At 65.3% G+C, this 49,858-nt stretch carries 45 protein-coding genes and 1 pseudogene; 22 read left to right on the top strand and 24 right to left on the bottom strand.

From position 1 onward, the window contains the following. The 4 genes and pseudogenes from HF854_RS06260 to queD form a co-directional block, all read left to right on the top strand. Positions 1 to 148 (top strand): annotated as a pseudogene (locus HF854_RS06260) (IS5/IS1182 family transposase); the annotation flags it as partial. A gap of 28 nt (positions 149 to 176) precedes the next feature. Next, positions 177 to 641, top strand: coding sequence for a type III secretion system chaperone (locus HF854_RS06255; protein WP_168935521.1), 465 nt, complete (start codon positions 177 to 179; stop codon positions 639 to 641). Between the two features lie 373 nt (positions 642 to 1,014). Further along, positions 1,015 to 4,488, top strand: a complete 3,474-nt coding sequence (gene dnaE / locus HF854_RS06250; RefSeq protein WP_168935520.1) for a DNA polymerase III subunit alpha — start codon at positions 1,015 to 1,017, stop codon at positions 4,486 to 4,488. Positions 4,489 to 4,700: 212 nt separating this feature from the next. Further along, on the top strand, positions 4,701 to 5,105 hold the full coding sequence (gene queD, locus HF854_RS06245) for a 6-carboxytetrahydropterin synthase QueD (RefSeq protein WP_168935519.1): 405 nt from the start codon (positions 4,701 to 4,703) through the stop codon (positions 5,103 to 5,105). Positions 5,106 to 5,759: 654 nt separating this feature from the next. On the opposite strand, the gene HF854_RS06240 is transcribed toward queD, so the two are convergent. The 3 genes from HF854_RS06240 to HF854_RS06230 all read right to left on the bottom strand — a co-directional run bounded on the left by HF854_RS06240 (position 5,760) and on the right by HF854_RS06230 (position 9,015). After that, a complete protein-coding gene (locus HF854_RS06240; protein ID WP_205906052.1) occupies positions 5,760 to 6,266 on the bottom strand; it encodes a HyaD/HybD family hydrogenase maturation endopeptidase in 507 nt (168 codons plus the stop codon). Positions 6,267 to 6,363: 97 nt separating this feature from the next. Continuing rightward, on the bottom strand, positions 6,364 to 8,049 hold the full coding sequence (locus HF854_RS06235; RefSeq protein WP_168935518.1) for a nickel-dependent hydrogenase large subunit: 1,686 nt from the start codon (positions 8,047 to 8,049) through the stop codon (positions 6,364 to 6,366). Between the two features lie 12 nt (positions 8,050 to 8,061). Beyond that, positions 8,062 to 9,015, bottom strand: coding sequence for a hydrogenase small subunit (locus HF854_RS06230; protein ID WP_168935517.1), 954 nt, complete (start codon positions 9,013 to 9,015; stop codon positions 8,062 to 8,064). A 704-nt stretch (positions 9,016 to 9,719) separates the two neighbouring features. Here HF854_RS06230 and yedF point away from each other — a divergent pair. After that, positions 9,720 to 10,331, top strand: coding sequence for a sulfurtransferase-like selenium metabolism protein YedF (gene yedF, locus HF854_RS06225; protein ID WP_168935516.1), 612 nt, complete (start codon positions 9,720 to 9,722; stop codon positions 10,329 to 10,331). 423 nt (positions 10,332 to 10,754) lie between these two features. Here the strand turns inward: yedF and HF854_RS06220 are convergent, their stop codons facing one another. From HF854_RS06220 to HF854_RS06185, 8 genes are all read right to left on the bottom strand, one after another. Continuing rightward, entirely contained in the window at positions 10,755 to 11,957 is a 1,203-nt protein-coding gene (locus HF854_RS06220; protein WP_168935515.1) for an aminotransferase class I/II-fold pyridoxal phosphate-dependent enzyme, read from the bottom strand. After that, positions 11,918 to 12,391 carry a hypothetical protein gene (locus tag HF854_RS06215; protein WP_168935514.1) on the bottom strand — a complete coding sequence of 158 codons (474 nt, stop codon included), beginning with the start codon at positions 12,389 to 12,391 and terminating at the stop codon, positions 11,918 to 11,920. The genes HF854_RS06220 and HF854_RS06215 overlap by 40 nt, the downstream gene beginning before the upstream one ends. Further along, positions 12,388 to 13,602, bottom strand: coding sequence for a beta-ketoacyl-[acyl-carrier-protein] synthase family protein (locus HF854_RS06210; protein WP_168935513.1), 1,215 nt, complete (start codon positions 13,600 to 13,602; stop codon positions 12,388 to 12,390). The genes HF854_RS06215 and HF854_RS06210 overlap by 4 nt, the downstream gene beginning before the upstream one ends. Beyond that, on the bottom strand, positions 13,602 to 14,000 hold the full coding sequence (locus HF854_RS06205) for an acyl carrier protein (RefSeq protein ID WP_168935512.1): 399 nt from the start codon (positions 13,998 to 14,000) through the stop codon (positions 13,602 to 13,604). The genes HF854_RS06210 and HF854_RS06205 overlap by 1 nt, the downstream gene beginning before the upstream one ends. Beyond that, positions 14,000 to 14,728 carry an SDR family NAD(P)-dependent oxidoreductase gene (locus tag HF854_RS06200; protein WP_168935511.1) on the bottom strand — a complete coding sequence of 243 codons (729 nt, stop codon included), beginning with the start codon at positions 14,726 to 14,728 and terminating at the stop codon, positions 14,000 to 14,002. Before HF854_RS06200 ends, HF854_RS06205 begins: the two co-directional genes overlap by 1 nt. A 302-nt stretch (positions 14,729 to 15,030) precedes the next feature. After that, positions 15,031 to 15,324 carry an ApeI family dehydratase gene (locus tag HF854_RS06195; protein WP_168935510.1) on the bottom strand — a complete coding sequence of 98 codons (294 nt, stop codon included), beginning with the start codon at positions 15,322 to 15,324 and terminating at the stop codon, positions 15,031 to 15,033. Positions 15,325 to 15,341: 17 nt separating this feature from the next. Further along, entirely contained in the window at positions 15,342 to 16,097 is a 756-nt protein-coding gene (locus tag HF854_RS06190; RefSeq protein ID WP_168935509.1) for a DUF3298 and DUF4163 domain-containing protein, read from the bottom strand. Positions 16,098 to 16,331: 234 nt separating this feature from the next. After that, positions 16,332 to 17,573, bottom strand: a complete 1,242-nt coding sequence (locus HF854_RS06185; RefSeq protein ID WP_168935508.1) for a sodium:calcium antiporter — start codon at positions 17,571 to 17,573, stop codon at positions 16,332 to 16,334. Positions 17,574 to 17,852: 279 nt separating this feature from the next. On the opposite strand from HF854_RS06185, the gene HF854_RS06180 reads away from it, so the two are divergent. From HF854_RS06180 to HF854_RS06170, 3 genes are read left to right on the top strand one after another with little or no spacing between them, the layout of a single operon-like run. Next, positions 17,853 to 18,842 (top strand): YIP1 family protein, encoded by a 990-nt coding sequence (locus tag HF854_RS06180; RefSeq protein ID WP_168935507.1) that lies wholly within the window; start codon positions 17,853 to 17,855, stop codon positions 18,840 to 18,842. Between the two features lie 43 nt (positions 18,843 to 18,885). Continuing rightward, a complete protein-coding gene (locus HF854_RS06175; protein WP_168935506.1) occupies positions 18,886 to 20,013 on the top strand; it encodes a sensor histidine kinase in 1,128 nt (375 codons plus the stop codon). Next, positions 19,995 to 21,560 (top strand): sigma-54-dependent transcriptional regulator, encoded by a 1,566-nt coding sequence (locus tag HF854_RS06170; protein ID WP_168935505.1) that lies wholly within the window; start codon positions 19,995 to 19,997, stop codon positions 21,558 to 21,560. The genes HF854_RS06175 and HF854_RS06170 overlap by 19 nt, the downstream gene beginning before the upstream one ends. Positions 21,561 to 21,907: 347 nt before the next feature. Here the strand turns inward: HF854_RS06170 and HF854_RS06165 are convergent, their stop codons facing one another. Beyond that, on the bottom strand, positions 21,908 to 22,420 hold the full coding sequence (locus HF854_RS06165) for a rubrerythrin family protein (protein ID WP_168935504.1): 513 nt from the start codon (positions 22,418 to 22,420) through the stop codon (positions 21,908 to 21,910). A 258-nt stretch (positions 22,421 to 22,678) separates the two neighbouring features. Here HF854_RS06165 and HF854_RS06160 point away from each other — a divergent pair, with 258 nt between their 5' ends. Continuing rightward, positions 22,679 to 23,248, top strand: coding sequence for a cupin domain-containing protein (locus tag HF854_RS06160; RefSeq protein WP_168935503.1), 570 nt, complete (start codon positions 22,679 to 22,681; stop codon positions 23,246 to 23,248). Further along, the gene (locus tag HF854_RS06155; protein ID WP_168935502.1) at positions 23,245 to 23,874 is read left to right on the top strand and encodes a YigZ family protein; all 630 of its coding nucleotides are present in this window, start codon (positions 23,245 to 23,247) and stop codon (positions 23,872 to 23,874) included. The genes HF854_RS06160 and HF854_RS06155 overlap by 4 nt, the downstream gene beginning before the upstream one ends. 280 nt (positions 23,875 to 24,154) lie before the next feature. Here the strand turns inward: HF854_RS06155 and HF854_RS06150 are convergent, their stop codons facing one another. After that, complete coding sequence (locus tag HF854_RS06150) at positions 24,155 to 25,237, bottom strand: efflux RND transporter periplasmic adaptor subunit (RefSeq protein ID WP_168935501.1); 1,083 nt, start codon at positions 25,235 to 25,237, stop codon at positions 24,155 to 24,157. Between the two features lie 228 nt (positions 25,238 to 25,465). Between HF854_RS06150 and speA the strand changes: the two genes are divergently transcribed. Next, on the top strand, positions 25,466 to 27,382 hold the full coding sequence (speA, locus tag HF854_RS06145; RefSeq protein WP_168935500.1) for a biosynthetic arginine decarboxylase: 1,917 nt from the start codon (positions 25,466 to 25,468) through the stop codon (positions 27,380 to 27,382). A 246-nt stretch (positions 27,383 to 27,628) separates the two neighbouring features. Here the strand turns inward: speA and HF854_RS06140 are convergent, their stop codons facing one another. The 3 genes from HF854_RS06140 to cobT form a co-directional block, all read right to left on the bottom strand. After that, positions 27,629 to 27,937 (bottom strand): hypothetical protein, encoded by a 309-nt coding sequence (locus HF854_RS06140; protein ID WP_168935499.1) that lies wholly within the window; start codon positions 27,935 to 27,937, stop codon positions 27,629 to 27,631. 353 nt (positions 27,938 to 28,290) lie between these two features. After that, positions 28,291 to 29,277 (bottom strand): ABC transporter ATP-binding protein, encoded by a 987-nt coding sequence (locus tag HF854_RS06135; RefSeq protein ID WP_168935524.1) that lies wholly within the window; start codon positions 29,275 to 29,277, stop codon positions 28,291 to 28,293. Beyond that, on the bottom strand, positions 29,277 to 30,374 hold the full coding sequence (cobT, locus tag HF854_RS06130; protein ID WP_168935498.1) for a nicotinate-nucleotide--dimethylbenzimidazole phosphoribosyltransferase: 1,098 nt from the start codon (positions 30,372 to 30,374) through the stop codon (positions 29,277 to 29,279). The genes HF854_RS06135 and cobT overlap by 1 nt, the downstream gene beginning before the upstream one ends. A gap of 221 nt (positions 30,375 to 30,595) precedes the next feature. On the opposite strand from cobT, the gene HF854_RS06125 reads away from it, so the two are divergent. The 5 genes from HF854_RS06125 to HF854_RS06105 all read left to right on the top strand — a co-directional run bounded on the left by HF854_RS06125 (position 30,596) and on the right by HF854_RS06105 (position 34,081). Further along, on the top strand, positions 30,596 to 31,951 hold the full coding sequence (locus HF854_RS06125; RefSeq protein ID WP_239463901.1) for a trypsin-like peptidase domain-containing protein: 1,356 nt from the start codon (positions 30,596 to 30,598) through the stop codon (positions 31,949 to 31,951). A 147-nt stretch (positions 31,952 to 32,098) separates the two neighbouring features. Next, a complete protein-coding gene (locus HF854_RS06120; RefSeq protein ID WP_040369804.1) occupies positions 32,099 to 32,287 on the top strand; it encodes a ferredoxin in 189 nt (62 codons plus the stop codon). 87 nt (positions 32,288 to 32,374) lie between these two features. Continuing rightward, positions 32,375 to 33,043, top strand: a complete 669-nt coding sequence (locus HF854_RS06115; RefSeq protein WP_168935497.1) for a YkgJ family cysteine cluster protein — start codon at positions 32,375 to 32,377, stop codon at positions 33,041 to 33,043. Positions 33,044 to 33,053: 10 nt separating this feature from the next. Beyond that, positions 33,054 to 33,458 (top strand): hypothetical protein, encoded by a 405-nt coding sequence (locus HF854_RS06110; protein ID WP_006008157.1) that lies wholly within the window; start codon positions 33,054 to 33,056, stop codon positions 33,456 to 33,458. After that, positions 33,455 to 34,081 carry a tetratricopeptide repeat protein gene (locus tag HF854_RS06105; RefSeq protein WP_168935496.1) on the top strand — a complete coding sequence of 209 codons (627 nt, stop codon included), beginning with the start codon at positions 33,455 to 33,457 and terminating at the stop codon, positions 34,079 to 34,081. The genes HF854_RS06110 and HF854_RS06105 overlap by 4 nt, the downstream gene beginning before the upstream one ends. A 452-nt stretch (positions 34,082 to 34,533) precedes the next feature. Here HF854_RS06105 and HF854_RS06100 read toward each other — a convergent pair whose 3' ends face one another. Then, positions 34,534 to 35,340 carry a tRNA lysidine(34) synthetase gene (locus tag HF854_RS06100; RefSeq protein ID WP_168935495.1) on the bottom strand — a complete coding sequence of 269 codons (807 nt, stop codon included), beginning with the start codon at positions 35,338 to 35,340 and terminating at the stop codon, positions 34,534 to 34,536. A gap of 228 nt (positions 35,341 to 35,568) precedes the next feature. On the opposite strand from HF854_RS06100, the gene rpoZ reads away from it, so the two are divergent. Both rpoZ and dnaJ read left to right on the top strand, forming a co-directional pair. Then, positions 35,569 to 35,808, top strand: coding sequence for a DNA-directed RNA polymerase subunit omega (rpoZ, locus tag HF854_RS06095; RefSeq protein WP_168935494.1), 240 nt, complete (start codon positions 35,569 to 35,571; stop codon positions 35,806 to 35,808). Positions 35,809 to 35,813: 5 nt separating this feature from the next. After that, on the top strand, positions 35,814 to 36,935 hold the full coding sequence (gene dnaJ / locus HF854_RS06090) for a molecular chaperone DnaJ (protein WP_168935493.1): 1,122 nt from the start codon (positions 35,814 to 35,816) through the stop codon (positions 36,933 to 36,935). Between the two features lie 275 nt (positions 36,936 to 37,210). Here the strand turns inward: dnaJ and HF854_RS06085 are convergent, their stop codons facing one another. The 6 genes from HF854_RS06085 to HF854_RS06060 form a co-directional block, all read right to left on the bottom strand. Next, positions 37,211 to 41,260, bottom strand: coding sequence for an MFS transporter (locus HF854_RS06085; protein WP_168935492.1), 4,050 nt, complete (start codon positions 41,258 to 41,260; stop codon positions 37,211 to 37,213). A gap of 66 nt (positions 41,261 to 41,326) precedes the next feature. Continuing rightward, complete coding sequence (locus HF854_RS06080) at positions 41,327 to 41,662, bottom strand: ArsR/SmtB family transcription factor (RefSeq protein WP_168935491.1); 336 nt, start codon at positions 41,660 to 41,662, stop codon at positions 41,327 to 41,329. A 412-nt stretch (positions 41,663 to 42,074) separates the two neighbouring features. Continuing rightward, positions 42,075 to 42,536, bottom strand: coding sequence for a hypothetical protein (locus tag HF854_RS06075; protein ID WP_168935490.1), 462 nt, complete (start codon positions 42,534 to 42,536; stop codon positions 42,075 to 42,077). Positions 42,537 to 42,550: 14 nt separating this feature from the next. Then, complete coding sequence (locus HF854_RS06070) at positions 42,551 to 43,213, bottom strand: flavodoxin family protein (protein WP_168935489.1); 663 nt, start codon at positions 43,211 to 43,213, stop codon at positions 42,551 to 42,553. 17 nt (positions 43,214 to 43,230) lie between these two features. Next, positions 43,231 to 44,619 carry an MFS transporter gene (locus HF854_RS06065; RefSeq protein WP_168935488.1) on the bottom strand — a complete coding sequence of 463 codons (1,389 nt, stop codon included), beginning with the start codon at positions 44,617 to 44,619 and terminating at the stop codon, positions 43,231 to 43,233. A gap of 302 nt (positions 44,620 to 44,921) precedes the next feature. After that, positions 44,922 to 45,794, bottom strand: a complete 873-nt coding sequence (locus HF854_RS06060; RefSeq protein ID WP_168935487.1) for a methylenetetrahydrofolate reductase — start codon at positions 45,792 to 45,794, stop codon at positions 44,922 to 44,924. Positions 45,795 to 45,933: 139 nt separating this feature from the next. Between HF854_RS06060 and HF854_RS06055 the strand changes: the two genes are divergently transcribed. The 4 genes from HF854_RS06055 to HF854_RS06040 all read left to right on the top strand — a co-directional run bounded on the left by HF854_RS06055 (position 45,934) and on the right by HF854_RS06040 (position 49,189). Then, complete coding sequence (locus HF854_RS06055) at positions 45,934 to 47,109, top strand: phosphodiester glycosidase family protein (RefSeq protein ID WP_240937676.1); 1,176 nt, start codon at positions 45,934 to 45,936, stop codon at positions 47,107 to 47,109. A 226-nt stretch (positions 47,110 to 47,335) separates the two neighbouring features. After that, a complete protein-coding gene (locus tag HF854_RS06050; protein WP_006008126.1) occupies positions 47,336 to 47,716 on the top strand; it encodes a desulfoferrodoxin in 381 nt (126 codons plus the stop codon). Between the two features lie 19 nt (positions 47,717 to 47,735). Further along, positions 47,736 to 47,870: a rubredoxin gene (locus HF854_RS06045; protein ID WP_006008124.1), complete on the top strand. Its 135-nt coding sequence runs from the start codon at positions 47,736 to 47,738 to the stop codon at positions 47,868 to 47,870. 113 nt (positions 47,871 to 47,983) lie between these two features. Beyond that, positions 47,984 to 49,189 (top strand): FprA family A-type flavoprotein, encoded by a 1,206-nt coding sequence (locus HF854_RS06040; RefSeq protein WP_006008121.1) that lies wholly within the window; start codon positions 47,984 to 47,986, stop codon positions 49,187 to 49,189. A 491-nt stretch (positions 49,190 to 49,680) separates the two neighbouring features. Here HF854_RS06040 and HF854_RS06035 read toward each other — a convergent pair. Continuing rightward, the coding region (locus tag HF854_RS06035; protein ID WP_205906053.1) for a transposase at positions 49,681 to 49,858 on the bottom strand (178 nt) is incomplete at its 5' end.

Below are 49,858 nucleotides of genomic sequence, written 5' to 3'. Positions count from 1 at the left end.
GCTCTACAAAGTCAGGCATCTTGTCGAGAATGCTTTTCTCCATCTCAAGCGCTGGCGGGGAATTGCCACACGATATGCCAAAAGATGTGCATCTTTTCTTGCCGCCGTTCAAATCAGATGCATATCTTTGTGGGCAAACATAATTTGACGACACTATCTAACAAGGAGCCCCTGCCATGAACCCCGCTTTTTCTTCCCTGCTGGCCGCCCTGGCCCGTGAACTGGATCTGCCCGGCATCGAGACCCGCGACGGCGATTCCTCCTGCCTGCTGGGCATCGATGACTTCGAGGTCAGCCTGCGCTGCCTCTCTACGGATCAGGTCATGATCTTCACCGTGGTGGCCCCCCTGCCCGCGCGCAAACGTGACGAGCTGTATGCCTCGCTGCTGGACGCCAACACCTTCTTCCACCAGACCCAGGGCTTCACCCTGGCCGCCCGCGAGGATACGGGCGTGACCCTGCAGGGCACGCTGCCCCTGGCCGCGCTCACCGATACCCATGTGGGCACCTGGGTGAGCAATTTCGTCAACGTGGCCGAGCACTGGCAGGAACGCTGCCTGGCCTGTGACGACGCCGCTGCCGACGCCCCGGAAGCGCCCGCCGTTGATCCGGCCCTGATGGGTGGCATGCTGCGCATCTAGCCGGCACATCCCGCCTCTGTCATACCCTGCCGCGCCCGAACCCGCCCGATACTCCCGCGGCCTGCCTGCAGGGGCAGACTTTTCCCTCCCCATACGAAACGGGGCGACGATCCGTCGATCGCCGCCCCGTTTCCCTTGCCGCATGCGCAGCTCCGCCCTTCGGGAAATACCGGGAAATGCCGTTGCCCTTTCCCGGAACAGGACAGAGCCCAGCCTTGAGGCCCACTCCCGAACCTGCTATACTCTTGCTCCGCCGTGTGCGGGCCCTGCGTCCGTATCCGCTTTCCGGTGCCGGACACGGCCGTCCCGTACCGCCCCGGCCGCGCATGGCCTTCTCTTTCCTTCATCGGCCGTCGAGGCCCGGAGTTCCCGCATGTCCGATTTCGTGCATCTGCACTGCCACACCGAATACAGCCTTCTTGACGGCGCCATCCGCGTCAAGGATCTCTGCTCCCGTGCCAAGGATTTCGGCATGCCCGCCTGCGCCATCACCGACCACGGCAACCTGTTCGGCGCGGCCAAATTCTTCCTGACCTGCAAGGACTTCGGCATCAAGCCCATCATCGGCTGCGAGGTCTACGTCTGCCACGACCATCTGGACAAGACCTCCGAGCTGGCCCGCAAGCGCAACCACCTGATCCTGCTCTCGGAAAACATCGAGGGCTACCACAACCTGGTCAAGCTGGTGAGCCGCAGCTACCTGGAGGGCTTCCACTACAAGCCGCGCGTGGACAAGGCCATGCTGCGCCAGTATTCCGAAGGCCTCATCTGCCTTTCGGCCTGCATCGCGGGCGAGATACCGCGCGCCCTCAACGCCGGTGACATGGACGGCGCCATCGCCCTGGCCCGCGAATACGCCGACATCTACCCGGACCGCTTCTATCTGGAGCTGCAGTCCAACAGCCTGCCCGAGCAGGAGATCGCCAACAAGGGCCTGCTGGAGATCGCCGACCATCTCAAGCTGCCCATCGTGGCCACCAACGACTGCCACTACCTCAACGCCGACGACGCCGACGCCCATGAGGTGCTGCTCTGCATCCAGACCCAGACCACCATGGACGACCCCAAGCGCATGCGCTTCGGCACCCATGACCTCTACTACAAGTCCGGCGAGGAGATGGAGGCCGTATTCGGCCATCTGCCCCAGTCCCTGAGCAATACGGCCGAGATCGCCGAGCGCTGCAACGTGGAACTGGACATGGGCCACCATTATTTCCCGGTCTACAAGCTGCCCGAAGGGGCCAGCCTGGATTCCGAGTTCCGCCGTCTGGCCGAGGAAGGTCTGGAACGCCGCCTGGAGAAGCACCCCAACCGCGCCAACATCGACCCGCAGGCCTACCGCGACCGTTTGCAGTACGAGCTCAAGGTCATCCTCGAGATGGGCTTCCCCGGCTACTTCCTCATCGTGCAGGAGTTCATCAACTGGGCCAAGGACCACGGCATCCCCGTGGGCCCGGGCCGCGGTTCGGCCGCCGGTTCGCTGGTGGCCTGGTCGCTGCGCATCACCAACCTGGACCCCCTGCCCTACAATCTGCTCTTCGAGCGCTTCCTCAACGCCGAACGCGTCTCCCTGCCCGATATCGACGTGGACTTCTGCGAACGCCGCCGTACCGAGGTCATCCAGCATATGGTGGATACCTACGGCAAGGACAGCGTGGCCCAGATCACCACCTTCGGTACCATGAAGGCCAAGGGCGTTGTGCGTGACGTGGGCCGCGCCCTGGGCATGAGCTTTGCCGAGACCGACCGCATCGCCAAGCTGGTGCCCGACGACCTGAAAATGACCATCAACAAGGCCCTGGAAGCCGAGCCCGACCTCCAGAACCTGTACGATACCGACCCGCAGGTCAAAAAGCTGCTGGATACGGCCCGCCGTCTGGAGGGCCTGTCGCGCCACGCCTCCACCCACGCCGCCGGTCTGGTGGTCTCGCCCCGGCCCATGGACGAGTTCCTGCCCCTCTACACCGGCAAACGCGGCGAACTCGTGACCCAGTTCGACGGCCCCATGACCGAAAAATCCGGTCTGGTGAAGTTCGACTTCCTGGGCCTCAAGACCATGACCCTCATCCAGGACACCCTGGACAACATCACCCTGCAGGGCAAGACGCCGCCCGACCTGGACAACCTGCCCCTCACCGACGCCGCCACCTACGACCTTTACGCCCGCGGAGACACCGACGGCATCTTCCAGGTGGAAAGCTCGGGCATGCGCCAGTACCTGCGCATGCTCAAGCCCTCGTGCTTCGAGGACGTCATCGCCATGCTGGCCCTGTACCGTCCCGGCCCGCTGGGCTCCGGCATGGTGGACGAATTCATCAAGCGCAAGCACGGGCAGGTGCCCGTGGTCTATCCGCACGAGTCCCTCAGCGACTGCCTGCGCGATACCTACGGCGTCATCGTCTATCAGGAACAGGTCATGCAGATCGCCCAGATCATCGCCAGCTACACCCTGGGCGGCGCTGACCTGCTGCGCCGCGCCATGGGCAAGAAAAAGCCCGAAGCCATGGCCAAGGAACGCGTCAAGTTCGTGGAAGGCGCTCAGAAGAACGGCGTGGACAAGGCCAAAGCCGACGAGATCTTCGACTTGATGGAAAAGTTTGCGGAATACGGCTTCAACAAGTCGCACTCCGCCGCCTATGCCCAGATCTCCTACTTCACGGCCTACCTCAAGGTGCACCATACCGTGGAGTTCATGGCCGCCCTGCTCACCTCGGAAATGAGCAACCAGGAAAAGCTGCTCAAGTACATCTCCTGCTGCAAGGACATGGGCATCGACGTAGTGCAGCCCTCTGTCAATGCCAGCCAGCGCTCCTTCTCGGCCCGCGAGGGCAAGGTCGTCTTCGGTCTGGGCGGCATCAAGAACGTGGGCGACAGCGCCATCACCGAGATCATGGACGCCCGCAAGGACGGCGAGTACGTCTCCCTCTTCGACATGTGCTGCCGCGTGGACCTGCGCAAGGTCACCAAGCGCGTGCTCGAAGCCCTCATCAAGGGCGGCGCCTGCGACTGCTTCGGCGTCTCGCGCGCGGCCCTGCTGGCCGCCCTGGACACGGTGGTCACCCGCGCCCAGAAAAAAGCCAAGGAAAAGAATTCCAACCAGATCTCCCTGCTGGCCATGGCCCCGCAGGTGGAAGCCAAGCCCCAGCCCGGCATCGGCTTCGACTGCCCCGAGTCCGGCATCCCCGAGATGGACGAGGACCAGCGCCTCAAGAACGAAAAAGAGGCCCTGGGCTTCTTCCTCACCAGCCATCCCCTCCAGCCCTTCAGCCGCGAGATGCGCCGCCTGCGCCTGACCACGCTGGAAGACGCCCGCGACCTCTACCCCAAGGCCGAACTGAGTACCGCCGTGCTGGTGGTCAGCCTCAAGGAGGTCATCACCAAGTCCAAGGGCGAGCGCATGGCCTTCGTGGGCGTGGAAGACCTTACCGGCCATGCCGAGGTCACCTTCTTCCCCCGCGCCTATGCCGAGGCCCGCGAGCTGCTCAAGAGCGAACAGCCCCTTTGCCTGCGGGCCACGGTGGACAGTCAGGTGGACGAGAGCCGCGACAGCGACGAGGACGGCGAAGAGACCAGCCGCGAGGTCAAGCTGCTGGGCCAGAGCGTGACCCTGCTTTCCGAGGCCTGCGGCCAGAGCGATACGCCCATCTGCGTGCAGATACCGGCCCACCGCCTGGGCGAGGAGGACATCCTGGCCCTCAAGGCCATCCTGGAGGCCCATCCCGGCAATGTGGAGGCCGAAGCCATGGTCCTGCTGGACGGCGTGCGCTGCCACCTTACGCTGGGGCCGCAGTTCCGCGTCAGCCCCGGCCCCGAACTGGACAGGGCCCTGGCCGCCTGGGCCGGATAAAAAACGTTTTCCGGGGGGAAGGAACCCCCTTTAGCTGGCGCCCAAAGGGGGTTCCTTCCCCCCGGGCCCCCTATCCTCCCCCAAATGCGCTTTATCCGGCCAGGATATGCGACGGCCAGGGAGGACAGGCCACAGACCTTCCCGAAACGGTATCCCTCCGGGAAAGGATCACGAATGAACCCTGGCTGGCCAGAACAGCCAAAGGAAAGGATATGTCCAAGAAGATCTGGCGCCTTACGGTGCGTGACGAGATTTCCGCAGGCCATGCCCTGCGCCATTACGAAGGCAAGTGCGAACGTCTGCACGGCCACAATTTCGCCGTGGAACTGACCGTGGAAGGCGACAAACTCACCGAAAATGTGGAGCTGCTGCTGGACTTCAAGGTCCTCAAGCGCGCCCTCAAGGAAGAGCTGGCCGCCCTCGACCATCAGATCATCAATGAGGTGCCGCCCTTCGACCGCCTCAATCCCTCGTCGGAAAACATCTCCCGCCACATCTTCCAGAACGTGGCCCGCCGTCTGGCCGCCGATGAAAGCGCCTGTCATGTGCGCGTCCACAGCGTCAGCGTCAGCGAAAAGGGCGCGCAGACCGCCACCTATCTGGAACTGGACGACTAGTTTTGCCGGTCCGGCTGTCGTCGCCGGGCCTGTTATATGGCGGGGGAGGCAAGAGGCCCTTTTGAAAAAGGGGGGCCTTCCTCCCCCGCCCCCCATCCTTCCCCCGAAAATGTTTCTTCCGGTCGCGCTGGAAGGTCCCTGCCGCTGCCGTGCGGGGAGAGAGATCGCTCCCCAGGCGGAGATGCGTCAGGCGCAAGGCAAGGGACGTCTCAAGACAGCGGCAAGGCGACAGTGCAGACGAACAAGGCTTCTCTTTTCTCTGCCCTGCACTTTCCCCACCCTTCCCTGCGGACGATATGCGCCTGTCCGCGCCATACGTTTTCTGCCACAGCACGCAAAAAGCTCCCTTCTCAGGGAGCTTTTTTCATGCGCTGCCGCTTCCGGACGAAGCGCTCGCAACAAAAGCAGGGCTGGCGGGGTGGCAGGGATTTTCGCCGTCGCGCGGCGACCACCGTCCGTGCGATACCACGATCGTGTCGTGGTCGCGCACCCGCCGATAACACGCGCGGGGGATGGGATGGAAGGACGGGGAGCAATGGAGCCCCTCCCGCGCCGGCAGCGACCGCATGGCCGCCGCAGACCATAGCCGTCGCGACGAAGGAAGCTGCGGGCAGCGACAGCCGGGATGAAGGGGCCTTATCCCGGATATACCACTCAGGCCGTTTCTTTCCGGCGGGCCACGATGCCGCGCCGGGCCAGTTCGGCCACCACCTTTTCCGCAAAGACCGGCAGCATGGCCTCGGCCTCGGGCGAAAGGCCCACCTGCATGGTGCGCCAGTCAAAAGGCTGGAGGCCGAAGGCCAGGCATTGCGGACGGCACCCCGCCAGCTCGCAGACCTGCAGGGTCTGGAGCAGATCCGTCTGGTGCATGGAGCCCTGAAAGCTGAGGCTGCGGCTCAGATCCTCGTTTTCCAGCAGATAGACCGTGCCCGGCTCCTTGCCGCCCAGCACCACGTCCAGCACCACCAGCAGGTCGCACTCCTCCAGTTCGGACATGAGCAGAAGCCCCTGGGTGGCACCTTCCTGCAAGCGCACGTTCTCCGGCCAGTAGTAGTTCTTTTCCAGATGGTTCACGGCGGCCACGCCGAAGCCTTCGTCACGCAGCAGGATATTGCCCACGCCCATGATCAGCACGCGGGGAGCGACCACAGTCTCGCTCATGGAGCCTCCTTGGATGGCGGCCGTCCCGGCGGACGGCGCATGAAAAAAGGGGAAGGGCCCCTTGCGGACAGCCCTTCCCCCAGCGAACGGATACGGTTTACAGGACCTTGAACTCGTGCACCTGATTGGTCTCGCCGTCGATGACATGCACGGCGCAGGCGATGCAGGGGTCGAAGGAATGGATGGTGCGCAGGATCTCCACAGGCCGCTTGGGATCGGCCACGGGCGTGCCCACCAGGGCCTGTTCGGCGGCGCTCAGCACATGCTTGGCGTCCCGGGGCCCCAGGTTCCAGGTGGTGGGCACCACCAGCTGGAAGTTGCCGATCTTGCCGTCTTCGATGCGCAGCCAGTGCGACAGGCCGCCGCGCGGGGCATTGACGAAGCCCACGCCGCGCCCTTCCCTGGGCACGCTGCATTCCATGGCGATCTTCTTGTCGCCGCCGGCGATGTTGGCTTCGTATTCGGCCAGCCACTTTTCCACCTGCTGGGCGATGACCAGGGTCTCGACGCCGCGGGCGGCGGTGCGGCCCAGGGTGGAGAACAGGGCTTCCGGCCCCACGCCCAGGGCGGACAGCACCTTGTCCACCGCGGGCTTCACGGCTTCATGGCCCTGGGCATAGGCCACCAGCATCTGGGCCAGCGGGCCGGTCTCCATGGCCAAGCCGTCATAGCGCGGCGCCTTGAGCCAGGAATAGCGGTCCGTATCGCCCATGCGGGTAAAGGCGGGCTTGGTCTCGCCGTCGTAGGGGGCGCGGGCCTCTTCGCCTTCGTACCAGCTGTGGCGCACATGCTCGGCGATCTTGCCGGCATCGAAGGGATGCACGGTATCCAGCTTGCCGTCCAGCAGCACGCCGGGCTTGAGCCAGCGTTTGGTGATGTCGCGCTCGCCGCCCACTTCGGGGAATTCACCAAAGGCCATAAAGTTGCGGCAACCGCAGCCCAGCGCGGCCCAGTCCTTGTAGGCACCGGCCACCAGCAGCAGGTCGGGGATGTAGACTTCTTCGATGAATTCGCGGGCCTGCAGGTACAGGTCGCGGAATTCCTTGATGCGCTCGGGCGTCAGGGATTCATAACAGGTCACGCCGCCGGGGATGAGGAACTGGGGATGCGGGTTCTTGGCGCCGAACACGGCCATGGCCTTGGCGGCGCTGACCTGCACGCGCAGGGCTTCCAGATAGTGGGCCGTGGCCACGAGGTTGGCTTCGGGATCAAGATAATAGGCCGGATGCCCGCCCAGGAAATAGGCGTTGGTGAAGGGCCCCAGCTGGCCGCTGTCCACAAAGGCCTTCAGGCGGGCCTGCACGGCCTTGAAGTCATCGGCCGTGGCCTTGCGGGGCGAGATGGACGAGGCCAGCGCCGCGGCCTTGGCCGGATCGGCCTTGAGGGCGGCGGTCACATCCACGAAGTCCAGGGCGTGCAGGTGGTAGAAGTGCACCATGTGGTCGTGCATGAACAGCAGGCCCAGCACCAGATTGCGGATATAGGTGGCATTGGCGGGCAGGGTCAGGCCCATGGCGTCTTCCAGGGCGCGGGTGGAGGCCAGGGCGTGGGTGTAGGTGCACACGCCGCAGGTGCGCTGGGTGAAGTGCTGGGCATCGCGGGGGTCGCGTCCCTTGAGGATCACTTCCAGACCGCGATACAGGGTGCCGCAGCTGCGGGCATCCTTGATGCGGCCGTTTTCCACTTCCACCTCGATGCGCAGGTGGCCTTCGATACGGGTCAGCGGGTCAACGACAATGGGGCCGGAGAAATTGCTCTGGGGCGTTTTCATAACTTGGCTCATGCTGGCAGCTCCCTAGTTCTGGTAAAAAGGCGACAGGTCATCCCAGAAATTGGGCTCGCTGCAACCGATGCAGGGATGTCCGGCCCGCACGGGCCAGTTGGTCTCGTTGAACAGGGCCTTGGGGCAGTTGTTGTAGGTGCTGGGGCCCTTGCAGCCCAGATCGTACAGACACCAGCCCTTGCGCGCTTCTTCGGAATCGAAGGAGGGCGCGAACTCGCCCGCCTCGAAATGGACGCGGCGCTCGCACAGATCGTGTACAGACTGGCCGTAGAACATGAGCGGACGGCCCAGATCGTCGAGCTTGATCTCCTTGTTCTGCAAAAAGGCCACCAGCGTGCCCACCAGGTTCAGGGGATTGGGCGGACAGCCCGGGATATTGATGGCCTTCACGTCCATGCCCAGCCTGGCGAAGCAGTCATTGACGCCCACGGAGCCGGTGGGATTGGGCTTGGCGGCCTGCACGCCGCCGTAAGCGGCACAGGTGCCCATGGTGACCACGGCCTTGGCCTTGGGCAGCACGCGCTTGCACAGGTCCAGCATGGTGTGGCCGCCCACATAGCCGTACTTGCCGTCCATGGCCGTGGGGATGGCGCCTTCCACCACGCAGATGAAGCCTTCAGGATTGCTGATGGCCTGATCCAGCGCGGCCTCGGCGGCTTCGCCCGCGGCGGCCATGATGGTTTCGTGATAATCCAGGGAGATGGTGTCCAGGATCAGGGTGTCGAGGAAGGGTTTGCAGGTGCGCAGCAGGGCCTCGGAACAGCCCGTACATTCAGCGCAGTGCAGATAGACCACGGAGGCGCGGCGATTGGTCAGCGCCGCGGCCACTTCCGTAGCCATGCTGGGCCCAAGGCCCATGGTCACGGCCACGGCCGTGCAGAATTTCAAAAAATCACGACGGCTGACGCCCTGTTGCGCCAGACGTTCCTCCCCACCTTTTTTGCCCAGACCAACGGCAATACGCATACGTGCCTCCTGTCTGCAGGATGAGATAAACGGGAATGATGAAGACCGCACAAGATGAAATGGAAGGCTCCAGCCACGGAGCCTTCCCCCGGCTGCCGTCCACTGCATGAGGTGCATGCCACAGCAAAGGACGACCAAGGCCATGCATGGTCGAATGGGGAGTATGCGGCGAGGGGAAGGAATGGGAGGGATTATGCGTGGGCATGCCATCCATTGCCCGCGCCGCAGCCGGAAATGACGCGAACCCGCGTCTTCAGCCGGCTACTTCACAAACGGACAATGAACATGATGCCTCCTTGCGGCGGAGAATTCCGCCATTGGCAGCCATCCTACCCTGCCACCGTCATCTGGTCAACCACCCCACCGCTTTTCCGGCAGTGGGCAGGGCCTCCCCGACCGCATGACCGCTTGCCGGGGCTGGAAAAAATTTTTCTTTTTCCCCGGCTCCGGCAACGTTTCCGGCCTGCCCTGCCCGTCCCCAAAGCAGGCCGGGAAAGCTGCGGCCAACAAACACGTCAGAAAAGCTTGCACGCCACTTGCGGGACGTCCTCCCCTGCCGCCCCCCATCAGGCAACATCAGCCAGTCATGCCGCCCAAACGCGTGGCATCCCGCCGGTGCCGCTCCCCTCTCGACCCTGCCTGCCGCATCTGGCATACTGGCACCACCGGCATGATGCCGGAACGAAACCGTCAGGAGGATATGAATGAAAACCCTGGATTGTCGGGGCCTTGCCTGCCCCCAGCCTGTGATGCGCACCCGCGACGCCCTGGAACAGGGACGGCCGCAGGAGCTGCTCGTCCTGGTGGACAACGCTGCCGCCAGCGAGAACGTGAGCCGCTTTTTGCGCCGCAGCGGCTTTGAAGTCAGCGTCAACCAGCCCGAAAACGCCCTGTGGGAAGTGCACGGCCTGAGCAGCGCCACACAGGTGGAAGCCCCGGAACAGGCCCCGGCCGCCGCTCCTGCAGCGGATACGGAAAGCCGCAAGACCCTGGTCCTCATCACTACCGATACCCTGGGCCGCGGCGATGACGAACTGGGCGCCCGCCTGATGGAAAACTTCCTGGCCAGCCTGCCCGAACTGGGGGCCTCCCTGTGGCGCATCGTGCTGCTCAACGGCGGCGTCAAGCTGGCGGCCACGGAGGGCAAGTGCCTGGATACCCTGAAGCAGCTGGAAAGCAACGGCGTCAGCATCCTTGTCTGCGGGACCTGCCTGAACTTCTTCAACCTGCTGGAAGCCAAGCAGGTAGGCGAGACCACCAACATGATGGACGTGGTGACCAGCCTTTCCCTGGCCGACAAGGTCATCCGGCCCTGACCGCAACGCCTGCGGGCCGTGCGGGAAAGCACCTTTCCCTGCCCGCGCATGAGGCATAAAAAAAGAGGGACGCTCCGCAGCGTTCCTCTTTTTTTACGTCTTGCATCCCGCAACCATGCAGGCCATCTGAAAATTTCCCGGCCTCGCCAGTATCTTCCCTCATGGGACGGGCCCTTTCTTCTTCCCGCATATCCGCCGGTCCCGGCCGCGTATCCCCTGCCGCAGACCGCAGCCAGCGAAGCGGCTCTTCCCCTCAAAGCCTTCCCCCCTGAAGTCCCTGTACTCCGGTCAGGAGCCGATAGCCCTCCCCACAGCGCAACGCCGGGGACTTGCGGCCAGACCAGAACAAAAGTTTTCGGAGGATGGAGGGGGTACGGGGGAGGAAGGGCCCCTTTTCCAAAAGGGTCCCTTCCTCCCCCGCCCCTATCCCTGGCCTTCCCACAGCCCGGACAGCACTGCAGCCGTGCGGGCCAGCAATTCTTCCGTATGGCGGGCGGTGAGGCCGAAACGCAGCAGGGCCTGCCCGCGCGGTACGGTGGGCCAGCGGGCCCCCAGCACCAGCACCCCGCTCTCGGACAGACGGGCGGCCAGACGGCGGCAGCGCGCCTCATCGCCCACGGGCACGGACAAGATGTGCGCATCGCCCATGACCGGCAGCCCCCGTTCCGTCAGGGCCTGACGGAAAAAGGCCACGCGCGCGGCCAGCGTACGCCGTCGCTCCTCAAGGCGCGGCAGTTCCTCCACCAGCGCCAGCATGCAGGCCGCATGGGCGGGCGGCAGGGCCGTGCTGTGCATGATGGCCGAGGCCAGATGCTCGAACAGGGGCGTGAAGCCCCGGGGCAGCAGCAGGAACGCGCCCCACAGGCCCAGCGATTTGCCCAGCGTGCCCACCACCAGATCGGCCGGGGCCCGGCCGCCATCCCGCAGGGCCTGCGCCGCGCACAGGCCGCGTCCGCCGGGGCCCAGGGCCCCCAGCGCATGGGCTTCGTCCACACAGAGGAAAAATCCGTACCGGCGACGCAGGGCCGCCATGCGTTCCAGATCGAGAGCCGCGCCGTCCATGCTGTACAGGGACTCGGCCATGACCACGGGCTGCGGCGCGTCCAGCGGCAGGGAGGACAGCAGGCGCTCCAGATGGTCATAGTCCAGATGGTTCCAGGCCCGGATGCGCGCCCCGGCCAGCGGCAGGGCTCGCATGACGCTGGCGTGACAGCGCCTGTCCACAAAGGCCTCCTGCCCCTGCTGGAGCAGGGTGGTCACACAGGCCAGATTGGCCTGATAACCGCTGGGCAGGAACAGACATTCCGCAAAACCGAAGTAATCGGCCACGGCCCGACAGGCCTGGTCCACCACATCGCTGCGGCCCCCGGCCAGACGCGAGGCCGACGCCGACGGCGCATGGGCGGCAAAACAGGCAGCCACCCGCGCCTGCCAGTGCGCATCGGCGGCAAGGCCCAGACCGTCGTTGCTCATGAAGGAGATGTACTCCCGGCCGTCCCGGTACAGCAGCGGCCCGGCGGCTCCCCCGGCCATGGCGGCGCTGTCGCGGGCAAGGCCCAGACGGGCATCGGCGCGCAGGCGGTCGTTCAGACAGTCATAAAGGCTTCGGCGTTGTGGGACAGACATGAGTACAGCTCCCTGTAGCGGCTCTCCAGCAGTTCACGGGAAAAAGAGGCATCATAGGGCACCAGGCCCACGCGCAGTTCCAGCTCCAGCGGCGGCAGGGGGCCCCCAGGCCCGCAAAGCCCCCGCACGCGCACCAGCGAGGCCGCCACACTGCCGCCCTGTGCCGTCACCCGCACGTCCAGCCGCGCCGTGCCGGACAGGGGCCCGGCAGGCCATGGAGCGCGCTCCACGGACAGCAGGAAGGCATGACAGGAAAAATCCCGCGCCACACGCTGTTGCAGGGCGGCCGCCTGCGCGGCGGCCTCCAGCACCTGCCAGAAAGGCACGCCCTCACAACGGCGCCAGGCCGTGAGCCCCGGTGGGGAGTCCATGGCCCGGGCCGCATCCAGCAAGACGAAGGGCGACGGTGCATCCAGAAAGAAATCCGTGTTCATGGCCGCAGATCCACGGCAAGGGCGGCGTTCTGGCCACCGAAGCCGAAATTCTCCAGCAGGCCGCGGGAGGACGGGAAGGGACGGGGCTCCCGCACGAAGTCGAGACGGGGGGAACAGGGCCGTTCCAGATGGCGCACGGGCGGCATCCTGCCGTCACGCCAGGCGGCCAGCGCACAGCACAGCTCCAGCGCCCCGCAGGCCGAGGAACCGTGCCCCAGCCAGGATTTGAAGGCCATGACGGCCGGGCCGCCGGGCACATCGCCCAGCAGGCGTTCCCACAGCAGGCTCTCGGCCTGATCGTTGAGCTGCGTGCCCGTGCCGTGGGCCGAAAGCCAGCCCAGTCCGGCGGCATCGAGGCCCGCCTCTTCCAAAGCGCCCCGCACGGCCAGCTCGGCCCAGGTGCCCCGTGCTTCGGGCGCGGTCAGGCTCTCGGCATCCACGGAGGCCCCGTAGCCCAGGATCTCCGCATGGACATGGGCGCCCCTGGCCTGCGCCGAGGACAGGCTCTCCAGCACGAAGGCCGCGCCGCCCTCACCGGGCACGAAGCCGTCCCGGCCCATGTCGAAGGGACGCGGGCCCGTACCGGGCGCACAAAGACTGAGGGCACGGGCCTTGTGATAGCCCAGCAGTCCGCCCAGCGAAAGGCGGCTGTCCCCGGCCGCGACCAGTACGGCGTCGGCCAGACCGAAGCGTATGCGCCGCCAGCCTTCGCCCAGGGCCTGCAGGGCCGAGGCGCAGGCCGCGTTGACGGTCAGGGCCTCGCCATGGCAGCGGGCAAAACGGGCCAGTGCTCCGGCGGCGGTATTGGGCAGCCAGCGCAGCAGCCAGAGCGCGCCCAGCGTCGCGGTATCCTGCGGCGGCAGGCCCGGTTCACCGGTGACGTCCAGCATGGGCCCCACGGCGGCGATGATCTGCGAACGGACGGGCAGGCCCGCCTCCAGCCCGGCATCGCGCAGGGCACGCAGGCCCGAAAGGACAGCCATCCGGCTGCCCCGGTTCAGGTAATGGCGATGCCGCCAGCCTTCGAACTGCTGCCGGGCCCCGTCCTGGCCCCAGTCTTCCGCCGGGCAGACGGAAAGCCCTTCCAGCGCGCCGGAGGCCCGAAAGGCATCACGGCCCTCGCGCAGGCTGCGGGCCACGCTGTCCAGATCATGGCCCAGCGCCGTGCAGCAGCCCGCACCGCTGATGACGACCCGCTCAGGCACGGCCATCAGGCCCCCTGCCGTGTGGCCTCAAGGGCCTGTTCCACCCAGTGGGCGATGTCGCCCAGGGTCAGGGGCGATTGCAGGGCCATGCCGTCGGCATCCGTATAATAGGCGGCCAGCTGCTGCCGCCGCGCTTCGTCCAGATGGCCGTAATGCTCGCGCAAAAAGGCGGCCGCATCCGGGGCGCCGGCCAGCTGGTAACGCAGGGAGCGCAGAAAGGCGCGCTCCTCGTCCACAAAAATATGGAAGGTGGCGCCCAGCTGCACGCTCACTTCCAGCAGGTCGATGGATTCACAGGGCAGATCCTGCATGAGCAGGGTATCGTCGCTCAGGGTCGCGGCATCGCGCTCGAACAGATTGGCCACGATCTCGCGCACCTTGAGGCTGATCTCGTCGTATCGCATCACAGCTCCGGGAGTTTGAGGGCCCCGAGGCCCCCGTCAAGAGTCACCACGCTGCCGTTGATGGCCGCGGCCTCCGCCGACAGCAGGAAGCACAGGCCCGGCAGCACGTCGTCCGGGCCCAGGCAGCGCCCGGCGGGCATGGCACGGGCCACCTGCCCGTGGCGGGAAAGGAATTCGTGCCCGCGTCCGGCATCCAGCCAGCTCAGACGGGCGGAACAGGCGCTGAGGCCGCGTCCGGCCAGCTCCACGCCGAGGCTGCGGTACAGGCCCTCACCGGCCAGCTTGGCCGCGGCGTACCAGCCCTGCCCGGGCGACGGCCGCTGCGCGGCACTGGACGAGACGAAGACACAACGGCCGAAACGGCGGGCCAGCATGGCCCGGCTCACGGCACGCAGGCAGCGGGCACGCAAGGCGATGTCATCATCCGCCCAGCGCTCTATGGCCTCGGGCGCCGCCATGGCCACCAGCTGTTCGAAACGGGAATGCAGCAGATCCGCCAGATGCCCCACCGGCCGGCCCAGCAGGGCTTCACAGCGGGCGGGCAGGGTCTCGGGATCGCCAAGGACAAGGGCGGGCAGGCCGTCCTGCGCACAGCGGGCGCAGCCTGCGTCATCACGGCAGACACAGCAGACCTGCGCCCCTTCGGCGCGCAAGGCCAGCGCCAGGGCACGGCCCAGCTCGCTGCTGCCGCCAAGGATGAGGACAGAACCATGGAACGTCAATCGCATGGCCGCATAGTGAAAAAAAAGCGGCCCGGGCGCAAGGGCCCTGCCGCACACGGCCTGCGCCAGGCCATGGACAGGCCGGGATAAGGCCTGAAGATGCACCGGGCATGAGGCCCATCGAGTTCGCGACAAAAACGGGAGACCGGCAGCCGCGCGTCCGCTCTGCGCAGCGCACGACCCCCAATGACCGGAAGGAAGTTTTTTGCGGGGAGATGGAAGCGCCAGAAGGCGGAAAAGGGCGCTTTTCCCCAAGCTTCCTTCGTCTCCTTCGGCAAGATCCCCTTGAAAATAGGACGGCCTTCCCCTCACTCCAGAGAGAACACGGCTTCGGCCAGGCAGGCATCGCCGTGCAGCAGACGGCAGCGGACCTCCGACGGCAGGGCGTCGCCCCTGTCTTCAGGCTCCATACGGCACAGCAGGTCGCTGTCAGGCAGGACGAAATGGCGGAAGCGTGCCCGGCGCACGGCACGGACACGACGGGACGGGAAGGCCTCTTCCACGGCCCGGCGCATGGCTTCCAAAAGGCAGGAACCGGGCACGCGGGGCGCACCGGGAAAATGGTCGGCCAGCAAAGGCGCATGGCCGGGAAAGCGCAGCACGGCCTCCAGGGGCGGCATCATTCGCCCCAGAGCAGATGCAGGGGACCGGCCGGAGCCAGTTTTTCCAGCGGGATGAAGACGCGCTGCGTCCCGGCGGCCCAGGGAGCCACCTGATAAGGCTGGAAGTAGACACGCACCCCGCCGGGCACCAGGGCCAGCGCGGAAAAATTGTCCGCCAGGGGCTCGGTGCCGTCGTGGATCATGCTGTCCACCCGGCCGCCGCCCAGACGGGTGGCAAGCTCCTTCCGGGACACGGCGGACATGATCTCCAGAGCCTTGTCCACGTTCTCGAAGATGTCCACCAGCCCCAGACGCTGGCCGGAAAGCAGGCTGTAGGTCAGCGGGATCACGTCCAGATTGCCGTGCGCGCCGCCGGTGTAGGTCCAGATCTCGAAGACGATGCTCAGGCCATTGGCCGAGGGACGCGTCAGGGTGTAGGAGCCTATGAGCTCGCAGGGCGGGAGTTCCTGCTCCTGCCACTCAAGGGCCAGCGGCGCCAGCTCGGCCTCGAAGGTCGAGGCGATGCGCTCCACCCAGTCGGCCACGTCGCGGTCCACGTCCTTGCGGCCCAGCATGGGATAGGTGACGGTGATGTCCGGCTTGCCCGGCCGGGAAACGCGGCGCAGGTTGCAATCCGTGACGGAAATGGGGGCAAGGGCGGGCTCGGGACGGGAGTCGGCCAGCATGGTGCCGTGCCCGTGCGCGGCGCTGGCCGTGGGACATAGATCAGGAGACAGTGCGAAGCACGACAGCAGGGCCGCCAGCGCAAGCATGCGAGCGGACCGGCAACAGGATCCCGGCAGATGACGGAGATTCCCAGAGCTGAACATCATACCCCCCAGACGACGGAAAAAGAGATCGCGGCATGGCGCCGCAAGCTGCTTGTAGAGGGCTCCTGCGGCCCTGTCAAGCCTTGCGGGAGCAAATAAAAGGCCGGTCTGCCGACCCTGCGCGGACAGGGGGAAGACCGGCCGTGGGGAGCCTCTCCTCCAGACGGAGGCAAGGCCCTAATGATGCACGATATCCCGGACCTTGACGTGGAAGCCGTAACGCAGCTCGGCCACCAGGCGCCAGTGCCGCAGCAGGAGCAGGCCCGCCAGGATCAGGTACGTCCAGGCATAGAAGTTGTGCAGGCGCAGCGGGTCGTGGGGCAGGCCCAGCAGGGCTTCCAGCTGCACGTCATAGAAGGGCGAGAACAGCTGGGCCAGGAAGAACACCAGCAGGGCCGCCGCCTCGCGCAGGCCCAGGCGCAGGTCCAGCAGCAGGGCCACGGCAAAGATGGACTGGCCGGCCGTGAGGAAGATCTCCTGGAACTGGTGCGGGTCCAGGTTGATGGGGGTGGTGCCGCCGGAAGACACGGCGTAGACACCGGGGATCATGCCCACCAGCAGGGTCCACTGGTTGAGCTTGGAGGACAGCAGGCTGCCCAGGGCCAGACCGGCGTTGCCGCGGAAGGCGAACATCAGGGCCACGATGAATTCCGGCGCTTCGGAAGCGATGGGCGCCAGCCACTGCACCAGCAGGAACTCGTTGATGCCCAGGATCTTGCCGCTGGCCACCAGGCTTTCGCTGAAGGGTTCGGCGTTGAACAGGATCACCAGGGCCGCGAACAGGAACAGACCGGCCACGGCGCGCATGCGGGCGGGACGCGAGAGCTTGGCCAGGGTGGCCGCCGGGCCTTCGGGCTCTTCTTCCTCACAGGGACGGCGGGCGATGATGCACATGTAGCCCACATAGATGCCCAGGAAGACCACGCCGTCGAACAGGGTCAGGGAGCCCTTGAGCGGGATCAGCAGGGCATAGAGGGTGGCCATGCCCAGGAAGAGGATGTCGGTGCGCTTTTCTTCGTGCAGGGCCACATAATTATGGAAGCGGCCCGCGAAGATCAGCACGATGGCCGTCCAGCCGATACCGATGAGCAGCCGGTTGGCGCCCGTCATATTGGCGATGGCATAATGCGAGTAGGCGCTTTCGGGATGCTGGCCCGCCATCCAGGTAAAGTACATGTCCACGGCGTATTCGGGCAGCACGGCGATGAAGGCCACCACGGCCACGGCCACGGCCTGGGGGATGTCGAGCTGGGCCACTTCGCAGGCCCAGGTCAGCAGGAAAGACGCGCCCAGGATGGCCAGGCCGGCCAGTACGGCCACCAGCATAGGGGAAACGTCCGCAGGGGCAAGGCGCAGGGCCAGGCCCGGCAAGGTCATGAGGATAGCCAGAAGGTAGGGACGCAGGTCGCGCAAAGACATGACGGTCTCCTTGGCGGAGTTTGGGTTTTACACAAAAAAAAAGACCTTGGCTGCATGCAGTCATGCGGCCAAGGTCTCACTAGTCGGCAGGGCCAACGGCAGCACCAGACGTGATGTCAGGCTGTTGATGCTGCCAGGGTCTCAAGGACCCAGTTACTCCCCTTAGGTGCGGACAAAATAGTTGCTCTCTCTCCGCCTGTCAAGCCTGAATCCGCCTTTTCCGTCCCGTGGCCGTTCCCCGGATTGCAGGGCAGATGCCTCTCTGCTATGAGTAGCGTCATGAACATCATCTGCCCTCAATGCGGTTTCAGCCGTCCTTTCCCTCCCGATCGCGCTCCGGCGCATTCGGTGATCGCCACCTGCCCCCAGTGTTCCTGCCGCTTCCGCTTCCATCCCCAGGATGGCAGCAGCGAACAGCTTTCGCCCGTCCGCAATGAAGCCGCCCCGGCGGCCAGCGACCTGCCCCCCGGCGCCATCATCCCCGGCATAGGGGATGACGGGAAAGGCGGGGCCCCCTGCCGCCGCGAAGATCCCCGCGAGGAGATCCCGCCCTTCCGGCCCCGTGACCGGCAGGAAGAGCCCAAGCCGCAGGCAGACGACGAGCCGCTTGAAGATGACTTCCGGGACGACGACGCCGACGACGACCGCCCCGGCCTGCCTTCCGGCAACCCCTGGGACGTGGCGCCCGCGCCTTCGGGCTGGATGGTGGCCTTTTACCGTACGGCCACGCGCATCATGTTCGGCGCGCCGGCCTTCTTCAGCTGCCTGCGCCCGCATCGCCGCTCCCTGCGCGCCCTGAGCTTCTATCTGATCGTCAGCGTCATCCTTTCCGTGGTGCAGCTGCTCTGGATGCGCGGCATGACCTCCATGCTCGTGGACGGCGGCATGGACCCGCAGATGCAGCAGATGATGGCCAGCACCCTGGCCATCCATGAGAGCATGCCCCTGTTCGTGCTCAAGCAGGTGGCCTTCGTGACCCTGCAGCTGTATGTGCAAAGCGCCCTGCTCTATCTCATGTACCGGCTCATCCTGCGCGACAAGCCGGAATTCGACCTGATCTTCCAGGTCAGCGCCTACGGCTCGGCGCCCATGCTGCTGTGCGTCATCCCCGTGCTGGGAGCGCTCACCGGCCTGGTCTGGAGCCTGGCCTGCACCCTTGTGGGCTACAAGACCGTGCTGCGCCTGGACTGGAGCCAGACGTTGCTGGGCTACGCGCCCGTTTTCCTGCTGGAGATGTTCCTGCTCCTGCAAGTGATGCAGATGCTCTAGCCCCATATCGACCTGGCCTTTTCCCCCTCCGCCCGTGCCACCCATGAACGAAAACCCTTCCCAGCCCGTCCAGGACGCTCCCGCTCCTGGAGAAAAAAACGGTTTCGACCTCACCCGGCTGCTGCTGCCGGGAAGCATCGTCCTGGCCCTGTGCCTGCTGCTCTGCATCTGGCTGTGCATCGACATCTTCATCTGGCCGCTGGGCACGCGCCAGCGCATCCTCATGTGCCTGCTGCTGTTTGCCCTGCTCCTGCTGCTGGGCCTGGGCGCCTGCCTGTGGCGCGGCATCTACCTGCCCCTGCTCACGGCCCTGCGCGAACTGGGCCCCGATGCCGACGGACGCATGCCGCAGGGCTCGCCCGTGCCCGCCATCACCTGCCGCATCCGCCGCATGCACGAGAACATGCAGCGCACCCGCCTGGCCCTTGAGGAAAGCCACGAGAACCTGCGCCAAAACCTGCGCCAGACCGAAAAGATGGCCCTGGTGGGCAAACTGGCCGCCGGGGTGGCCCACTCCATCCGCAACCCGCTGACGGGCCTCAAGCTGCGCCTGTTCTCCTTCACCCGGGGCATGGAGCTTTCCCCGGCCCAGCAGGAAGACGTGCAGGCCATGAACGAGGCCGTGCGGCACATGGAAGCCATCACCAGCAATTTTCTGGAATTTTCGCGCCGTCCGCGCCTGAGCAAGGAGCCGCTGGACATGAGCGAGGTGCTGGACCGCACCCTCATCCTGCTGCAACCGCGCATGGAAGCCTACAAGGTGACCCTGCGCCGCACGCGGCACGCGCCCCTGCCCCGGGTGGACGGCGATGCCGAACAGCTGCGCGAGGCTCTGGCCAACCTCATCATCAATGCCTGCGAAGCCGCCGGTACCGACGGGGAAGTGCGCATCAGCGAAGAGCGCGGCCGCCTGGCCCCGCTGGGGCCCGTGGTGGTCATCCGCATCGAGGACAGCGGCCCCGGCGTGCCCGAAGAGCTGCACGAGGTCATCTTCCAGCCCTTCATGAGCACCAAGGTGGAGGGCACGGGCCTGGGCCTGCCCATCGCCCGGCGCATCTTTGAAGAACACGGCGGCTGGCTGCACCTGCACAACGCACCGGGACACGGGGCCAGCTTCGTCATGGTACTGCCTGTCCGCAAGGGGGACGACGTATGGCTGAGATCCTCATAGTCGACGACGACCACCACCTGCGTCAGGGCTTCCAGCGCCTGCTGGACGCCGAAGGCTACGAGACGCGCACCGCCGCCTCGGCCGAGGAGGCCCTGAACCTCATGCGGGAAAGGATGCCGCAATGCGTGGTCATGGACGTGCGCATGCCCGGCATGGACGGTCTGGAAGCGCTCAAGCGGATGCGTGCCCTGGAGGGCTGTCCGCCGGTGGTCATCATGACGGCCTATTCCACCACCGAGACCGCCATCGAAGCCACCCGGCTGGGGGCCTTCGACTACATGCTCAAGCCCTTCGACATCCCGCAGGTGCTGGAGCTGCTGCAACGGGCCCTGGCCGCGGGCGAGAGCCAGCGCCGCCACGAGGCCCAGTCCGCCGAGGAGGCTCTGGGCGAAGAGGACGACATCCGCCTGGTGGGGCATACGCCCCCCATGCAGGAGCTGTACAAGGCCATCGGCCGCGTGGCGCCCACCGATGCCCTGGTGCTGATCCGGGGCGAATCCGGCACGGGCAAGGAGCTGGTGGCCAATGCCATCTGGCGCTACAGTCCGCGCTCCCGCCGCCCGTTCTCGGTCATCAACTGCGTGGCCATCCCCGACACCCTGCTGGAGAGCGAACTTTTCGGTTATGAACGCGGGGCCTTCACCGGCGCGCAGCACCGCCGCATCGGCCGTATCGAACAGGCCGCGGGCGGCACCATCTTCCTGGACGAGATCGGCGACATGCCGCCGGGCATCCAGGCCAAACTGCTGCGCCTGCTGCAGGAAAAACAGATCCAGCGTCTGGGCGGGCATGACTCCATCGACGTGGACGTGCGCATCATCGCCGCCACCAACGCCAATCTGGAGCAGGCCGTGGCCGACGGGCGTTTCCGCGAGGACCTTTACTACCGTCTCAAGGTGGTGACCCTTTGGACCCCGCCGCTGCGCGAACGGCGCGAGGACATCCCGGCCCTGGCGGCCTTTTTGCTGCACCGGCAGGCCGCCGAGCTGCACCGGCCCGATCCCGGTCTGGAAGAAGAGGCCCTGCGCTATCTGGCCGGTCTGGACTGGCCCGGCAACGTGCGCGAACTTTCCAATGCCCTGCAAAAGGCCCTGGTCTTCAACAGCGGCGCCCCGGTGAGCATCCGCGACCTGCAGCTGGTGCTGGATTCCCCGGCAGTGCATCCCCCCGCGGCGGGCCTCAGCATCAACGGCAACGGCGATACCGGCCCTGCCCCGGGCGTACGCCGCTCCCCCGTCGGCACCAGGAACGGCTTCCACGAAGGGGAAGCTCCTGTCGAAGACGCCCCGGCTTCTGCTGGCGTACCTCACAACGACGAACAGCGCAGCCTGGCCAGCATCGTCACGGCCTGCCTCCGGTCCGGCGATCCTTCGCCCTTCGACACCTGCATGGACATCATGGGCAGGGCCGTGGTGCGCGAGGCCCTGCGCCAGTGCCGGGGCAACCGCTCGCAGGCGGCCCGCCTGCTGGGCCTTTCCCGCCCCACCCTGCTGGCGCGCATGGAAAAATACGGCCTGAAGATCGAGACCCGCATCAGCGACGAATGAGGGCCGCGGGACAAACGCCCGTCACCGCTTCAATGCTCCGCCATCCCAGGGCCTGCCGGTCTCCGGCGGGCCTTCTTTTTTGCCTGTCGGCACGGCGGCCTTCCCGACACACCCCGGTACGGATGTCCCGCCCGAAAACGTCCCGCCGTACGCGCGTGAGGCTCCCTCCGCCATGCCCTGCCACGCCCTCAGCCCCCAGGCACAGCCCCAAACGACCCGCCCGGTGACGGCACCTTCCCCCGCCGCACGGTTTTGCGGCATGGCAAGGCCAACTTTCCCGGCCAACGGGCACAAAAAAAGGCGCCGCCCCGAAGGGCAGCGCCTGGAAAAGTCAGGACCGGCCGAACTTACTTGTTCAGGCAGCAGGCGTCGTCCACCTTGAAGAAGGCAGCGGCCTTGGCGCCACACACGGGGCAGCTGTCACAGGGGCCTTCGTGGGTGTAGCCGCAGACCTTGCAGACGTAGAAGTCGACGTTGTCGAAAGCGTGGTTGTCAGCGGCAGCCTTCTTGTACAGGTTGGCGTGCACTTCTTCCACCTTGTTCACCATGTCCATGTACTTGGCCACGGCGGTCTGGCCTTCGGCTTCGGCTTCCTTGATCATTTCAGGATACATCTTGGTGAACTCGTAGGTCTCACCACCGATGGCGTCCTGCAGGTTGGCGGCGGTGTCGCCGATCTTGCCGGCGTTCTTCAGATGGGTGTGGGCGTGGATGGTTTCGGCGGCGGCAGCGGCGCGGAACACCTTGGCCACACCGGACAGGCCTTCCTTGTCGGCAGCCTGGGCGTAGGCGAGGTATTTGCGGTTGGCCTGGGATTCACCGGCGAAAGCAGCCATCAGGTTTTCGAGAGTCTTGCTCATTGTGGTTCTCCTTGGGGGGTATATGTTCAAAAAAAAGTTGTCTCAATCAGTAACGATTCCTGTTTACAGAAAACTCATGCCTTTGTAAAGCATTTTTTTGCGTATTTTTATTTCCGCCTCCAATAAATAAGGCCCGAATGGCCCGCGTCAATGTCCCGGAGCCGGATTAGCACCGTCTTTCCTGCACAAAAACGCCCTTTGTTCCATGCCCTGTCCGCAAAGCTTGCGAGCCGGGCCAAGGCAGGCTAAAAAAACGGCATGACAGCGACCACATCCCTTGCACAAGCCCTTTCGGCCCAGGACATCATCCGCCATTATGACCTGATGCCCCACGTGGAAGGCGGCCACTACCGGCGCGTCTGGTGCAGCTCGCAGGATCTGCAGCCCGAGAGCCTTCCCTGCGGCATCTACGGCAGCCGCCCGTGCAGCACGAGCATCCTGTATCTGTTGCAGGCGGGCGAGCGCTCACGCCTGCACCGCATCCGCCAGGATGAGTTATGGCATTTCCATCTGGGCGGCCCTTTGCGCCTGTACTGCCTGACCCCTGACGGCAAGGAGCTGGACAGGATACTGGGGGCCGACATCCTGGCCGACCAGCATCTGCTGCTGCCCATGCCCGGCGGCTGCTGGTTCGGCGCCGAACCCTGCCCGGGGACGGATTTTTCCCTGGTCTCCTGTACGGTGGCGCCGGGCTTCGATTTTCGTGACTTCGAGCTGGCCAAGGCGGCCTGTCTGGTACGCCGCTATCCTTTTGCCAAAGAAGGCATCGAACATTTTTGCCGGCTGCCTGACGGCTGTCCCGATCCCGGGAAAGGCTACCGGGGATGAGCCGCTTCCCCATCCCCGCGGCCGATGCCGCCGCCCCCTTCCAGACCGAGATCATCATCCGGCGCAGCCGTTTTTTGACCCACTGCGCGCATACGCCCGGCATGGAAGCCGCCCGCGCCTTCGTGGAGCAGATCCGCACCAAACACGCCGACGCCACCCACAACTGCTGGGCTTTCGTGGCCGGGGCTCCGGGACACAGCGGCCAGGTGGGCTTCTCGGATGACGGCGAACCGCACGGCACGGCCGGGCGCCCCATGCTGCAGGTGCTGCTGCATTGCGGCGTGGGCGAGATCACCATGGTGGTCACGCGCTGGTTCGGCGGCGTCAAACTGGGTACCGGCGGCCTGGTGCGCGCCTATCAGGATTCGGTGCGCGAGAACCTGGCCACCCTGCCGCTGGCTGAAAAAGTGCCTACCGTGGAGCTGGACGTGCAGCTGGACTATGCCCATCTGGACCGCCTGCACCGCCTGCTGCCCACCTTCGAGGCCCGCGTCTGCGCCGAGGCCTACGATCAGGCCGCCCGGGTACGCATCTGCCTGCCCGAGGCCCTGCGCGGCCCCTTCGAGGAAGCCATCGCCGGACGTACCGACGGCCGCGCCCGCTGTACGCCGGTCGAGGAAGCGTGAGGCAGGGGGCTGCCGCAAGACACGTCCTGCCGTCCGCCTCAAAGCGTCTCCGGCATATCCACAAGACGGCTTCCCGCCCGAACCGGCCCGCGCACCCGGCAGGCGCAGGCCCGTCCGCCTTTTCAGGCACGCCCCTTTCCAGGGGAAGATGGCCAGCAGTCCCCGACCGGGATACGGATCCCCCCAATATAAAAATAAGCCCCGCCTGCTGTCCGGCAGACGGGGCTCGTCCATTCTTCAAACTCGGCGGGAGGAGATCCGTTCTCCCCTGGCAGCGTCCTTACTGTATCACCTTCACCGGCACATCGGGAGCCAGGCGCACGATACCGTCGATGATGACCTGTTCCCCGGCCTTGAGCTCGCCTTCCACCACGCTGATGTCACCAGACTCAAAGAGGATGTTCACCTTGCGGTAAGAGGCCTTGCCGTCGGCACCGGCCACATAGAGGTAATTTTCCTCACGGCCGCTCTGCACGGCCCGACTGGGGATGGCCAGGGCCTGGCGCGCCATGCCCAGCGGCAGTTCCACGGTCACGAACTGGCCGGGCCAGAGGCGACGGTTCTCATTGTCGAAGGTGGCACGCAGCTGGATGGTGCCGGTGGTGGTATCCACGCTGTTTTCCACCAAGGTCAGCAGGCCCTTTTCGGTCTGCCCGCCCGTGGGGGTCACGTCCACTTCCACAGGTCCGGCATGCATGCGGTCGAGGATCAGGGAAAGATGCCGCTCCGGCACCGAAAAGGTCACATAGATGGGCGAAAGGGTGTCGATGCTGACGATGGGGGTGGTATCGGAGCTGCGCACCATATTGCCCTTGTCCACCTTGAGACCGCCCACACGACCGCTGATGGGCGCGCGCAGGGTACAGTAGGAAAGGTCGAGGGCGGCGCTTTCCACCGCGGCCTTGTCGGCCTGCACGGTGGCGCGCAGGGCCGCGGCCTCGGTGGCGGTCTGCTCGTAGGCCTCGCGGCTCACATAGCCGTTGCCCACCAGCTTGCCGTAACGGCCCGCATCGTTGGTGGCCTTGTGCAGCTGGGCCTCGGACTTGGCCAGCTGGCCCTTCTTTTCGCGCAGGGTGGCTTCAAAGGGTCGCGTATCGATGGTCAGCAGCACATCGCCTTCCTTCACGTCCTGGCCTTCCGTAAAATGCACCTTTTCTATCTCGCCGGTCACACGGGGAGTGAGCCCCACACTGGCGGAAGCCTTGACGTTGCCCACAGCGCCGAGCACGCGCGGCACGTCCTGCGGCTGTACCGTCATCACATGCACGGGCGCGGCCTGTCTGCCGCCCTGTCCGTCCTTGTCGCCGGAACAGGAGGCCAGCACGGGGACGAGCAGCAGCAGGAAGATGGCAAGATGTTTCATGGCAGTCCTCACGATTTTCTGAATGATGCCTCAAAAACGTTGCACACCAGACACATCGCGTCAAGAAAACAAATGTGTGGTCCTGCCCGGGAGCGCTTGCCCTCCCTGCCTTCCCGGACGGACAGCGGCCCCGGGACAATTGACTTTCCCCCCTGTGCGGGCATAATAATCCCGCGGCGGGAGAGCCCGCGAACTCATCCGAAATTTCCGATGCTGGAGGCACAAGAATTGGCAAAAAACCGCGCATTGCAACAGTGGCGGGTGGAAGATTCCATCGAACTGTACGGTATCCGCAACTGGGGAGCCGGCTTTTTTACGGTGTCCGATGAAGGGGACGTGGTCGTCTGCCCGCAGGGCCCAAAGGGCCCGCAGATCTCCATACCGGAGATCATCTCCGGCTTGCGTGAACGCGGCTATGACATGCCCGTGCTGCTGCGCGTGGAAAACATCCTGGACTCCCGTATCGCCAGCCTGCACGAGTCCTTCCTCAAGGCCATCAAGAACCTGAACTATCAGGGCGAGTACCGCGGCGTCTTCCCCATCAAGGTCAACCAGCAGCAACAGGTGGTGGAAAAGATCGCCCAGTTCGGCTCCCGCTACCATCACGGTCTGGAAGTGGGCTCCAAGGCGGAGCTCATCGCCGCCGTCTCCCTGATGCGCGATACCGAAGCCTGCATCGTCTGCAACGGCTACAAGGATGAGGAGTTCATCGACCTGGGCCTGCAGGCCCAGCGCCTGGGCTTCAACCTGTTCTTCGTGCTGGAGATGCCCAGCGAACTGGACGTTCTGCTCTCCCGCAGCCGTGAACTGGGCATCCGCCCCAACATCGGCGTGCGCGCCAAGCTCTCGGTCAAGGCCAGCGGCCACTGGACCGACTCCGGTGGCGAGCGCTCCACCTTCGGCCTTTCCCCGGCCCAGATCGTGGACGTGGTGGACAAGCTCAAGGCCTGCGACATGCTGGACTGCTTCCGCCTGCTGCACTACCACCTGGGCTCGCAGGTCTCCAACATCCGCGACATCCGCACCGGCGTCATGGAAGGCGCGCGCCTTTATGTGGGCCTGGTGCAGGAAGGCGCGCCCATGGGCTACCTTGACCTGGGCGGCGGTCTGGCCGTGGACTACGACGGCTCGCACACCAATTACATCTCGTCGCGCAACTACAATCTGGACGAATACAGCGCCGACATCGTGGAAGCCATCATGAGCATCCTCGACGAGCAGCAGGTGCCGCACCCGCACATCATCACCGAATCCGGCCGCGCCACCGTGGCCTACTATTCCGTGCTGCTGTTCAACGTGCTGGACGTGAGCGCCGTGGAAGAGGCCCAGCTGCCCGCCGAGCTGCCCGAAGACACCCCCGAGCCCGTGCTGAACATGCGCGAGGTCTACGGCAACATCAGCCTGCGCAACCTGCAGGAATGCTACAACGACGCCATCTACTACCGTGACGAGATGCGCAAGCTCTTCTCCACGGGCCGCGTGAACCTGCGCCAGCGTACCCTTTCGGAGCGTTTCTTCTGGGCCATCATCATGCGCATCGCCCAGGAAAAGGTGAAGCTCAAGACCGTGCCCCGCGACCTGCAGGACATCGACGTGAGCCTGGCCGACATCTACTACGGCAACTTCAGCGTCTTCCAGTCCCTGCCGGACAGCTGGGCCATCGACCAGCTCTTCCCGGTGATGCCGGTGCACCGCCTCAACGAGTTCCCCTCGCGCCAGGGCATCATCTCGGACATCACCTGTGACTCTGACGGCCGCATCGACCACTTCATCGACCCGCAGGGCCTCAAGACCACCCTGGACCTGCATCCCCTGAAGGACGGCGAGGAATACTATCTGGGCGTCTTCCTGGTGGGTGCCTATCAGGAGACTTTGGGCGACCTGCACAACCTCATGGGCGATACCAACGTGGTCTCCATCCGCGTCGATCCCGACGGCGGCTATGAGTACGTGCGCGAGATCCGGGGCGACTCCGTGGCCGACATCCTGAGCTATGTGGAATACGACCCCCGCCGTATCCTGGACGACCTGCGCGCCACGGCCGAACGCGCCGTGCGGGCCGGACGCCTGACCCCCAGCGACCGCTTTGCCGTGCTCCAGGCTTTTGAAGACGGCCTGCGCGGCTACACCTATTTCGAACGCTAGGAAAGAGGGCGCTCGCAGGGGAAGGGACCTTTTCCCGGAGCTGGAAAGCCCCTCTCCTTGCGCCTCTCCAAAGCGCTTTCTGCAAACGTCGAACGCCCGGCATTTCCTGCCGGGCGTTCTTGCTTTGCCGCACGGGACGCGCCACACGAAGACAGCCAGGTCGCACGCCGACTAGAGCAGGACCGACGTCAATGCCCGGGAGCTTTTTCTCCCGATCCGGGGCGTCGCAGGCAGTGCGATCATCAATCAGCCTCTCAGACCACGCTTGGAAGCCTTGATGGGGTTGATCTTCTTCTTGGCTTCGTCGGTGTAGACCGGGATGCGGTGGGCATTGGCCTCGGCCAGGCGAACGGGGTCCAGATCGAGGGCCAGCAGGCGGGCTTTGGTGGTGGCCCTGCTGCCGGAATAGCGGTGGGGGTCCGCCAGGTTCTTGTCCAGATAGTTGGCACTGGTCAGATACAGGCCGCGCTCGTCGATGGCCAGGCAGAATTCCTGCCCGTTTTCCATGACGGTCTGGATGACCATGCCGGAGGTAGTGCCGAAGCGATTGTCCATACGCTCTCCTTTGCTGGATATTTGTATCAGTTTATAGAAAAAGAATTTCATTTTCAATTAAAATATCCCAGCAATTTTTCCTGGCGCTGCCTCCCCTTCTAACGGGTACGTGAAACGCCCGCTCTCCCGCATCACCTGTCGGGGGACAGGCTGTCAGGCACGGCCTTCTTGGCAGGCAGCGTTCCGTCTTTCCGCATAAGACATACTTTAGGGGGAGAGATGCAGGGGCAAGGGACACTCTGCCGCACGTGCCGGCGACCAGCCGGCGGCCCGCAGGCCGTGCCCGTTGCGACGAAAAAAGCTGCGGGCAGCGACGGCAGCGCGAGGGCCCCTCCCCCTGGATGACCTATCATTTACCCATACAGATGGCAGCGGACCCGCCAGCCGGGCTCCAGCTCCTTCCACTGCGGGGCTTCCTCGCGGCAGCGTTCCGTGGCCTGCGGACAGCGGGGATGGAAGCGGCAGCCCGACGGCGGATCCAGCGGGCTCGGCAGCTCGCCCCGGATGTTCTGCTGGGGCGCGCGCACCGGGCTTTTGCCGTCGCGCAGATCCTCAAAGGAAGGCACCGAGGCCAGCAGGGCGCGCGTATAGGGATGGGCGGGCTCCCGGAGCAAACGCTCGCGCGGGCCCTCTTCCACGAAACGGCCCAGATACATGACCAGGATGTGAGGGCACATGAAGCCCACCACGGCCAGATCGTGGGAAATGAACAGATAGGCGGGCCCGAAATCCTCCTGCACCTGCCGCAGCAGGTTGAGGATCTGCGCCTGCACCGAGGCATCCAGCGCCGAGACCGGCTCGTCGCAGACGATGAGGTCAGGATGGGTCATGAGCGCCCGGGCCACGGCGATGCGCTGCCGCTGACCGCCGGAGAACTCGTGCGGGTAGCGGCGTTCCAGACCGGCCAGGCCCACCGTGGCGAACATGTCGCGCACCCGCTCCCGGCGTTCCCTGCGGCTCAGGCGCTCCCCGGCCAGCAGGCTCTCCTCCACCGAGGTGCCCACCGTGCAGCGGGGATCGAGGGAAGAGAACGGGTCCTGAAAGACCATCTGGATGCGTCCGGCCGCCATGCTGCCCGCTCCGGCAGGCGGCAGCGACGCGCCCCGGAACAGGATGCGGCCGCCGGTGGGACGTTGCAGACCGCAGACCAGACGGCCCAGCGTGGACTTGCCGCAGCCGGATTCGCCCACCAGCCCGAGGCTCTGGCCGGGCCGCAGGACAAGGTCCACCCCGTCCACGGCCCGCAGATGGCGCACTTCGCCCAACATGCCCTGACGCACCGGGAAGTGGCAGCGCACATCTTCCAGCGTCAGCAAATCGTCCCTGTTCCCGGTCTCCATCACAGGCCTTCGTCCACCTGCGCCTCGGCAAAGGTGGCCATCTCGTTGAAGATGTTCACGGCGCAGCGCAGCAAATGATAGGCCACGGCGCCGCCGGTGCCCTCGCCCAGCCGCATGTCCAGATGCAGCAGGGGCGTGCCGCTGTCCAGCGCGCCCAGGGCGGGCACATGGCCGGGCTCGGCCGAGGCATGGGACAGGATGGCGTACTGGGCCACCAGCGGGCAGATGTGCACCGCGGCGGCATAGGCGGCGCTGCAGATGAAGCCGTCCACCAGTATGGGCAGGGAGCGCGACGCGGCCCCCAGCATGATGCCGGCCATGATGGCCAGCTCGAAACCGCCCAGCGCGGCCAAGATGTCCACCCCGTCGCCCTTCAGGGCCGCGGCGTTGACCTCTAAGGCGCGACGCACGATGGCGGCCTTGTGGCGCACCCGTTCGGGATCGGAACCGGCCCCCGGGCCCGTGGCCACGTCAGGGTCGAAACCGAACAGCGCACAGTTGATGGCCGTGGCCGGCGTGGAATTGCCGATGCCCATCTCGCCGGTGCCGAAACAGCGGTAGCCCTTGTCCGCGAACTCCTCCACCAGGGCGATGCCGTGGCGCAGGCCCTGCAGGCAGGTCTCACGGCTCATGGCCGGGCCCTTGCTGATGTCGGCGGTGCCGTCGCCCAGGCGGCGGTCGATGAGCAGCTCGTGCGGCTCGTAGGGCCCCCCGGCGCAACCGGCATCCACCACGCGCAGGTCCATGCCGCTGCTGCGGCACAGCACGTTGACGCCCGCGCCGCCGTTGAGGAAATTGCGCGTCATCTGGCGGGTCACGGCCTGCGGCATGGGCGAGACGCCCTGGGCCGTCACGCCGTGGTCCCCGGCCACGGTCAGCATCAGGGCCGGGCTCACGCTCAGGGGCGTGACCCCGCCTGCCATGGCATACAGGCGCCGGCCCAGTTCTTCCAGACGCCCCAGACTGCCGCGCGGCTTGGTCAGGTTGTCCAGATGGGCCTGGGCCTTCTCCAGCAGGGAACTTTCCAGGGGACGGATAAAGAGGCCCGGCAGGGCGGGCACTTCCACAGCCTCACGATATACGGGAACTTGTTTCATGTTTTCTGTGTAACGTCTTGCCCGGCCCGGCGCAAGCATGGCCCGTCTTTACCTGTGTGACGGCCTGTATTAAAAAAGGTGGATCCTGCCGGGAATGCCCGCGTGGCCCATGTCCCGCCCGGACAAAAGCAGGGCATCGCCGCCGTCCGTCCACGGCTGCCGCTCCCCTGCCCCTGGGCCTTCCCGCCCTTTTTCCATCCGCAACGATCACGGAGTTGACCATGCATCCGTCGTTTTCCCTGTTCCCCGGCCTGCGCCGCGCCGCAGGCACCCTGGCCTGTCTGGCCCTGCTCTGTACGGCCACGGCCCCTGCCGCCGCGCCCGTGCCGGATTCCAGCCCGCGCATGACCCCGGTGGTGCGCGCCGTCCAGGCCACGGCCCCCGCCGTCGTCAACATCACCAGCACCCATGTGGTGGAGCGCCAGCGCATCTCGCCCATGGACCAGTTTTTCGGTTTCGGCCCGGGCTTCGACCAGCCCCGCCGGCAAAAACGCGTGAGCCTCGGCTCCGGCGTCATCGTGGACGGCAAGCGCGGCCTGGTGCTGACCAACGCCCACGTCATCGCCGGTGGCGACGAGGTCATGATCCATCTGCAGGACGGCCGCCAGTTCCCCGCCGTGGTCAAGGGCGCGGAGCCGGACTTCGACCTGGCCGTGCTGGAGATCCAGGGCCCCCATGACCTGCCCGCCGTGCCCCTGGGCGATTCCTCCGACCTCATGCCCGGCGAGACCGTCATCGCCATCGGCAACCCCTTCGGCTTCAACCACACCGTCACCACGGGCGTGGTCTCGGCCCTGGGCCGCACCATCCGCAGCGAGAGCGGCGTGTTCACCGACCTGGTCCAGACCGACGCCGCCATCAACCCCGGCAACAGCGGTGGCCCCCTGCTCAACCTCGAAGGCCGTCTGGTAGGCATCAATACCGCTGTCCACGCCCGCGGCGAGGGCATCGGCTTTGCCATCCCGGTCAACAAGGCCCGCCGCGTCATGGATGACCTTGTGGGCCAGGGCCGTGTGGCGCCCCTGTGGCTGGGCCTGGCCGCCGACGACGTGGACCAGCGCATGGCCATGGCCCTGGGCCTGCGTGAGCCCCGCGGCATCATCGTCACCCGCCTCTACCCCGGCAGCCCTGCGGGCAAGGCCGGCATCGAGCCCGGCGACGTCATCGACAGCATCAACGGCTCGCCCGTGCGCGACCGTCGCGAATACGTGAACATCCTGCGCAACCAGGTGCCCGGCGCCGAGCTGACCCTGGGCGTGCTGCGCGGCGACAAGCCGGAAAAGATCCGCGTGAAGCCCGCCTCCTTCGACGATGCCACGGCCCTTTCCCTCATGCAGGAGATCTGGGGCCTGCGCGTGCGCGAGGCCGACGGCCTCATGCTGGTGCGCGAGACGCGCCGCCCCGGCCCCACGGACTTCCTGCGCCCCGGCGACGTCATCGCGGCCATCGGCGGCATGCGCATCCGCACCACCGCCGATCTGGTCAACGCCTTCCGCCGGGAACGCCTGGCCAATCAGGTACTGATGCAGATCGTCCGCGACGGCCGTCCGTATTACGCGCGCGTGCTGCTGCAATAAACGCGCCGGACACGTCCCCTGCGACGATGTGCAAAGAAATCTTCCCTTGACAGCCCAAGGGGGGGGACGCTATGCATTCCCTTGGGTGGGGAGACCCCTCCCCCCGAGGACTACAAGAAACGTACGTTTCAACATCTGGAGGACACAATGGGCTACAATGTGAATGTCGATACCGACAAGTGCGTGGGCTGTGGCGAATGCGTGGACGTTTGCCCCGTGGAAGTTTACGAAATCAAGGACGGCAAGTCCGAACCCGTGAACTCCGAAGAGTGCCTGGGCTGCGAATCCTGTGTGGAAGTCTGTGAAACCAGCGCCATCACCGTTGAAGAAGCCTAAGCCCTAAGGGTGCCCAAGCACCTGCAAATCAAAGTGCCGCCGGGCGTTTCGTCTGGCGGCACTTTCATAACCAGCGGAACGACCCCAATGATTCCTGATCTTCAGCCCATTTTTGCCGAATACGAAAAACTCCGCGCCAGCTGTGACGCCGTGTTCGAGCGTATCCGGCACGACCATGCCCAGTGCGTCACCTGCAAGGAAGGCTGCAGCGATTGCTGTCATGCCCTGTTCGACCTTTCCCTGGTGGAGGCCATGTACATCAACCGGGCTTTCCAGCAGGCTTTCGACTACGGTCCGCAGCGCTCGGCCATCCTGACCAGGGCCGCCGAGACCGACCGTCAGCTGACCCGCCTCAAGCGCGAGCTCTTCCGGGAAGAAAAGTCCGGCAAGAGCCCCGAAGCCATCATGGAAGAAGCCGCGCGCATCAAGTGCCGCTGCCCCCTGCTGGGCGATGACGACCGCTGCCTGCTCTACCAGGCCCGTCCCATCACCTGTCGCCTCTACGGCGTGCCCACCGCCATCGCCGGTCAGGGCCACGTCTGTGGCTTCGCCGCCTTCGAAAAGGGCAAGTCGTACCCCACCGTCTATCTGGACAAGATCCAGAGCCGCCTGGAAGACCTGAGCCGCGAGATCGGCCGCACCGTCAACAGCCGCTTCCGCGAGCTGCACGAAGTCTACGTGCCGCTCTCCATGGCACTCATCACCAATTACGACGAGGCCTACCTGGGCATCGGCCCGGCCAAGCCTGAAAAATAGGGAGCGCACCATGCCTTCCGAGCTCAGTTTCATTCCCGCTACCGTGTTCCGCGACGGCACGCCCCAGCGCCTCAACGAGGAACAGGAACAGCTCAAGCGTGAGATCTACGAGCGCATGAACCCGCGGCGCCGCAAGTTCGTGGACCGCATCGGCTACGATAACTGGGACCCCTTCCAGAAGCCCAACGATCCTCTGGACGTGCGCCTGGACGTGACCAAGCGCACCACCCAGCAGCTGGTGCGCGAGTTCCTCCAGCTCAAGGCCGCCAGGAACGAACAGTACGGCAACGACTACGGTCGCGGCGTGCTGGAATGCGCTCTGGGTATTGTGAACCGTGACGAAAAATTCCAGGGCATCACCGACTTCTGCCTCTGGTACCATGATCTGCTGAAAAAAGAGGGCCACATCCTATGAAACAGCGTTACGACGATATCGACGAATATATTGCCGACCTCAAGATGGAGATCGCGGCCAACGAGCAGTGCGCTACCCATCACTACAACCTGGGCCTGGCCCTGCTGAGCAAACGTGACTTCGTGGGCGCCGAAGAAGCCCTGCTCAACGCCGTGCGCAACTCCCCCCACCTGGCCGAAGCCTATGTGCAGCTCGGCGGCATCTGCCTGGAACGCGGCGACCTGGAAGGCTGCCTGCGCTACAATGAAGAAGCCGCCCAGTGCCGCGCCAAGTTCCCCGTGCCGTGGAGCAACATCGCCTTCGTGCACCTGCAGCGCGGCGAGCCGGACAAGGCCATCACCGCCCTGAAGAAGGCCCTCAAGTGGGACCCCGACTTCGTGCAGGCCAAGAACGCCCTGACCACCGCCTACTACATGCAGGGCGACTTCGAAGCCTGCGAAAAGCTCTGCAAGGAGATCCTGGAAAAGGAACCCGCCTTCGCTCCCGCCTGGAACAACATGGCCCTTGCCCAGTTCGACCTTGGCAAGTACGCCGAAGCCCGCCAGTCCGCCGCCAAGGCCGCCGAGCTGGGCTTTGAAGTGCCCGAGGGCTTCCTGGAAGAGCTCAAGGCCAAGGGCGTCTAGCACACGACGCGCGCCATCGCTGCCCTGAGGCAGTGTCTTTTTGATGAGGGGGAGAGGAGACCTTTTTGAAAAAAGGTCTCCTCTCCCCCTCATGCTCCCCCGCTCCTCCCAAAAACTTTTACTCTGGTCTGTATGGCGGGTCCCCGTCTTCGGATGACGGACACGTCATCCCCCCTGACCGCCAAGGGACAGACATGACCGGACTGGGGGAGTGAGCACCCGTCCGCGCCTGCCGCCTCCGAAAAATCTTTTTCGCACGAAGCCGGTCCCGTCCCGACTCCTTCGCATCAAGCGGCCCGCATACTGCCCCGCCAACAGACAGCACGCCAACCGAATGACGTCATTATCCCGCCTGAAAACAGGAAACGGGCAGCCATACGGCTGCCCGTTTCCTGTAATAAAGCGCGTTTGGGGGAGGATGGAGGGCCCGGGGGAAGGCCTCCCTTTGGGCGCTAGCTAAAGGGGGTCCCTTCCCCCCGGACAAACGCCCCGCTCTCCTGCTCTCCGGCATCCGTCACATCAGGCAGGCTGTTCTTTTCCAGCTGCCAGCGGCCCAGGCCGTTGAGGATGCAGCGGCGGGAATCCTTGGCCACGCCGTACAGGGCCTTGAGGGTCTCGCCCATGTCGCTGCGGGCGGTGTTGCCGGCCGAGGGGCAGGCATTGGCCCACAGGGGCAGCTCCCACTGCTTGGCGGCCTTGATGATGTACTTTTTCTCCACCAGCAGCAGCGGCCGGATCAGATGCAGTTTGCCGCCGAAGAAGGGCTCGTTCATGCTCATGCCGTCCACGCGGCCGTTGCGGCACAGGTTCATGAAAAAGGTGGAGACCAGATCCTCGGCATTGTGCCCCAGGGCCAGATGGGTGAGCTTGTACTGCGAACAGAGCTCGAACAGGCGTTTGCGGCGCAGCCAGGCGCAGCGGAAACAGGGGGAACGGCGCTGGTTCTCGGCCGAATGGGCGTGCGGGCCGAAGTCCGTCACCTCCAGATGCGAGGGGATGCCGTGCTGCGAGAGCCAGGCGGCCAGCGGCATATGGCTTTGCGGATCGAAGCCGGGATTGAGATGGATGGCCATGATCTCGAAACGGAAGGGCACGATGCCCTGCCGGATATGCAGGGTCTTGAGCAGCACGAAGCTGTCCACCCCGCCGGAAACGGCCACGCCGATGCGGCAGCCGGGCCAGATCATGCCGGTCTGCTGCATGGCCTTGCCGGCGCTCTTGACGCAGACCTCCTGCGCATAGGAGCGTTTTTCGCGCATATGTCCTCCTGCCCCGCAGGGCATGTGTTGCGTTGATCGGAGGCGGCAGACAGGGCAGGGACGATTTTCCGCGCCTCTGGCCTTGACAGCCGCACAAAAGACCAATAGCATAACTCGCTTGGGCAGGCAAAGAGTTCTGCCCCTATTGCGCCGCGCCCGCTGCTGTCGGGTACGGCGGCATTCATTTTTACACTCCGCCCGCTGTCTCGCGGGCAAGCCGGAGGAACTATGGCCCGCATTACCGTGGAAGATTGCCAGGAACGCGTGAACAACCGCTTTTTGCTGGTCCAGATGGCCATCAAGCGTGTGCGCCAGTACCGTGAAGGCTATGAGCCCCTCATCGAAAGCCGCAACAAGGAAGCCGTGACCGCTCTGCGCGAGATCGCCGCGGGCAAGGTGCTGCCTGACGACATGAGCCTGTACAATCCCCTGCCCGAAGGTCAGGAGTCCGCCAAGAACGAAGGCTAAAGGCCATGGCACAGCGAGACTATTACGAAGTTCTGGGGGTGGACCGCAGCGCCAGCGAGGACGAGATCAAAAAAGCCTATCGCAAGCTGGCCATGCGCTACCATCCCGACCACAACCCCGGTGACGCCGAAGCCGAACAAAAGTTCAAGGAAGCTGCCGAGGCCTATGACGTCCTGCGCGACGCCGAAAAGCGCGCCCGCTATGACCGCTTCGGTCATGCCGGTGTGCAGGGCGGCATGGGCGGTGGGGGCTTCACCAGCAACGAAGACATCTTCGCCCATTTCAGCGATATCTTCGGCGACCTTTTCGGCTTTGCTTCCGCCGGTGGCGCACGTGGTCCCCGCCCCATGCAGGGCGCCGACCTGCGCTACAACCTGAAAGTCACCTTTGAGCAGGCCGCCACGGGCGACGAGATCCCCCTGACCCTGCCCAAGCATGTGACCTGCCCCGACTGCTCCGGCAGCGGTGCCGCTCCGGGCAGCCAGCCCGAGACCTGCCCCCAGTGCCACGGCACCGGTCAGGTGCGCCATTCCCAGGGCTTCTTCCAGATCGCCATGCCCTGCTCCACCTGCCAGGGTACCGGTCAGGTCATCAAAAAGCCCTGCCCCCGCTGCAAGGGCCAGGGCATCGTGGAAGAACGCCGCGAGATCGTGGTGCGCGTCCCCGCCGGTGTGGATACCGGCACCCGCCTGCGTGTGCGCGGTGAAGGGGAACCCGGCGAGCACGGAGGGCCTCCAGGCGACCTGTATGTGGTCCTGCATGTGGAGCCCAGCAAAAAGTACGAACGCCAGGGCCAGGACCTCATCTACACCTGCGAGATCAGCTTCGTGCAGGCGGCCCTCGGCCACCGCGTGGAAGTGCCCGGCCTCAAGGGCCCGCTGCCCCTGGACATCCCCAAGGGCATCCAGAGCGGCACCCTGCTGCGCCTCAAGGGCGAAGGCATGCCCTACCCCGGTCGCAGCAACCGCGGCGACCTGCTGGTGGAAGTCAAAGTCCTGACCCCCACCCGCGTCTCGGACAAGCAGGCCGAACTGCTGCGTGAATTCGAACGCCTGGAAAGTGAAAGCCCGCTGGACAAGGTCAAGAACCTGGGCAAGAAGCTGAGCAAAAAAATGGGCCTGGACTAGGGCGCTGATGCGCGCGAGGACAGGAGCCCACCTCACAAAACGAGCTCTTATGCAAAAGGGTGACAGTCGCCAGGACTGCCACCCTTTTTCTTTTATGCAAGCTTTCTGCGGCGCGGGCCGACGTGTCCGCCCGGCGCTGTCGGGGCTGACACCATAAGGGAACGGCCGCCGGCAAAAGCGTGAATCCCGCTGCCCCTGCGCCCTCATGGTGCCGGCCGGATGCTGCCGTCCAGCCCTCCGTCCGGCTCACGGGCCCCGGCACTCTGTCGTCCCGGCTAGACGCCCTGCCCCTCCTGCATGGCCAGGGCCCGCAGGCTCCGGTAATCCACCTTGCCCGACCCCAGCAGGGGCAGGGCCGCCAGCCATCGCACCCGGCGCAGCATGTACAGGGCGGAAAGACCTTCCTCCCGCAACACGGCATTGGCCTGTTCACGCTCCAGAGGCAGGGTCGTGAACAGTACCAGCACGGTCTGCCCCTCCTCTTCCAGCGCATCCACGGCCAGCACCGGGCCTTCCTGTCCGGCAGGGGCCATGAAATGACGCCCCAGCACGGCCTCCATCTGCGGCAGGGAGATCATCTCCCCGCCCAGCTTGACGAAACGCTCCCGCCGTCCCGCAAAGGTCATATGCCCGTCGCTGTCCGCCCGCACCAGATCGCCGGTGCAGTACCAGTCCTCGCCGTCCAGATGCAGGAAAGGCGAGGCCGGGCCGCCGTCGCTGCCCTGCCCCAGATAGCCGCCGAACACATTGGGGCCCCGCACCAGCAGCAGGCCTGTCTCTCCGGCCGCCAGCCGCTGCCGGGGCTCCTGCACGGATACGATGGCCGTCCGCACCGAAGGCAAAGGCTGACCGATGGTGCCCGTGCGGGCATCCGTGGGCAAGTTGAGGCTGATGACCGGCGAACATTCCGTGACGCCGTAGCCCTCGCACAGCAGCCCGCCGCCGCTCAGGCGGGCAAAATCATCATAAAGGCGCTGCGGACAGGCTTCCGCCCCCACGAAGGCCACGCGCAACGATGCCAGATCCCCGGGCCGGGCCTGCCGCAACATGCCGTCCAGGAAGGTGGGGGCCGCCACCAGCAGGGTCGGCCGCCACCGGCGGCATACGGCATCCAGACGGGCGCCTTCCGTAGGATTGGCGTGGAAGACCACCGGCACGCCGAAGCAAAGCGGCAGCACGATGTTGCCCGTGAGGCCCAGCGTATGGAAGGGCGGCAGCATGGCCAGCATGGCGTCGTGGCTGTCCAGGGCCAGGATGGCCGCCACGTCCCGGCAGTTGGCCAGGATGTTGTCATGGCTGAGCGGCACGCCCTTGGGTGCCGCCGACGAGCCCGAGGTGAACAGGATGGCCGCCGGCCGGGACAGCTCTCGGGGCACGGCGCAGCCTTCGAGCCCGGCCAGCGAAAGGAGCGCACGGCAGGCGGCCTCCAGCCGCAGACAGGGGGACAGGGAGGCTGCCGTATCTTCCAGCGGCAGCCATGCGGCCCCGGCCTCTTCGGCGGCTTCGCGCAGGCCGCTGCCTTCCAGGCGATCCAGCAGGGCCCGGGCACTGAGGATATGCCGCACCCCGGCCAGACGCAGACAGTGGCCCAGATTGCGCGGCCCTGTGGTCCAGTTCAGCATGACCGGCGTCTGTCCGGCCAGCAGCACGGCCAGCCAGGCCACGCAGGCCGCTGACGAGGCGGGCAGCATGATGCCCACCCGCTGTCCGCTGCCCAAACGGCGGCGCAGATGCAGGGAAAGGGCCACGGCCTGTATCCAGAACGCACGCGCCGTCAGTATCCGGCCGTTATCGGCCAGCAGGGGGCGGGACGGGGCGCGCCGCAACTGCCGCAGCATGACCAGCGGCAGATTGGGAGCATCAGGCAGGTTGAGCGCCCAGGCGGGACGGGCCCGCACGGCATCCAGCCAGGGGGAGGGCTCTTCCGGCGCTTCCGCTGTGGCGGCCTCCGGCATCTGCCCGGCGGCCAGCAGCAGACAGTCCCCCACCGTTCGCAAGCCTTCCAGAGTGGCGGGAGCGTGCCCAAAACGCTCTTCCAGCCGCACGGCCAGTTCCGTCAGGGCCAGACTGTCCAGCCCCAGATCAGTGTCCAGACGCTGGTCTTCCTTGAGGTTGCCCCACTCCGGGCCCAGAGGCGACGCTTCCGCCAGCAGGCGCAGCACGGCTTCCCTGTCGGCAGCGGCAAGCGGGGGCGGCGTGGCGGCCATCCGGGCCGATACAGCGCCTGTGCCCGCCCCGGACGGGACCTCGGCACGCCAGGGGAAAAGGATCTGCGGGCAGGCCTTTTCACCGCCGTCGGCATCATAAAAAGACTCCAGCAGCGCATTGTACGAACGGACGCCCTCCCCGGGCATGGGACGGCGGGACGGCAGAGCGCAGGTGATGCGCACCTCCCGCCGGGGCAGGAAGAACAGACCGTGACAGAGCAGCGACACCAGCCCGCGCAACAGGGCCCGGCCCAGCACGGGCTCGCCTGCGGCCCAGCTGAAGGACGAGCCCCAGAGGCCGCGCGTGCGCACGAGGACCAGACCGCAGTCGGGCACGGCCTGCAGCAGACGGTACGCGCCGCTGTTGCCGCCCAGATGGGTGCCGCCGTCCCGGCTCAGGCCGCCGGAGGGATACAAAAGGACGTTCTCGCCCCGGGCCAGCGCAGCGGCGCAGCCGTCCAGCGCTTCCCTCACTTGGTCACGGGCGGAAAGGCCGTCACGGCGCAGGTCCGGCAGGGAGATGCAGCCCGTCAGCGCGGCCACCGGCCGCAACCACGGGCGGTGGATCTGATGGCTGTCCGCCAGCGGCCGCAGGTCGAAAGCGGCAAGATGCGTACACAGCAGGGCCGGGTCCATGAAGGCGGGATGGTTGGGCAGCACGAGCACGCCCCTGCCCCGCTCACGCGCCCGCGCCACTTCGGCCTGCAGGACATCCAGCCCTTCCAGACGGACACGGTAACGCAGGGAGAGCAAATAGCGGCCGCAGCCCAGCAGCATGCGGGAGAACAGGATACGGACACGCGAAGCGGCCCGGCGAGGCCCCCGGGGCTCGTCCGCCTTCGCCTCCTCGTCCCCTGTCCCGCTCCTGCTGCCGCCATCGTCGCCATCAGGGAAAGCGGCCTTGAGGCGACGGGCAAAAAAGACGGCCCAGATCAGGGTAAGGCCGCCCAGCAGCATGTGGGCCACGGAAGGCGGGAGGAAGGACAGCAGGGCATAGACCGGCCCGGCCAGCGCCATGCCGGAAAAGGAAAAGAAATTGCTGGTGCCGAGGATGCGGCCCTTTTCCTCCGCTGCCGGGAGCAGCTGGATCTGGCTGGACACCGGCACGATATACAGGCTGCCGCAGATGCCCACCGCCGCATAACAGGCAAAGAGCAGGCCGAAGCGGAAGGCCTCGGGCGCGGCGGGCACGCCACCGGCGACCGCCAGCAGCAGGCCGATACCGGCGCAGGCGCGGGGCACGCTCCGCCGCCAGTCCCCACGGGCACGGCGGGCCGCCAGCCCGGCCCCGGCACAGATGCCCAGCATGAGCCCGCCGGGCAGCAGGCTGGCCATGGTGGGGCCAAGGCCCAGCTGGGCCACGCCGTAGGCATTGATCTCCAGCAGGACGAGGGTGGACAGGGTGTAGAAAAAGACATCGCCGCACAGGCACCAGAAGATGCCCTGGCGGGCACGCAGGCGCCACAAGTCGCGGGCGGAATCCAGAGCCCCCAGCCAGGGGAAGGGCGGCAGATCTTCCTTGCGGGCGGCAGCGGGACGGTAGGGGATGAAGAACACGGAGAGCAGGCCCAGCACCGCCACGCCCACGGCCACGGCAGCCACCAGCCAGCGCCCGAAGGGGATCTCCGTGGCGAGCCACTGCCGTTCCAGGGCGCCGCCTGCCAGTGTGATGCCCAGCAGGATGGAGGCCGTGGTGGCCAGCTTGAACAGGGCGTTGACGCGGGGCACGTCCTCGCGGGCGAACAGTTCCGGCAGGGAGCCGTTGAGGGCCGGGCTGAACAGGGTGGCGCTGGCCCCCATGCAGAAGAGCATGGCCAGCATGCCGCTCCAGTGCAGCTGGAGCAGCCCCCAGCCCCCGGCCAGCATGGCGCACACTTCCAGGGCCTTGGCCGCCAGTACCAAGCGGCACTTGGGATAGCGGTCGGCCAGCCAGCCCGCCCAGGCGGAGAACAGGACGAAGGGCAGCGAAAAAAGCACGGTGCCCCAGGCCTGCACGGCCGTATGGCCCATGCTCACGGCCAGCAGCAGGATGCCCTGCTTGAAGAAATTGTCGTTGAAGGTGCCGAGGGTATAGCTCACCCCCAGCGAGACGGTCTGTCGCAAAAATCGCCTGCTCATGCGCACTCCTTGCAGCATCCGTGCACGGCGGCGATCCCTGCCAAAGCCCCTGCCCAGCCGGGAGGATCAGGAACGGTCGCCCTGCTCCGCGGCCAGCTCGGCCAGCGCGTAATCCCGCACCCGGTCGAGCATCTCCACGGCAAAGGGCAGGTCGCGCCGGTAAAGCACTTCCCGGCCCTGCCGCCGGGGGATCAGCAGCCCGGCCCGTACGAGGACGTTCACATGATGGCTCACGGCCGTACGGCTCAGGCCCACGGTCGCCACAAGGCTGCTGAGGCTGATGCTCTCCCCGGGCTCGAAGAGCAGAAGGATCTTCTGCCGGGTGGCGTCCCCCATGGCGGAAAAGACCCGCGCCACGCGTTCCCAGTCGTCCGGCAGGGCGGTGATATACGAGGAATTCATGCCCTTGGTGTAGACGCTGAGAAAGTATGCTGTCAACATCAAACTAAAAAAGTAGTTTTATCGTGTCAACTAAAAAACTAGTTTTATAGTTTTAATGTCCACCCTCCTCGCCTGCAGGCTCCAGGGGCACACGCCCTGCCAGCCGGAACGAGGAACGTTTCCCCTATACAGGGCACAAAAAAACAGGGCCGCACAGCACCGGTGCAGCCCTTGCCGATATCGATAATTTCAAGATAGATGTCCGTGTGTTACGACAAACGATCCCGTCACATGCCCCGCAACGGCGATGCCGGCCTGACCGCAACGCGGGGACGGACTGCACCTCCATGCCGTAAAGGCCCATCCGCCCGCACGGGACGGATGCCCACGGCACGGCTCCCCCATCCTCTTGCCCGCCGCAGGTTCACGGGGCTCAGGCCGGGGAAGCTGCAGCCAGTCGCGTCATGGGCAAGCGCTCCGGCAGCTCCTGCGGCAGGGACAGGCGCAGGGCCCTCCCCCCATCCAGAGCCACGGCCAGCACAGCGCAGACGCGCAACTCGGCCCGTCCCGGCTCCTCCGGCAGGGACCCCAGGCACAGGAAAAAGGCCAGCCCTTCGGCCGGGCAGCTCCCCAGCAGGGCGTGCTCGGCCGCTGTCAGCCGCAGGGGGCCGGTGCAGCCCAAAGCGCAGGCCTCGCCCAGCAGCAGGCCCTCTTCCGGCTGTCCGGCCGGATGCAGCACGCCCACAGGGCTCCCCGGCTCCCGGCGCCAGAAATGGAAGTCCGCCGCAGCGGGGAAATCTTCCAGCCCGGCCGGAAAATGCCACGCCACCGGGACAGCCTCCCCTGCCGGGGACAGGGGGCTGAACAGCAGCGCGGCGTCTTCCGCCTCCGTCATCCCGCCCTGCCGGATCACACGCCCTGCCCTGCCAGCTTTTGGACCATCTCCTGCCCCATGACAAAGGCCTGACGGCAGTCCTGCGGGAACTGCTCCTCGCGCCGACGCCGCTTGTCCGCCTCGGAAAAACGGTCGGCCACATATCTGGCATAGTCGTCGAACTGCCAGGTGTCGGTCACATACTGGACGGAGGGCGTGCTGAAGATGCGCCCCAGATAGCCATCCATGACGGCCAGGGTCTCGGGATAGCCGTGCTGCCGCATGGTCTCCGCATCCACGTTCATGGTGTAGATGCAGGCCATCGCCAGACGGCGGGGCGCGATGGTGCTGCGCCGGCGGTCATAGACCAGATAGGGGAAGCACAGACGTTCCTGGAACGAACGCATGGCGCCCGTCACGTTACCGAAATAGACGGGACTGCCCAGGGCCAGCCCATCGGCCTTTTCCAGCGCGGCCAGCACGGGCGAAAGGTCGTCCTTCAGGGCGCAGTGCCCGTACGAGGCCCCGCCCCGGAGCTTGCAGGCGAAACAGCTGCGACAGCCGGAGGCCTGAAGATCATAAAGATGGATCAGCTCCGTGTCCGCCCCGGCGCTGCGGGCCCCTTCCAGAAAGTGTTCCAGCACCGTGGCCGTATTGCCCTTTTTGCGCGGGCTGCCGTTGACGGCGAATATCTTCATGGCATCGTGCCTCCGGTTCAGGCGGCCTTGGCGCCGCTGCTGTTGCGGGCCAGGGTACAGCCCACGGCCAGCAGGCTCAGGATACCGAACAGCACCATATCCACCTGCGTGCAGTGCAGGAAGGCGTCGATATTGTCCTTGCCCACCGGCTCATGGCCCAGAAAAATACTCAGGGTCAGGGTGATGATGGTCAGGTTGCCCAGCATGCCGGCCGTACGCACCGTGCCCACCAGCCCGGAAGCCTGCCCCACCCGCTGCGGCCCGGCCGCTTCGAGGATGATGGTGGTGTTGGGCAGGGCAAAGATGCTGGCCCCGGCACCAATGAAGCACTGGGCCCCCACGATGATCCAGAGCGAGGAATCCATGTCGAGGAAAGCGGCACTCAGCAGGCCCAGCCCGCAGAGCACCGTCCCGGCGGTACTGATGAGGCCCTGGTCATAACGGTCGCAAAGACGGGCGGCCAGCGGACTGGCCAGGGACTGCACGGCGGCCTGCAGGGCCAGCATCAGACCGGCCTCCTGCACGCTGAAGCCCCGCCCCACCTGCAGGTAGAGGCTGAAGAAAAAGACCATGCCGAAAAAGGAGCAGTAGTTGACGAAGGCCGCCACCAGCGACAGGCTGAGGACCCTGTTCCTGCGCAGCAGGCGCACGTCCACCATGGGGAAGGGACTGCGCAGCTCCCGCCAGACGAAACAGGCCAGCAGCACGAGACAGAGCAAAAAGAGCCCGCCGCCCAGCAGATGATCGTCCGCGATACAGGACGCGCCAAAGGTCAGGGCCGCCATGGCCCCGCCATAGAGCAGACAGCCCGGCACGTCGAAGGGCTCCTTGCCGGCGGTGCGCCACTCCAGGGGGACCCGGAAGATCATGATGCACATGGCGGCCAGCGCGGCCAGGCCCGTGCCCCAGAACAGCCAGCGCCAGCCCAGCCAGCCGGCCACCAGACCGCCCACCGGCGGCCCGCAGGCGATGCCCGCATAAACGGCCACGCCGCTGAGGCCAAGATAGCTGGCCCGCATCTCCTTGGGCGCGGCGGACGCCAGCAGGGCCAGGCTGGACGAACTCAGCATGGCGGCCCCCATGCCCTGGAACAGGCGCAGGCCGATGAAGACGTCGATATGAGGGATGTAACCCAGCACCAGAGCCAGCACACTGAACAGGCTCAGGCCAAAAAGGAAGACCCGGCGCCGTCCGTAGATATCCCCCAGGGTGCCTCCGGCCAGCTGGAACACGACCAGCCCCAGCGTATAGACGGCCCCCAGCAGACTGAGTTCACGGGCACTGGCCCCCAGGCTTTCCCCCAGGGGCGGCAGGACGGCGTTGACCCCGGCCACCATGAACGGCATGAAAAACTGCGCCGCGCAGACGGCCAGCAACAACCAGCGATGTTCTTTTGCGATGCTCATGGATAACCCTAAAACCGGAGGCCGGGGGTGGTCAACCGGATGTGAAATCGTGAAAAAAAAACAGTTACGGTGAGAAATGATCGCCTCCGTGCAGGGCACAAGACGGCGGCCCGGGGCCGGGCCATGCCTGCAGCAGCGACGCAGGCGGTGCCGGTCCGGAGCACGGTCCCCTCCCTGCGGGGGCGTATCGGGATGCGACGAAAAAACGGGAAGGACACCTGGCCCTTCCCGTTTTTTCAGGGAGCCGCGCGATCCCGGCAGCTCCCGTCATCATTCATGTTCTCCCCCACCGGGGAAGCGGCCTACAGGCCCGCTTCTTCCACCAGGCGCAGGCACATCTCGGATTTGTTGAGGCTGTACAGATGGATGCCGGGCGCGCCGCAATCCAGCAGCTGCCGGATCTGGCGGGCGGCAAAACGCAGGCCCGCTTCGCGCACGGCCTCCACACCGCCTTCGTTGTGGGCCGCTTCCAGTTCCAGATAGAGCTTGCCCGGAATGTTGGCCCCGCACAGCGAGAGCACGCGGCGCAGGGAATCGAAGCTCTGGATGGGCAGGATGCCCGGGATGACCGGCGTCTCCAGTCCGGCGGCGCGCAGCGAGCTGACCAGGGACTCATACTCGCGCACATCGAAGAAAAGCTGGGTGATGACGAAATCCGCTCCGGCGCGCAGCTTGTCGGCCAGATAGGCCCGGTCCGACGCGAAGGTGGCCGCATCGGGATGGGGCGCGGGATAGCCCGCCACACCGATGCCCAGGTCGGGATGCTCCGAGCGCAGGAAACGCACGAGGTCACGGGCGTTGTGGAAATGGCCCGCGTTCCAGTCCCAGTCGCTCACGCCGCGCGGCGCATCCCCGCGCAGGGCCAGCACGTTGTGGACCCCGGCAGCACGCAGATGGCTCACAAAATCGCTGATGGCCTGCGGCTCGGCGCCCACACAGGTCAGGTGCGCCATGACGGTGAAGCCCCGCCGGGCCAGCTCCGCCGTGACGTTCAGTGTGTTCTGCTGTTTGCCGCCCCCCGCACCGTAGGTGACGGAGAGGAAAAGGGGATCGATCGAGCGCAGGCGCTCCACGGTCTCGTAGAACTCCGGCAGATGACTTTCCGCGGCAGGGGGAAAAAATTCCAAAGAAACAAAAGGCTTGGTTGTCTGGCGGAGAGCCTGGGCGATCTGCATGACAAAACTCCTGGGAACTGTGAATCAGAAAAAACGGTTTCGATGCCCCAACAATATCAATATAACTTGATAAGTCAATATAGTTTGCCCGCCCCTTCCCGCCAAAGCCTGATGCTTGCCAAAAAAACAAGGGCGCTCTATGTCAGCAGGTATGGACGCTTCGGTCGCACCCGCTTTTTGTCATCCCGCCTTCCCTGCCGGTCTGCTCCGCCGCAGGCAGCACGCTCTTCTTGCCTGCTGTCTTCGCTCGCTCTACCTGCTGCTCTGCCTGCTGGTCTTCTGCCCTGCCGAAGCCGGAGCGGAAGGGGACCTTCCGCCTGCCCCCCCTGCGCCTTCCCTGAGTCTGGAACTGGAACAGCTCGACCTTTCCGGCCTGCCCGGCCTGCCCCCGCTGCCCGCCGAGGATGAAGTCCTGCCTGCGGCAGCCACCCAGGCCCTGCCGCTCCCGGACGAGGCCCCGGCAGCGGACGCCGGCGCCGAGGCCGATGCGGCTCTGCCGGAAGCCCCCCGCTGGAACGCCCTGGAAGAGGGGCTCGAATATGCGGAGTTCTCCCTGCAATCCGAAGCCGGGCAGCAGGCCTCTTTGACCGTCCTGCGTATCGACCCGGAATTGTTCGACTTCCGCCTCTATGCCAGCGCGGCCCACAAGCATCCTGCCCTGACCCTTGGCCAGTGGGCCGACAGCCATGATCTGGTGGCCGCCATCAATGCCAGCATGTATCTTCCCGACGGCGTCACCAGCACGGGCTACATGCGCCAGGACGACTACATCAACAACAAGCGCCTGGTCCGCCGCTTCGGCGCCTTCTTCGTGGCCGGTCCCCGCCAGGAGGGCCTGCCCCGCGCCGACATCCTGACCCGCGAGGATACCCAGTGGCAGGAACTGCTGGAGCAATACCGCCTGGTCATCCAGAACTACCGCATGATCAATGACGAGCGCCGCATCCTCTGGTCTCCCGGCGGCCCCCTGTACGCCATCTCGGCAGTGGCCGAGGACGGGGCGGGCAAGATCCTCTTCCTGCACTGCCGCGAACCGCTGGAAGCCTACAGCTTTGCCCACGCTCTGCTCCACCTGCCGCTGGATGTCCGTACCGTCATGTATGTGGAAGGCGGCATGCAGGCCGGGCTGGTGATCCGCTCCCCCGGGCTGCATCAGGAGCTGCGCGGACGGCACCTGGCCGATTTCTGGGTCACGGGCAATGTGCGGGCCCAGCTGCCCAATGTGCTGGGCATCCGTCGCCGGCATGCCCCGGCCCTACCGGACTGTCCCACCATGCTCCAGCAGACGGCCGTCCCCGCCGCTGCCGCCGAATGATGGCGGAACACGCCAGATATACAGACTTTTTTCTCTGCATCCTTCGCGCCAGGGCGGGAACGAGTTTTGTGAAAAACTTCTTTATTAAGAAAAATTACTATTATAGCCGAAAAACCTCTTTACAGCGGGGCCGTCTTGGTTCAAAGTAGCGTCGTCGGAAGGAGTTCCGGCAACATGCAAACACCGATCCCAACTGTCCGGCTGCGGACAAAGGTAGACAAATATCATGCCGAATCAGCTTGAAGTTTATAAGTGCACTCATTGCGGCAATATCGTTGAAGTCATCCACGGCGGCGGCGCCAGCCTGGTCTGCTGTGGCGAGAACATGAAGCTCATGAAGGAAGGCTCCACCGACGGCGCCATGGAAAAGCACGTGCCCGTGATCGAAAAGATCGAAGGCGGTTACAAAGTGACCGTGGGCAGCGTGGCCCATCCCATGGACGAGAACCACTACATCGAGTGGATCGAACTGCTGGCCGACAACCAGAGCCTGACCTGTTTCCTGAAGCCGGGCGACAAGCCTGAAGCGGTGTTCAAGACCGACGCCGAAAAGGTCACTGCCCGCGAATACTGCAACCTTCACGGCCACTGGAAGGCCGAAAACTAGGCTCATAAGGAGAGACACCATGAAATACGTTTGCAGCGTGTGCGGTTACGAATACGATCCCGCCGAAAACGACAACGTGCCCTTCGACCAGCTGCCTGATGACTGGACCTGCCCCGTCTGTGGCGTGAGCAAGGATCAGTTCGAACAGGCCTAAGCCCTGTTTCTTCCGCTCTTTCCGCCTGCCCTGCCGCCCTGCGGCAGGGCAGGCTCGTTTATGCCCTTTGCGGCATCCTGACCGTGAACAATATCCCCTAATGGAGAATTTTCATGCAGCCCGTTGAAATTAAAAAAGATATTTTCTGGGTCGGTTGCGTGGACTACGATCACCGTGACTTCCACGGCTATTCCCGCTCCCCCGAAGGTTCCACCTACAATGCCTACCTGATCCGCGACGAAAAGAACGTCCTGATGGATACCGTGTATCCCGGCTGGGCCGGCAACATGCTGTGCCGCATCGCCAAGATCATGGATCCTGAAAAGATCGACTACATCGTCTGCAACCACATGGAACCCGACCACGCCGGCAGCCTGGCCGAAGTGGTGGCCCGCGTGAAGCCCGAAAAGATCTTCGTCTCCACCCTGGGCTACAAGTCCATGCAGGGCTACTTCGACTGCAAGGACTGGCCCATCGAAGTGGTCAAGAGCGGCGACAAGCTGAACATCGGCAAGCGCAACATCATCTTCCAGGAGACCCGCATGCTGCACTGGCCCGACAGCATGGTCTCCTACATCCCCGAAGACAAGCTGCTCATCAGCAACGACGCCTTCGGCCAGAACATCGCCACCAGTTACCGCTATGCCGATGAGCACGACCAGGGCGACTTCGTGCGCGCCATCAAGGAATACTACTACAACATCGTGCTGCCCTACTCTCCCCAGGTGCTGAAGACCCTGCCCATCGTGGAGAGCCTGGACATCGACATGATCGCCCCTGACCACGGCCTGATCCACCGCGGCGAAAAGTCCGTGAAGTTCATCGTGGACATGTACCGCCAGATGGCCGAACAGAAGCCCCAGCAGCGCGCCATGGTGATCTACGACACCATGTGGCATTCCACCGAAAAGATGGCCTATGCCGTGTGCAGCGGTCTGGAAGAAGTGGGCGTGCCCACCCGACTGATGTCCGTGAAGAGCAACCACCACAGCGAGATCATGACCGAACTGGCCAACTGCGGCGCCGTGATCGCGGGCTCCCCCACCCACAACAACACCATCATGCCCCTGATGGCCTCCACCCTGACCTACATGAAGGGCCTGCGTCCCCAGAACCGCGTGGGCGGCGCTTTCGGTTCCTTCGGCTGGTCCGGTGAATCCGCCAAGGTCCTGCACGAGATGCTGGCTTCCATGGGCATGGACATGCCCGCCGATTTCGTGAAGTGCAACTGGACCCCGCGCCACGAAGCCCTGCGCGCCTGCGTGGAACTGGGCAAGACCGTGGGCGAGGCCCTGAAGAAGAAGTGCCAGGGCGAATAAGCCCGCATCCTTCCGAATGCCCTACGGCGTCCCCAAACGGGGGCGCCGTTTTTTTATGCCCCGCGTGAAGCGGCAAAGAGCCTCCGTCCCATCCGGCAGGCAGGCATCGCCCGGCAGAGCGACGGGCCTGCCCTGCGTCCCGTCACGGACAGAGGCTTCCATCCCTGATGAGCGGGGCTGTCAGCTTCATCAAAAATCACCGTACGGGCAGCAATGAGGATCGTATCAGCATTGCGCCCGTCCTCGGCCCGGCAAAAAAGCAGACAAGGCTCCTGCCCGTATCCAGGCATCTTTCCGGACGCATGCGCCCGGCCCGCCCTGCATGACCGGTATCCTTGCGCCACGCCTGCGCGGCTCAACAACTTGCAGCCCCAAATCAGAACCACCCGCAAAGCGGGTGGTTTGCTCTGGCCCTGTAAGGGCCTGTTACCGGCTGCGCCTAAAGACGCTGGCTTTCACGCTGTTCAAGCCCAGTGCCCTTGCCGCCTTGGCTACCCCTTAAAGGGGTCTTGATATTCGCGTGATGTCAGCTTGTCTCTCATAATGTCGTGACGTTCCTGATCCTGGATATATTTTTTGATCGTTGCCTCATTAAGCCCCACCGTACTGACATAATATCCTTCGGCCCAAAATTTTCTGTTGCCAAACTTATATTTAAGGTTTGCGTGC

It is taken from the genome of Desulfovibrio piger (assembly GCF_012843875.1).
Taxonomy (GTDB): Bacteria; Desulfobacterota; Desulfovibrionia; order Desulfovibrionales; family Desulfovibrionaceae; genus Desulfovibrio.
Note: the sequence above shows the minus strand (reverse complement) of the source record. Positions and strands in the feature narration are given on the sequence as shown.

Coding starts and splice junctions, on each gene's coding strand:
- HF854_RS06255 (WP_168935521.1), top strand. CDS start 177: ATGAACCCCGCTTTTTCTTCCCTGCTGGCCGCCCTGGCCCGTGAACTG.
- dnaE (WP_168935520.1), top strand. CDS start 1,015: ATGTCCGATTTCGTGCATCTGCACTGCCACACCGAATACAGCCTTCTT.
- queD (WP_168935519.1), top strand. CDS start 4,701: ATGTCCAAGAAGATCTGGCGCCTTACGGTGCGTGACGAGATTTCCGCA.
- HF854_RS06240 (WP_205906052.1), bottom strand. CDS start 6,266: ATGAGCGAGACTGTGGTCGCTCCCCGCGTGCTGATCATGGGCGTGGGC.
- HF854_RS06235 (WP_168935518.1), bottom strand. CDS start 8,049: ATGAGCCAAGTTATGAAAACGCCCCAGAGCAATTTCTCCGGCCCCATT.
- HF854_RS06230 (WP_168935517.1), bottom strand. CDS start 9,015: ATGCGTATTGCCGTTGGTCTGGGCAAAAAAGGTGGGGAGGAACGTCTG.
- yedF (WP_168935516.1), top strand. CDS start 9,720: ATGAAAACCCTGGATTGTCGGGGCCTTGCCTGCCCCCAGCCTGTGATG.
- HF854_RS06220 (WP_168935515.1), bottom strand. CDS start 11,957: ATGTCTGTCCCACAACGCCGAAGCCTTTATGACTGTCTGAACGACCGC.
- HF854_RS06215 (WP_168935514.1), bottom strand. CDS start 12,391: ATGAACACGGATTTCTTTCTGGATGCACCGTCGCCCTTCGTCTTGCTG.
- HF854_RS06210 (WP_168935513.1), bottom strand. CDS start 13,602: ATGGCCGTGCCTGAGCGGGTCGTCATCAGCGGTGCGGGCTGCTGCACG.
- HF854_RS06205 (WP_168935512.1), bottom strand. CDS start 14,000: ATGCGATACGACGAGATCAGCCTCAAGGTGCGCGAGATCGTGGCCAAT.
- HF854_RS06200 (WP_168935511.1), bottom strand. CDS start 14,728: ATGCGATTGACGTTCCATGGTTCTGTCCTCATCCTTGGCGGCAGCAGC.
- HF854_RS06190 (WP_168935509.1), bottom strand. CDS start 16,097: ATGCTTGCGCTGGCGGCCCTGCTGTCGTGCTTCGCACTGTCTCCTGAT.
- HF854_RS06185 (WP_168935508.1), bottom strand. CDS start 17,573: ATGTCTTTGCGCGACCTGCGTCCCTACCTTCTGGCTATCCTCATGACC.
- HF854_RS06180 (WP_168935507.1), top strand. CDS start 17,853: ATGAACATCATCTGCCCTCAATGCGGTTTCAGCCGTCCTTTCCCTCCC.
- HF854_RS06175 (WP_168935506.1), top strand. CDS start 18,886: ATGAACGAAAACCCTTCCCAGCCCGTCCAGGACGCTCCCGCTCCTGGA.
- HF854_RS06170 (WP_168935505.1), top strand. CDS start 19,995: ATGGCTGAGATCCTCATAGTCGACGACGACCACCACCTGCGTCAGGGC.
- HF854_RS06165 (WP_168935504.1), bottom strand. CDS start 22,420: ATGAGCAAGACTCTCGAAAACCTGATGGCTGCTTTCGCCGGTGAATCC.
- HF854_RS06160 (WP_168935503.1), top strand. CDS start 22,679: ATGACAGCGACCACATCCCTTGCACAAGCCCTTTCGGCCCAGGACATC.
- HF854_RS06155 (WP_168935502.1), top strand. CDS start 23,245: ATGAGCCGCTTCCCCATCCCCGCGGCCGATGCCGCCGCCCCCTTCCAG.
- HF854_RS06150 (WP_168935501.1), bottom strand. CDS start 25,237: ATGAAACATCTTGCCATCTTCCTGCTGCTGCTCGTCCCCGTGCTGGCC.
- HF854_RS06140 (WP_168935499.1), bottom strand. CDS start 27,937: ATGGACAATCGCTTCGGCACTACCTCCGGCATGGTCATCCAGACCGTC.
- HF854_RS06135 (WP_168935524.1), bottom strand. CDS start 29,277: ATGGAGACCGGGAACAGGGACGATTTGCTGACGCTGGAAGATGTGCGC.
- cobT (WP_168935498.1), bottom strand. CDS start 30,374: ATGAAACAAGTTCCCGTATATCGTGAGGCTGTGGAAGTGCCCGCCCTG.
- HF854_RS06125 (WP_239463901.1), top strand. CDS start 30,596: ATGCATCCGTCGTTTTCCCTGTTCCCCGGCCTGCGCCGCGCCGCAGGC.
- HF854_RS06120 (WP_040369804.1), top strand. CDS start 32,099: ATGGGCTACAATGTGAATGTCGATACCGACAAGTGCGTGGGCTGTGGC.
- HF854_RS06115 (WP_168935497.1), top strand. CDS start 32,375: ATGATTCCTGATCTTCAGCCCATTTTTGCCGAATACGAAAAACTCCGC.
- HF854_RS06110 (WP_006008157.1), top strand. CDS start 33,054: ATGCCTTCCGAGCTCAGTTTCATTCCCGCTACCGTGTTCCGCGACGGC.
- HF854_RS06105 (WP_168935496.1), top strand. CDS start 33,455: ATGAAACAGCGTTACGACGATATCGACGAATATATTGCCGACCTCAAG.
- HF854_RS06100 (WP_168935495.1), bottom strand. CDS start 35,340: ATGCGCGAAAAACGCTCCTATGCGCAGGAGGTCTGCGTCAAGAGCGCC.
- rpoZ (WP_168935494.1), top strand. CDS start 35,569: ATGGCCCGCATTACCGTGGAAGATTGCCAGGAACGCGTGAACAACCGC.
- dnaJ (WP_168935493.1), top strand. CDS start 35,814: ATGGCACAGCGAGACTATTACGAAGTTCTGGGGGTGGACCGCAGCGCC.
- HF854_RS06085 (WP_168935492.1), bottom strand. CDS start 41,260: ATGAGCAGGCGATTTTTGCGACAGACCGTCTCGCTGGGGGTGAGCTAT.
- HF854_RS06080 (WP_168935491.1), bottom strand. CDS start 41,662: ATGAATTCCTCGTATATCACCGCCCTGCCGGACGACTGGGAACGCGTG.
- HF854_RS06075 (WP_168935490.1), bottom strand. CDS start 42,536: ATGACGGAGGCGGAAGACGCCGCGCTGCTGTTCAGCCCCCTGTCCCCG.
- HF854_RS06070 (WP_168935489.1), bottom strand. CDS start 43,213: ATGAAGATATTCGCCGTCAACGGCAGCCCGCGCAAAAAGGGCAATACG.
- HF854_RS06065 (WP_168935488.1), bottom strand. CDS start 44,619: ATGAGCATCGCAAAAGAACATCGCTGGTTGTTGCTGGCCGTCTGCGCG.
- HF854_RS06060 (WP_168935487.1), bottom strand. CDS start 45,794: ATGCAGATCGCCCAGGCTCTCCGCCAGACAACCAAGCCTTTTGTTTCT.
- HF854_RS06055 (WP_240937676.1), top strand. CDS start 45,934: ATGTCAGCAGGTATGGACGCTTCGGTCGCACCCGCTTTTTGTCATCCC.
- HF854_RS06050 (WP_006008126.1), top strand. CDS start 47,336: ATGCCGAATCAGCTTGAAGTTTATAAGTGCACTCATTGCGGCAATATC.
- HF854_RS06045 (WP_006008124.1), top strand. CDS start 47,736: ATGAAATACGTTTGCAGCGTGTGCGGTTACGAATACGATCCCGCCGAA.
- HF854_RS06040 (WP_006008121.1), top strand. CDS start 47,984: ATGCAGCCCGTTGAAATTAAAAAAGATATTTTCTGGGTCGGTTGCGTG.